General features: G+C 47.7%; 56 protein-coding genes (2 of these 56 running past the window's edge). 35 read left to right on the forward strand and 21 right to left on the reverse strand.

From position 1 onward, the window contains the following. Together K0504_RS09835 and K0504_RS09840 are read left to right on the forward strand one after the other, a co-directional pair. On the forward strand, positions 1 to 52 hold the end of the coding sequence (locus tag K0504_RS09835; RefSeq protein ID WP_220104019.1) for an ATP-dependent DNA helicase. Its footprint begins 1289 nt before the window's first position; only the last 52 of its 1341 coding nucleotides appear in the window; its start codon lies beyond the left edge, outside the window; its stop codon occupies positions 50 to 52. A gap of 67 nt (positions 53 to 119) precedes the next feature. Further along, complete coding sequence (locus K0504_RS09840) at positions 120 to 488, forward strand: hypothetical protein (protein ID WP_220104020.1); 369 nt, start codon at positions 120 to 122, stop codon at positions 486 to 488. On the opposite strand, the gene K0504_RS09845 is transcribed toward K0504_RS09840, so the two are convergent. Continuing rightward, positions 485 to 1750, reverse strand: a complete 1266-nt coding sequence (locus K0504_RS09845) for a replication initiation protein (RefSeq protein WP_220104021.1) — start codon at positions 1748 to 1750, stop codon at positions 485 to 487. The genes K0504_RS09840 and K0504_RS09845 overlap by 4 nt on opposite strands. 714 nt (positions 1751 to 2464) lie before the next feature. Between K0504_RS09845 and K0504_RS09850 the strand changes: the two genes are divergently transcribed. The 3 genes from K0504_RS09850 to K0504_RS09860 all read left to right on the forward strand — a co-directional run bounded on the left by K0504_RS09850 (position 2465) and on the right by K0504_RS09860 (position 6328). Continuing rightward, positions 2465 to 3310: an HDOD domain-containing protein gene (locus K0504_RS09850; RefSeq protein ID WP_220104022.1), complete on the forward strand. Its 846-nt coding sequence runs from the start codon at positions 2465 to 2467 to the stop codon at positions 3308 to 3310. A gap of 164 nt (positions 3311 to 3474) precedes the next feature. Further along, entirely contained in the window at positions 3475 to 5361 is a 1887-nt protein-coding gene (locus K0504_RS09855; RefSeq protein ID WP_220104023.1) for a helix-hairpin-helix domain-containing protein, read from the forward strand. A gap of 148 nt (positions 5362 to 5509) precedes the next feature. Next, on the forward strand, positions 5510 to 6328 hold the full coding sequence (locus tag K0504_RS09860; RefSeq protein ID WP_220104024.1) for a DUF6884 domain-containing protein: 819 nt from the start codon (positions 5510 to 5512) through the stop codon (positions 6326 to 6328). A 16-nt stretch (positions 6329 to 6344) separates the two neighbouring features. Here K0504_RS09860 and K0504_RS09865 read toward each other — a convergent pair whose 3' ends face one another. Beyond that, positions 6345 to 6656 (reverse strand): hypothetical protein, encoded by a 312-nt coding sequence (locus K0504_RS09865; protein WP_220104025.1) that lies wholly within the window; start codon positions 6654 to 6656, stop codon positions 6345 to 6347. Positions 6657 to 6784: 128 nt separating this feature from the next. On the opposite strand from K0504_RS09865, the gene K0504_RS09870 reads away from it, so the two are divergent. The 12 genes from K0504_RS09870 (at position 6785) to K0504_RS09925 (ending at position 19905) form a co-directional block, all read left to right on the forward strand. Beyond that, positions 6785 to 9838 carry a helicase-related protein gene (locus tag K0504_RS09870; protein WP_220104026.1) on the forward strand — a complete coding sequence of 1018 codons (3054 nt, stop codon included), beginning with the start codon at positions 6785 to 6787 and terminating at the stop codon, positions 9836 to 9838. 65 nt (positions 9839 to 9903) lie between these two features. Continuing rightward, positions 9904 to 10776 (forward strand): hypothetical protein, encoded by an 873-nt coding sequence (locus K0504_RS09875; protein WP_220104027.1) that lies wholly within the window; start codon positions 9904 to 9906, stop codon positions 10774 to 10776. Continuing rightward, on the forward strand, positions 10776 to 11582 hold the full coding sequence (locus K0504_RS09880; protein WP_220104028.1) for a hypothetical protein: 807 nt from the start codon (positions 10776 to 10778) through the stop codon (positions 11580 to 11582). The genes K0504_RS09875 and K0504_RS09880 overlap by 1 nt, the downstream gene beginning before the upstream one ends. 103 nt (positions 11583 to 11685) lie before the next feature. After that, the gene (locus tag K0504_RS09885) at positions 11686 to 12363 is read left to right on the forward strand and encodes a cold-shock protein (RefSeq protein WP_220104029.1); all 678 of its coding nucleotides are present in this window, start codon (positions 11686 to 11688) and stop codon (positions 12361 to 12363) included. 404 nt (positions 12364 to 12767) lie between these two features. Continuing rightward, a complete protein-coding gene (locus K0504_RS09890; protein ID WP_220104030.1) occupies positions 12768 to 13226 on the forward strand; it encodes a hypothetical protein in 459 nt (152 codons plus the stop codon). Positions 13227 to 13237: 11 nt separating this feature from the next. Next, positions 13238 to 13465: a hypothetical protein gene (locus K0504_RS09895; protein ID WP_220104031.1), complete on the forward strand. Its 228-nt coding sequence runs from the start codon at positions 13238 to 13240 to the stop codon at positions 13463 to 13465. Positions 13466 to 13661: 196 nt separating this feature from the next. Next, entirely contained in the window at positions 13662 to 15020 is a 1359-nt protein-coding gene (locus K0504_RS09900) for a hypothetical protein (protein ID WP_220104032.1), read from the forward strand. 47 nt (positions 15021 to 15067) lie between these two features. Beyond that, positions 15068 to 15802 carry a hypothetical protein gene (locus tag K0504_RS09905; protein WP_220104033.1) on the forward strand — a complete coding sequence of 245 codons (735 nt, stop codon included), beginning with the start codon at positions 15068 to 15070 and terminating at the stop codon, positions 15800 to 15802. Further along, a complete protein-coding gene (locus K0504_RS09910) occupies positions 15799 to 16581 on the forward strand; it encodes a PRTRC system ThiF family protein (RefSeq protein WP_220104034.1) in 783 nt (260 codons plus the stop codon). The genes K0504_RS09905 and K0504_RS09910 overlap by 4 nt, the downstream gene beginning before the upstream one ends. Positions 16582 to 16583: 2 nt before the next feature. Next, positions 16584 to 17156, forward strand: a complete 573-nt coding sequence (locus K0504_RS09915; RefSeq protein WP_220104035.1) for a hypothetical protein — start codon at positions 16584 to 16586, stop codon at positions 17154 to 17156. Between the two features lie 184 nt (positions 17157 to 17340). Continuing rightward, a complete protein-coding gene (locus K0504_RS09920; protein ID WP_220104036.1) occupies positions 17341 to 18426 on the forward strand; it encodes a hypothetical protein in 1086 nt (361 codons plus the stop codon). A 648-nt stretch (positions 18427 to 19074) separates the two neighbouring features. Further along, positions 19075 to 19905 (forward strand): hypothetical protein, encoded by an 831-nt coding sequence (locus tag K0504_RS09925; protein WP_220104037.1) that lies wholly within the window; start codon positions 19075 to 19077, stop codon positions 19903 to 19905. Positions 19906 to 19922: 17 nt separating this feature from the next. Here K0504_RS09925 and K0504_RS09930 read toward each other — a convergent pair whose 3' ends face one another. Then, positions 19923 to 20717 carry an EAL domain-containing protein gene (locus K0504_RS09930; protein WP_220104038.1) on the reverse strand — a complete coding sequence of 265 codons (795 nt, stop codon included), beginning with the start codon at positions 20715 to 20717 and terminating at the stop codon, positions 19923 to 19925. A 161-nt stretch (positions 20718 to 20878) separates the two neighbouring features. Here K0504_RS09930 and K0504_RS09935 point away from each other — a divergent pair, with 161 nt between their 5' ends. The 10 genes from K0504_RS09935 (at position 20879) to K0504_RS09980 (ending at position 30113) form a co-directional block, all read left to right on the forward strand. Then, positions 20879 to 21289 carry a hypothetical protein gene (locus K0504_RS09935; RefSeq protein WP_220104039.1) on the forward strand — a complete coding sequence of 137 codons (411 nt, stop codon included), beginning with the start codon at positions 20879 to 20881 and terminating at the stop codon, positions 21287 to 21289. 56 nt (positions 21290 to 21345) lie between these two features. Beyond that, complete coding sequence (locus K0504_RS09940; protein WP_220104040.1) at positions 21346 to 22863, forward strand: LPD1 domain-containing protein; 1518 nt, start codon at positions 21346 to 21348, stop codon at positions 22861 to 22863. Positions 22864 to 22945: 82 nt separating this feature from the next. Beyond that, entirely contained in the window at positions 22946 to 24067 is a 1122-nt protein-coding gene (locus K0504_RS09945) for a DNA sulfur modification protein DndB (RefSeq protein WP_220104041.1), read from the forward strand. Positions 24068 to 24078: 11 nt separating this feature from the next. Further along, the gene (locus K0504_RS09950; protein WP_220104042.1) at positions 24079 to 24315 is read left to right on the forward strand and encodes a sulfurtransferase TusA family protein; all 237 of its coding nucleotides are present in this window, start codon (positions 24079 to 24081) and stop codon (positions 24313 to 24315) included. Positions 24316 to 24482: 167 nt separating this feature from the next. Then, positions 24483 to 24938, forward strand: coding sequence for a hypothetical protein (locus K0504_RS09955; protein ID WP_220104043.1), 456 nt, complete (start codon positions 24483 to 24485; stop codon positions 24936 to 24938). A 19-nt stretch (positions 24939 to 24957) separates the two neighbouring features. Continuing rightward, positions 24958 to 25317, forward strand: a complete 360-nt coding sequence (locus tag K0504_RS09960) for a hypothetical protein (protein WP_220104044.1) — start codon at positions 24958 to 24960, stop codon at positions 25315 to 25317. 118 nt (positions 25318 to 25435) lie between these two features. Then, positions 25436 to 28549 (forward strand): adenine nucleotide alpha hydrolase family protein, encoded by a 3114-nt coding sequence (locus tag K0504_RS09965; RefSeq protein WP_220104045.1) that lies wholly within the window; start codon positions 25436 to 25438, stop codon positions 28547 to 28549. Positions 28550 to 28607: 58 nt separating this feature from the next. Then, a complete protein-coding gene (locus K0504_RS09970) occupies positions 28608 to 28859 on the forward strand; it encodes a hypothetical protein (RefSeq protein ID WP_220104046.1) in 252 nt (83 codons plus the stop codon). Between the two features lie 398 nt (positions 28860 to 29257). Next, complete coding sequence (locus K0504_RS09975) at positions 29258 to 29623, forward strand: hypothetical protein (RefSeq protein ID WP_220104047.1); 366 nt, start codon at positions 29258 to 29260, stop codon at positions 29621 to 29623. Between the two features lie 16 nt (positions 29624 to 29639). Next, complete coding sequence (locus tag K0504_RS09980) at positions 29640 to 30113, forward strand: hypothetical protein (protein ID WP_220104048.1); 474 nt, start codon at positions 29640 to 29642, stop codon at positions 30111 to 30113. An 88-nt stretch (positions 30114 to 30201) separates the two neighbouring features. On the opposite strand, the gene K0504_RS09985 is transcribed toward K0504_RS09980, so the two are convergent. The 4 genes from K0504_RS09985 to K0504_RS10000 are packed head-to-tail and all read right to left on the reverse strand — an operon-like array spanning position 30202 to position 34742. Then, complete coding sequence (locus K0504_RS09985; protein WP_220104049.1) at positions 30202 to 30495, reverse strand: cold-shock protein; 294 nt, start codon at positions 30493 to 30495, stop codon at positions 30202 to 30204. A gap of 10 nt (positions 30496 to 30505) precedes the next feature. Next, positions 30506 to 33052 carry a TraC family protein gene (locus K0504_RS09990; protein ID WP_220104050.1) on the reverse strand — a complete coding sequence of 849 codons (2547 nt, stop codon included), beginning with the start codon at positions 33050 to 33052 and terminating at the stop codon, positions 30506 to 30508. Between the two features lie 11 nt (positions 33053 to 33063). After that, positions 33064 to 34002 carry a TraV family lipoprotein gene (locus tag K0504_RS09995; protein WP_220104051.1) on the reverse strand — a complete coding sequence of 313 codons (939 nt, stop codon included), beginning with the start codon at positions 34000 to 34002 and terminating at the stop codon, positions 33064 to 33066. Beyond that, positions 34002 to 34742: a thioredoxin domain-containing protein gene (locus K0504_RS10000; RefSeq protein ID WP_220104052.1), complete on the reverse strand. Its 741-nt coding sequence runs from the start codon at positions 34740 to 34742 to the stop codon at positions 34002 to 34004. The genes K0504_RS09995 and K0504_RS10000 overlap by 1 nt, the downstream gene beginning before the upstream one ends. Positions 34743 to 34880: 138 nt before the next feature. On the opposite strand from K0504_RS10000, the gene K0504_RS10005 reads away from it, so the two are divergent. Both K0504_RS10005 and K0504_RS10010 read left to right on the forward strand, forming a co-directional pair. After that, the gene (locus K0504_RS10005) at positions 34881 to 35447 is read left to right on the forward strand and encodes a hypothetical protein (RefSeq protein WP_220104053.1); all 567 of its coding nucleotides are present in this window, start codon (positions 34881 to 34883) and stop codon (positions 35445 to 35447) included. Positions 35448 to 35560: 113 nt separating this feature from the next. Then, on the forward strand, positions 35561 to 36778 hold the full coding sequence (locus tag K0504_RS10010; protein ID WP_220104054.1) for a hypothetical protein: 1218 nt from the start codon (positions 35561 to 35563) through the stop codon (positions 36776 to 36778). Between the two features lie 27 nt (positions 36779 to 36805). On the opposite strand, the gene K0504_RS10015 is transcribed toward K0504_RS10010, so the two are convergent. The 12 genes from K0504_RS10015 to mobI all read right to left on the reverse strand — a co-directional run bounded on the left by K0504_RS10015 (position 36806) and on the right by mobI (position 48480). Continuing rightward, positions 36806 to 37213 carry a hypothetical protein gene (locus K0504_RS10015; RefSeq protein WP_220104055.1) on the reverse strand — a complete coding sequence of 136 codons (408 nt, stop codon included), beginning with the start codon at positions 37211 to 37213 and terminating at the stop codon, positions 36806 to 36808. Between the two features lie 11 nt (positions 37214 to 37224). Further along, positions 37225 to 38583 (reverse strand): TraB/VirB10 family protein, encoded by a 1359-nt coding sequence (locus tag K0504_RS10020; protein WP_220104056.1) that lies wholly within the window; start codon positions 38581 to 38583, stop codon positions 37225 to 37227. 11 nt (positions 38584 to 38594) lie between these two features. After that, a complete protein-coding gene (locus K0504_RS10025) occupies positions 38595 to 39737 on the reverse strand; it encodes a TraK domain-containing protein (protein ID WP_220104057.1) in 1143 nt (380 codons plus the stop codon). An 11-nt stretch (positions 39738 to 39748) separates the two neighbouring features. After that, entirely contained in the window at positions 39749 to 40495 is a 747-nt protein-coding gene (locus K0504_RS10030; RefSeq protein WP_220104058.1) for a TraE/TraK family type IV conjugative transfer system protein, read from the reverse strand. 27 nt (positions 40496 to 40522) lie between these two features. Then, entirely contained in the window at positions 40523 to 40822 is a 300-nt protein-coding gene (traL, locus tag K0504_RS10035; RefSeq protein ID WP_220104059.1) for a type IV conjugative transfer system protein TraL, read from the reverse strand. A gap of 73 nt (positions 40823 to 40895) precedes the next feature. After that, positions 40896 to 41225, reverse strand: coding sequence for a hypothetical protein (locus tag K0504_RS10040; RefSeq protein WP_220104060.1), 330 nt, complete (start codon positions 41223 to 41225; stop codon positions 40896 to 40898). Between the two features lie 207 nt (positions 41226 to 41432). Continuing rightward, positions 41433 to 42128: a DUF4400 domain-containing protein gene (locus K0504_RS10045; protein ID WP_220104061.1), complete on the reverse strand. Its 696-nt coding sequence runs from the start codon at positions 42126 to 42128 to the stop codon at positions 41433 to 41435. Then, a complete protein-coding gene (locus K0504_RS10050; RefSeq protein ID WP_220104062.1) occupies positions 42128 to 42730 on the reverse strand; it encodes a hypothetical protein in 603 nt (200 codons plus the stop codon). Before K0504_RS10050 ends, K0504_RS10045 begins: the two co-directional genes overlap by 1 nt. Before the next feature lie 2 nt (positions 42731 to 42732). After that, a complete protein-coding gene (gene traD, locus K0504_RS10055; RefSeq protein ID WP_220104063.1) occupies positions 42733 to 44667 on the reverse strand; it encodes a conjugative transfer system coupling protein TraD in 1935 nt (644 codons plus the stop codon). Continuing rightward, entirely contained in the window at positions 44660 to 47284 is a 2625-nt protein-coding gene (gene mobH, locus K0504_RS10060) for a MobH family relaxase (RefSeq protein ID WP_220104064.1), read from the reverse strand. The genes traD and mobH overlap by 8 nt, the downstream gene beginning before the upstream one ends. A gap of 3 nt (positions 47285 to 47287) precedes the next feature. Next, positions 47288 to 47980, reverse strand: coding sequence for a hypothetical protein (locus tag K0504_RS10065; protein ID WP_220104065.1), 693 nt, complete (start codon positions 47978 to 47980; stop codon positions 47288 to 47290). A gap of 5 nt (positions 47981 to 47985) precedes the next feature. Next, a complete protein-coding gene (mobI, locus tag K0504_RS10070) occupies positions 47986 to 48480 on the reverse strand; it encodes a conjugative transfer protein MobI(A/C) (RefSeq protein WP_220104066.1) in 495 nt (164 codons plus the stop codon). A gap of 535 nt (positions 48481 to 49015) precedes the next feature. Between mobI and K0504_RS10075 the strand changes: the two genes are divergently transcribed. Next, entirely contained in the window at positions 49016 to 50107 is a 1092-nt protein-coding gene (locus K0504_RS10075; protein WP_220104067.1) for a ParM/StbA family protein, read from the forward strand. A 13-nt stretch (positions 50108 to 50120) separates the two neighbouring features. Next, the gene (locus K0504_RS10080) at positions 50121 to 50399 is read left to right on the forward strand and encodes a hypothetical protein (RefSeq protein ID WP_220104068.1); all 279 of its coding nucleotides are present in this window, start codon (positions 50121 to 50123) and stop codon (positions 50397 to 50399) included. A gap of 497 nt (positions 50400 to 50896) precedes the next feature. Here the strand turns inward: K0504_RS10080 and K0504_RS10085 are convergent, their stop codons facing one another. Beyond that, on the reverse strand, positions 50897 to 51646 hold the full coding sequence (locus K0504_RS10085; RefSeq protein WP_220104069.1) for a hypothetical protein: 750 nt from the start codon (positions 51644 to 51646) through the stop codon (positions 50897 to 50899). A 576-nt stretch (positions 51647 to 52222) separates the two neighbouring features. After that, entirely contained in the window at positions 52223 to 53755 is a 1533-nt protein-coding gene (locus K0504_RS10090) for a hypothetical protein (RefSeq protein WP_220104070.1), read from the reverse strand. A 469-nt stretch (positions 53756 to 54224) separates the two neighbouring features. Between K0504_RS10090 and K0504_RS10095 the strand changes: the two genes are divergently transcribed. The 4 genes from K0504_RS10095 to K0504_RS10110 all read left to right on the forward strand — a co-directional run. Next, positions 54225 to 55142 (forward strand): ParA family protein, encoded by a 918-nt coding sequence (locus K0504_RS10095; protein WP_220104071.1) that lies wholly within the window; start codon positions 54225 to 54227, stop codon positions 55140 to 55142. After that, positions 55142 to 56368 carry a ParB N-terminal domain-containing protein gene (locus tag K0504_RS10100; RefSeq protein WP_220104072.1) on the forward strand — a complete coding sequence of 409 codons (1227 nt, stop codon included), beginning with the start codon at positions 55142 to 55144 and terminating at the stop codon, positions 56366 to 56368. The genes K0504_RS10095 and K0504_RS10100 overlap by 1 nt, the downstream gene beginning before the upstream one ends. A 454-nt stretch (positions 56369 to 56822) precedes the next feature. Beyond that, positions 56823 to 57158 carry a hypothetical protein gene (locus K0504_RS10105; protein ID WP_220104073.1) on the forward strand — a complete coding sequence of 112 codons (336 nt, stop codon included), beginning with the start codon at positions 56823 to 56825 and terminating at the stop codon, positions 57156 to 57158. Between the two features lie 22 nt (positions 57159 to 57180). Further along, positions 57181 to 57671 carry the 5' portion of a FlhC family transcriptional regulator gene (locus tag K0504_RS10110; protein WP_220104074.1) on the forward strand. It continues 37 nt past the right edge of the window, so the window shows 491 of its 528 coding nt (coding positions 1–491); it begins with the start codon at positions 57181 to 57183; its stop codon lies beyond the right edge, outside the window.

Genomic DNA, 57671 nt, shown 5'->3' on the forward strand with positions numbered 1-57671 from the left:
ACGAATCCTTGCGTTTTATCGTCAGTTTGAAGTGGCTCAGTTAGTCAATTAAGTGGTAGTTGCGCGTTTTAGCATTGCTGAGATGATGCTTGCATCGCTCAACAACGGGAGGCGAGCAAATGTCACTATCACCTATAATCCGGCGCATATCTCGCCTTCGAGGTTGGCTTCATCATTCTTCTGGCGCGGTCAGTGTAGCAGGCCGTGCAGCTGATTTTCTGGGCTACTCTGCCGCCGTTCATGCACTCGACTTACTACTGTTGGTGCTACTGGCAATGCTGGTCGTGCTCGACGCCCTGCTCCGAACTTTGCTACGTGCAACTCGCACCCTTCGGAGCGTATCAAAGCGACGACTGGTTGAACTAGCAGAGGCGATGGCTAAAGTTCTGGTTTTAGCGACTCTGACTACATCTTGTTACGTCACAGAGGCGACCATGATCAGTTCGCATAACCAGTTCTGGAAGCCAATTAAGCTAACCGTCAGTTAACTTGACACCTCTTTCTTGAGTTTGCGAACGCGTTCTAATCGAGCGCGTTCCTCCTCTGTCGTTTGATCGACGATCAAATCATCCCCATTGCGACGTTCACGCTTATCCATTTCACGTTTAACCGCATACGCCTTATCGCCCTCTTTGATGGCTAAATAAAACTTGTTCACGGTGAGCAATTCATTACGGTCTAACCGTTCTAACTTTTTAAGGTGAGCGTCTATTGGCTGCTGCTCTACTTTGGCGTCGTCAAACTGCCCCAATTCACGATAAGCCAAACTTAATTGTATTTGTTCCACAACACTAAGTTTGGTGTTTTGAAAGCGCTTGGCTTCAAGTCGTTCGACAAACTCAATGGCATTACCGCGATTCACTTCAATAATTGCTTGGATCTCTTTTAGGGCTTGGCCATCCCACGAGTACAGGAACTCAATCGTATCGATACGCTTGCCTCGCCTTGTGACCCGATAGCCAACCTCACCCGATTTATCGTCGATATGAAATGACAGGCCAGCCATGCTGACGCCCGACGCTTTGATTTCTTCAATCTCAGCTATCGATTTCTTAATGACCCGTTCAACGAACATCGACGGGCGCACCAATGAGCTTTTCAGTGGCTTGCCGGCATTATCAACCACCCCGTACAACTTTTGTAACTCATCGATTTTGTGAGCGCCCAGGTTGTCTTCGCTACGTTTAAATCGAGATAACAGTGCATACGTTCGCTTACCATATTCGCTCGGAATCTTACGAAATGCGGCATGATCGATAAGAGCAAAGCCTCTTGATTCATCAACAAGATCTCGCCACGAAACAGGTGCCGGAACGAAGGTTAAGCGGCCGCGATGATAAACGATTCGTTGAAAGATCTGCTTGTAATCGAACGACTCGACCCCGCCTTTTTTAGCCATATCGCGAAAGGCCATCTTCCGAAACATTAGCTTTTCGGCAACTTCATTCAGTCGCGTAGCCAGCTGATCAGGTGCAATATCAAACCATTCACAAAGGACGTTTTGATCAAACGTAAAAGTCGGCACTTCTAAGTTCGCGTCACGCTTCTCATATGGCACGCTCATATCAACGGGCGGCAATTCGACCATATCCTTTTTTATGCGTGTCAGAAATAACGCAAGCGCGTTATGCTCCATGGGAGTGAGCGATTGAAAGGCCATCAACAACCCGTGACTCTTTTTAAAATTCGCAGAGAGACGCTGAATGTCACGAACGACTACTTCCCCACTTCCTGACAATGAATCGACCACTTAAAGTACCTCTACAACCACAACAAATATAACTAACTGACATCACACTAAATGATGTACGCCGAACGCAATGGCGTACTGCACATTTTTCTAGGTTTTTAGAGTCACAACAAGCCCCTAAAATGTGCTTTAAGCCCAGGTTTTCAACAATGTGACTGTATCTGGTTGTTTTTAATGAAATAAAAAAACACTAAAAAATGCCATTGGCACACCGAGCCATGTAAATGTGTCGATTTCAGTCTTAAATGATCTAAAACCAGTACTTAAAGTTACCAACAAGCTACCAGTGGCAATAGATCTCTTAACAGTGCCAATAGATCGCCAAACCCTCCAAAATGATCGTTTTTCAGTGTTGCTAGATCGTTAAACAGTGTAAAAGATCCAGTTACCTAGTTTATCCATTTGTTTTATATGAATAAAATTCTCCCTATATCTTTATATTGTTTGAGAGAAAGAAAGAGATTGATAGCGCTTGTGGATAAGTGGATAAGTGGATCACTAGATAAGTGAGCAGTATACTCTCGCGCCTTATGTGAACGTTTACATACAGGGTGAAATATGATTAAAAACGAATGTACGCCTGATTATCTACCAACTTCACAACTTCGTTTTATACTCAAACTCTGTGGTTCGTTCATATTGCGTTAAGGTTTGATGGCTATATACTGTCCGCAAATCTTTTTTGTCGACCTATCAATAAGTTAAGGTTTCGTTGTGTCAAGTAATACGCAGGTTAAAATGTTGCTGTACGCTGTTTCTAATGAGCGACGACCTCACGTTCCTTCGCCGCCTAAAGTTCTATTGCAACTTCAGCGGGTTGCACGAGATGAATTCGCTGGCTTTGGCGATGTTGTTGATGTTGTTTCTAGTGATCCGGGGCTAGCTGCTCAGTTTGTTCATGCTGCAAACAACATGCAGCGACAGCGGCGCGTAGTATCGATTCGTGACGCAGTCAGCTTGATCGGCTTGACTGGGACGGAGGCGCTGATCATTCAGATTTGCATGGACAATTTCTTTGTCAGCAATCAGCAGCAGGTTCAAACCATATTGCATCGAGAGTGGCGTAGAAGCAGAGCTGTCAGCCAATTAGCTCGATACCTAACCGTGAAATTTATCGACAACGCTGATGACGAGTTAGCCTCAAGAGCCCAGCTAGCTAGCTTATTGCATAATATCGGCGCCCTTCCTGTTTTATCTAAAGCCTCTCAAATCTTTGAGTCATCAGAGCTGCTTCCAGGAGTGTTAGATCAAGCAATCGATGAGTTGGGCTACACCTCAGCTGTGCAGTTCATTGATAAATGGCGGCTCGGCACAGAGGTAAAGCAAACGGTTGATTACTGGCATCACAACAAGCCACTAGAAACAATCGAGAGTGATTTACAGTGTGTTATTGCTCTAGCATGTGCGTACTATGACCGCACAGCACGCCAATCCGATTATCTAAAACTCGAATCCCGCCTTACTGCCAGCGGCATTTTGCCCTATGCAGGATACCTTGATTCAACTGAGTCCCCAGCATCAAAGCTGATGCCCTCCAACAAGATTGTACGCTCCGCATAAAATGTTGTGGCTTTGAGCTTCAGCGTTAGCTATCGAAAAACCGAGTCTAAGAAAGGATTCTTCGGTTTTTTGTCGCGTATTATCCACCTTCCAATATGCGCCAGTGGCGCGATTTTAAGAGCGGGATACGTTGTAAGCACTCAAGGCTAATCACGAGAACACAGATGCAAAATTTACTAAATCAACCTGTCGAAGCACTGAATGACGCGCAACTTATTCAGTTACTCGCATTTCTTAATACTCAATACCGAAGCGGCTCCCCACAGGTCAGTGATAGTGCTTTCGACAGCATTTACATCAATGAATTAACCCGGCGAGATCCCAATCATCCGTTCTTGAAATCCGTTCAACCCGCACCATTGACTACATCCAAAGGGCGCATTGCGCACCCTGCTGGCCAAGAGATGCTCTCAACATTAAAAGCCTATACCGCTGATGAGATTAGCGCCTACGTTGATCGATGCGCCAAAGCGGCCTCTCAGCTCGGTATATGCCAAAGCCAATTACGTTTTCGTATAACTCCGAAACTTGATGGTATTGCGGTTCGGTTGAACGCCGCGAAGGCTCAGTATGTTACCCGTGGTGATGGGAGTTTTGGCTCGGACATTTCCTGCTTGATCCAACAAGGTGTTGTAACACAAGGCTCCCGCCACGCGGACGCTTGCGGCGAGCTGGTCATGGCTAAAGACTACTTTGAGCATTCAGGGCTTTCAAAAGTCTTTGAACACCCACGAAACTTCATCGCTGGCATGGCCACCGCGGATACGCTGACGGATTACCACCGCCAAGCTCTAGCTGACGGCGGCGTCCATCTTGTGATTTATCGCGATATGGATGCAGTTGAGGTCAATGCTCAAACGCTGATGACCGATCTCAATAATTTAGAGCAGCAAGTTCTTACTAGCACGAATTTTCCAGTCGATGGCGTCGTCATCGAAGTGACAGAGCAATTTTCTGACGTTAAACAGTTGTTGGGCAAGTCTTCTCATCACCACCATTGGCAAGTTGCTAAAAAGCAACTTTCAGAAACCGCTGACGTTGAAGTTTTAGGTGTCGATTATCAGGTTGGCCGGAGCGGTCGCCTAACCCCTGTTGTGCGGGTTTCTGACACAAAATTGTCGGGCGCTACGATTAAAAATGTCACAGCACACCACGCTGGATACGTGCGGGATAACGGTATCGGCGAAGGCGCAATTATTACGATCACGCGCAGCGGTCTTGTCATTCCTAAAATTGTTTCAATTGTCTCTCGTGCCGAACCTGAGCTAATTGACTGCTGCCCTGAGTGTCATGCGCCGGTGATGTGGAATGCTGATTTGCTGTATTGCACCGGCTCATCATGTTCCGCTCAAGCTGCTTCTCGAATTATTCATTTTTCCAAGATTGTTCAAATGGACTTGATCGGCCCGAAATCCGCACAACGGCTTGTTGATGCAGGTGTATCGAGCATTCCTGAGTTTCTCAGCCTGTCGTCAGCAGCGCTTATTGACGCTGGGTTTGGTGCAGGGCAGGCCAAAAACATTTTAGCTGAAATAGAGCGCGTCCGAGTTGAGCCGTTGCGGGATAACTTGTTACTGGCTTCGGTTGGCATCTCAAGTCTGGGTCGAGGGTCAGCGAAGAAGCTGCTGATGCAACATCGTATCTCTGACATTTTGACGGTTGATGCAGCTGATATCGAGATGATTGACGGCTTTGGTATATCAACAGCGGCCAGCATAGCCGTGGCACTGCAAGATAACAGAGAGGTGATCGAGTTCCTGCTTGCCTTTGGTTTTAATGTTGTGCATACGCAAGACTCACAGCCGGTTACTGGCGGAGCGTTGGCTGGTAAGTCTGTGGTATTCACAGGCACCATGAGTTCTGGCTCTCGCGGAGACATGAAACAACAAGCATTAGCTCTTGGCGCAAAAGCCGTGCAGAGCAGCGTGTCATCAAAAACGGATTTGCTCATCATTGGCGCAAACGTCGGTCAAGTGAAGCTCCAAAAAGCCTCAGACTTAGGCGTTGAGATCATCACTGAAGAATCCTATCTTCAGCGGTTCGCAAGCTAAGCATTCTACTCAGAAGGTCGCCTTTATGGGCGGCCTAGTGCTCCCTTCCTCATTTTGAAGAACACCATAAAAGCTTACGACGGTGCAAGTTGCGCGTCTTCAAATCTGCGAGATAGTCACTGCACTTGATTGTTAAATACGGGCTTGTATGACTAGCAATAGCGCAGCGCCAGATGTTCTCTACCAGAAAGCGACGTTAATCCTTCCCTGTTCGGATAAAAAAGCTGCGGAGCGACATCTCGCTTACTATCTGTATCAAGGAAAAGGATATCTACAGCTCGTTAAACAGTGGCCGATCACTCAAATAGAAGGTGCGTTTAACCTATTGTTTCTCAGTGCTGAGCACGGGCTAATTCGTCACAACCAACTCCTTGAGCCATACGACCAGAAAATGACAGCTGCACAACAAGATAAGTTACTGTGCTGCCCTAGCCTCCAAAACAAAGCCAAGCGCATACTGCGTGAATGCGAACCAGCCTCTCCTCTCTATATTGCGCTGCCGAAACTCTACCAAAAAGTATTTCAATTACTTGCAGGCAAAACGTTTGAGCGATTTGATAGCGTTGTCTGTGTCAGTGGAGGGATTGGCTCTCAACGAGGTCAGTTGTCAACCTGGCTGCGACAGGAGGTGTCGAGGCACACAGATTGGTGTCTCCGCGAAGAAGCGGAGCTAATCACCCATCTCAAGGGGTGTCGTCCCGTTCTGATCTGCATCCGTATAGGGGATAGTTTCAGACCGTGGCTATCAGGGTGTGGGAGCGATGCTAAGTATGGTGCGCCTGTTACTATTAAAGCTATCTTTTCTGAACGTGGGCTCATAGAGATAGTCGATTCGGCGGGGGGACGCTGGGGATCATTCAGCCTTACTAACGGCCTACCTTCCGGTATTAAGCAGTCTATGGAAATCGAATTAAATGGCCGCGCGCAAAGCGACCGCTGGGAGCGATTTGAATTACGTGATTTGTAGGGATGACACTACAGCGTTAGTTGAGCGCCTCATTAAATAGTCCCGACTGATAATCTCGTGTCAGCTCAATCACTGATATGAACTGATAATCAGCGAGCTTCTTACACATTGAAGAAGGCACAACATCGACAGCCAACATGCACTCCTCTGAGAACCCGTCGCTGGAGCCATTTTGGCATAACAAAGTTATCCCATGATGTTCGCCAATCTTGTATTGCTCAACCACGATAGCTAAAGCTCCCGCTGGATTACCTAAGCATGCTCTGCCAAGTGTGCATACCATGCCCACAGGGTAGGCTGAATGTATTGTTTTTGGTGTGGATTTCATTTCTATTTCATATACCTATACAGATTCATGTAGTTACTATCTCACAGCGCCCGTATCGAGCAACCCGCCTTAGTAGCGCGTTTATCACCTTGAATTAATCTAAGTTCAACTTTCTAGGGGTGATTTATATGAGTTGGTTGAACCGAGCAACATCGATAATCAGTAAAGGTCTGCGTACATCTAAGGCTAAATCGCTAGCGGATCTAGCCGCACGGCGAGCTCTTACGCAAAGTCAGTTTTTTACGCCCGAGTGGGTTGCTTCAGGGATGTGGTCTATCGCTGAACCAGCCATGAGTGCGAGCCGAGGTATGGTTGCCATCATGGACAACTCCATAGGCTCTGGTCGCCTTGTTGCAAACGCAGAGCCCGGCAAGCACATCGTTTATGGATGCGATACTGATGAGCGCTCAATTGCGGCGTTGAGTCAAGACGCTAAGGATGCTGGCCTTGCTCATGAATTTGCGATTAGTGGCATGGAGGACGTGGAGGCCTGCGGGTTTGGGTTAGGGCTAATCAACCCGCCATTTAGCTTAACGCTTTCTAGCCCTAACATGATGCCGCTCAACGCTGCTCACTATGGCGAATTTGGCCCGATGACTAACGCCTTAAGTCATGAGTACAGCTTGGATCATGCGCTATCGTCCTGCGACGTTGTTGTCGCTTTATTGCCTCGTTCAATGAAGTCAATTTGTTACGCTTCAGACCGTTTAGCTGCGGAGATTCTCCTTCCTGGCGCTACTTTTCTTGTCGAGGGCGCTAACGTTCAAACTGCTGTGTATGTATTTGCTGCAAAAAAACGCACTGAGCAAGTATTGCAATATGAGCTGACACAAGGGCAACCTTGGCCAGTCATCACAGGCCTTTCTATGCGAACGTTTGGCCAGCGCCGGCCGACCTGGAAAGTCGGCGGAGTTGACGAGTTAACACCCACCATTACATTGCCAGTCACCGGTGACAATACGGTTGAACTACACCACCATAACCGGCAACTCATCGTTAAATATCGCTGCGGTTTAACACAAGCAAAAGTTGCGAATGCGCTGATGCAGGCCCCCGTAGAAAATGGCTCTAGGCACCGCTACCCCACAAATTTTCGATATGTGGGCTCGGGTCGACTGCTCCTTGATGTTTATTTACAGCAAGATGATCCTGAAGAAGCGTTGCAAGCAACCGTATCAATCATTCAAAAGGCTGGCGGCTCTCCGTTGATCTCTCCGACATTGAGCGGCTATTTTAAAAAGCTGATCAAACGCCACAAACGAAATGTTCAGCCCTTCCGAAAAACGGTTAAGCGATCCTCCACCCCTGCAACCATGGTCACAGCCAAGCGTGGCATGCTGTTGCAGCAAGGTAACATTAAGAGCCCAGCTATTCGCAAAGGTGAAACGCTTCAAGCGGAAGTGCTTGGGGGCGTCTATCTGATAAAAAAAGATGGCTTTATAGCTGAGTACCGTCGCGACGAAATGCAAAAGCTATTCAATATTTGCAGTGACGACCGAAGCGAGACACATTGGCAAGTTGTCTTTGAAGGTAAAAACAGAGCGTTCCCAGAACTTGCTCAGCATAACCGAGCAACAATTATTCAAAGCGGCGTGGATTTCCTATGGCCTCCGCAAATGGATAGCTTATCTGAACTAATGATGACTGATGGCGCTGTTGCTGGCTGGCAGCAGGGTACCGGGAAAGCAAGACTAGCGGTCGCCCTGTGCCTAACATCATCATCCGAGCATAATCTCATTGCTGTAGAATCAGGATTGATTGCAGAGATGCTCAAAGAGTTTTCAAAAATAGGGTTGCAACCAGCGTTGTATAACGTCATCCGTGATGTTGAGGACATTAAACACCTCAAGAAAATTAATCTAATTAGCTACAACCGGCTAAAGGCTCGTTACGGTACAACCAAACAAACCATTGCACATAAACTACGACGCCGATTTGGCGTGGTCGCAGCGGATGAGGGCGGAATATTAGCCAACCCGACCAGCCAACAATCGCGCGCGCTGACCCGCCTTTCACCGCGAAAGCTATTTTTGCTCGATGGCACCCCTATTGGCAGCTACCCGCGGGACTTATTAAGTTTGTGCACTGCAGCAAGCGGCAGCTCTCGCGCCCACCAACCATATTCGCTCCGTAACCAACCCTATATCTCGAACAACTTATTGCAAAGTGCCAGTTATGCGCCACGAGGAGTGGCCCAATTTAAAGATGATTTTGTCGTGCTCGATTGGGCAAGTCATGAGTTCGCCGACAATTTACGGGAAGGTGCGAAGCGAGAAATTCCAGCTATTAATGATGTCTCCCTGTTTAGGCGATGGGCTGGTTTGCATGTGCAGCGTCGCCTGCGCAATGAGCCAGAGATGGAGCCCTACTCTGGTTGCGCTGATCCAGAACGAGAGGTGCAACAAATAAAATTTGATAAGCCGCATTTTAAACATTATCTAAAAACGGCTGTTGAGTTTAGTGAATGGTACATGCAGCACAAGCTTGACCGAGCAACTGAAGGCAAGGGGTCTAATCTGGTAGCCGTGTTAGCTAAGATTCAGGCGGTTGTGAGCGCCACCAACTCGCCTCATGTGTCGTCATCAGGGGTAGCGGGCTTATATTCTCCCTTAACGGCTAAGCAGCGGTACTTCATTGGTGAGATTGAACGAATCAAAACCACCGGCGACAAAGCTATTTTGTACGCGTACTCGCCCGACGTGTTAACTCGTTTTAAGTGCGAACTTGATAAGCGCGGCATTAAGTCAGTGTTATTTACTGGCAAACAAGACATCAACAAGCGGAATGAAGCGCTAGATCGTGAATTCAGAGATGGCGAAGCGACGGTTCTGCTGTCTTCGTGGGTCGGTCAACGTGGATTAAATCTACCCCAAGCCAATTATGTGCTGCTGTATAACCGCGCGTGGACCGGCGATGTCGAAGAACAAGCAATCGCTCGCGTCACTCGGCCAGAGCAAACGAAGTCAGTGCATGTCACCTACGGCCATTTAGTTGGAAGCATTGATGAGTATATGGGGCAAGTGGTTGACTGGAAAATAAAAGCCGCAGATGCAGGGTTGGATTTTGGCGATGACTGTAATGCAACAGAGGAGTTTCGTCATATGGATGCTGTGCTTGAGGAGTTTTGTCGAAAGACGTTGAGCATGAGCGCCCATGAAGCTCACCGCAAGATGGCGGCATAAGTGTCAGTAGCGCGTTCTGTTCTTTGTTTTAAGTTAACTTCATCAACCCGAATGGAGTTAACTCGATGGCCATAATCAAATCAGCAACCACTTACCGCCTTCAGCTTGACGGCTTACTAAAAAGCATGCTTCAGGCGTGGGTGGATTATCAGAAGGCTTATTCCACGTTGGTTGGTGGATACGGGGTCTATGACTCCAATCGCTCGATATCTGCACTCGATACTATTGAATGCGCGCTTTCAAAGTGGCTTACCACTATTTGTAAAGAGTTAAGCGAAGCGTATCAAGGTGGCACAAGTAAAGTCATTGAGCTTTCAGATTTGCCTAGCACCCTTCGAGAGTTTCCTGGTTCGTTGCGCCGAGGGATGGTAGAGAGTTATCGTAATCCCGATTTAGCCCTTTGGACGACGTTAGCCGATCAACTATTAGAGCAATACAACTTCGACCTGCTTAAGGAAAAGCTCACGGTACTAGCCGAGGGGTTGGAACAAGCCGGCCTGCAAGAGTTGGCAGATCGACTCGTGAGTAATTTCTGGCTGCGTAACCACGGCCGAGAAAACCCCATCAAGCGGACCAAGCGCCATATTGTAATAGAATCAACACTATATTCTGACTCTATCTTTGGTGGTTATAGCTACGACACTATGCAAAAACTTAGTCTTATGCTCGCGGCAATTCGCATGGCAGCAAAGGAGAGCGGTGAACACCGTTTAGTGCCGCCGTTTGAGGAATTGCTTCAAGCTGTGGAATCCGCCCCAAATCGAGAAACAATTAAGTCTGGAACAGCTTTTGGAAACAAGAGCACGATCGAAATTAAAATCTATCACGGCAAATTTAAGTGTTTCTTTAATCCAGAGGTTCTCGACTCGCTGCTGTCATTTGTCGTCATTAACCGAACACCTAATGGCGAGCTGTATAGCCTTCCGGAGGCAGCTTAATGATTATCGACAATCTTAGTGCCGCAAGCCTACGCGATTCGCTGTCGTACTTGTTGATGAAAACAGGTGAAGACTATTTACAATACTGCAAGCTTGCCAAAGAGTTAAAATCTAGCGGGGTGCGGGTCCACCAGCACAATTATGACTTTCAGTTGAGTCGTGTATTGGTTGATGTTGAGCAACATTGGCTAACCCAGTTGCTGGCCTCGCTAAGTAAAAAATACGGACATGGTTCGCGCGCAGTGCTCGCATTGGATGACTTGCCGACTGGGCTAAATAGAGCGTTCCCTTGGGGTAAGTGCGCCCCTGAGGACTTGAGAGCAGGTATTCGTTATTGGTTGGAGTTGTATAACTTCGATGGTCTTATCGATTACTTAAGGAGTGCGACCTCTCAGCTTGACCAGCAAGGCAAGGAGTTGTCCGCTCGCGACTTAGCTATGCTACTCAACCTAAGTGAAGCTCGGCAAACCTCCCGCCATTTAATTGCCAAGCAATGGCTGATGTTGAGTGGTGAGGGCTACTATCACGAACGAGCAACAAGCGACTTAAGGAACTTGTCTTGCGCACTGAATGTTGCAGCCGAAGAAATGGGTGTACCGACATTATGTGTGGCGATAACCAAGCACAGTGAGCAAGTTCAATCGATGGTAAAGCATGAATTAGGGTTGAAGACCGGTAGTGCAGGCTCGGTGATGATCACCAACCGTAAGACTTTTATAGAGTTCAAATTTGCACAAAGCCAAGCCGATGCCCTTTTAGCATTTGTGAAGCTTTACGCGCCTGATTTAGCGCAGCAGGCAGCTTAGTTAACTAACTCTAATTGCGCGAATCCTGTTCTTTGGCAAACTACTAATTAATGACTTAGGGGATACTCCCGCTTTAATTTGCAGTGAAGAACACGGTGATGTTATGAAAGGTAAAATGGTTTCATTTGTAGAGAGCAAGAACTTTGGTTTTGCTACAGGCGATGATGGCGAATCTTATTTTGTTCATGGCAGCGCTCTTTGCGATAAAACACAACGGAGCAAGCTAGGCAAAGGGGCAATCATCTCGTTTGAACCTCACCCAACACCTAAAGGTTTACGGGCGAACAATGTCCAGATTAACACTGAGTTAACCGGCCAGAAATTGGTTGAGTTTTTCACCACAAAATCAAGTGAGCCCAAACATGGCAAGGTACTGAGCCGTGAGAACTTCTCCACCAGCTTTTTTAAAGATCCCAATGTAGGCCGAAAGCGCATTATTGATTTGGCACAGAAAGCCGGAGCAAATGCCATTCTGAACTTAAATTTTGAAAAGCACACATTTAGCGAAGGAAACTACCGCTATACCATGCACGCTTTTTCTGGTCAGTTTGCAGTTGTATCGGAAACGGTACCGTTCACCAATGAATCCGACAAAATTCAGCACCAAGCCGTCATTGATAATGTTCGCAATGCGTTAAGCGGTGAAACCGCAAAACTCCAAGCGCCTGAACGTTTCGCCCGAGAAGAACAGCTAAAATCGGGGCCGGGCGGAGGTGAAGTAATGGCCGTTATTCTCGCTTTGGCGGTTGTGGGTTCGATTCTGGTAGCAATACTTAGCTAGGGGCATAACATGCACACGGTCACGATTACAGTCCACCTTAATGAAGATCAAACGCAAGCAACAATCCACAACTCAGGCCGAACTAACCCTATCGTTTGCCGCTGCCTCGGTGTAGAACGCGACGATTCCGGCATCAAAACTATCTATTTGGATTCACTTATTCATCGGTCGGCTTCTAGTATTTCATATAACAAATGGCAACCGGAGGGAGCTATAAGCACGATCTTGCGCCGCATTAATAGTTAGACCTATTTCCTCATGGCTAACTATGCCCCCAGCCATTAAGTCTCAGTGATGACGCCCTACAACAATTTCTAACTTCGTAAAGCTTCGTGTGGCCAGTTGCCCGTTCTAAGGCGCGGGGTAGATTGGTGATGTGACCAATCAATACACCGAGGCAGACAATGATCGAACAACTATCGTCAATCGTTACGGACGCTGGAGCTAGCGCCATTCACCTATCCATCCGACCAGATGGACAAGGCGGCGTTCAAGTAACTTTAAACACAGAAGGCTGTCCGTTAGCTAATACCGACGAGCAGAAGAAACAGCCGAAAGCCTTTGCGTTACGCCAAGCATTAGCTCAACCGCTAATTGTGTGTGGGCCTGTGGGCGAAATGGACGTATTTATGATTGAGGAGCTTACGAAATACGCAGATACCATCGTGCCAGCCCAACAAGCGTTCAACACGTTATCCAGCAACGGCGCAAAAGCATCAGCATCAACCAAACAGGCCGTTGAAAAATCAGGCGTAGAGCCACAAACATCACCCTCAAATGCAAATCCAGAGAGCGCCGATGTGCCCCTAGAGAGCACAGAAGCACCCTCTGACGAGCGTGAACACGATCCTGATAGTTTGTAAGGGGAATTTTGATGTCTATCGTTATCCACCAAGCCAACGAACTCGAAGTTAAATTTAAGCTCGGATCAGCTTTGCTGGCCGATCCTGCTCCGATGGCAGATTTAGCTCGCAAGGTTGAAATGCTTGCTCGCTCTTTTCCACAAGTGCGTTTTACCAACGTGTTCGAGGCAGATGCCGTTATTGAAAATGGCGTAAAAATCTACAACATCATCCTGCCGCCACCGAAGGTGAATGGCTAATACGCAGTTGCAAACGGGGCCGGTTGCGCCCCTCAACACTTGTTGTTTAATACAACTAACCAATCAAGGAGTGCCGCCAGATGCTAGATACCGTGACTCACTGGTTGAAAGATGCTCAGAGTTTTTCCGAGCAATGCGCAGCGGAAGATCAAGAACAAGCCCGTCATAATGAGCGAGCTAATCAGGAAACAACATTATGCAGCCGAACACAGACATGCCTCTCGAAGCTAGCCAAATTGTACGACCCACTCGCCCACTCTTGTTTGGAGGCCGACCAAATCCCACCTATGTAGCTGAGTTATCGAAGCCGTGGCATCGCCGCATGGAAGGTATGGAGCTTCCTGTGCCAACCCCTGATTTAGCAAAGGAGTTGAAGCTCGAAGGGTATGCTGATTTGTCCGTGCCTACCGTGGCGTTTAGCTATGAAAACAACGCTGTTATTTCCTCGTTTAGCTATTGGGAAAAATTGCTGCCGTGGGCAACTAAACATAGCTTTTTAGACGAGGCACTACTCGAAGCCTTTGTAGCTGCACCGATGGGCACCGATGATCAAGTGGAGTGCGCCCAACTGCTTTGTAATGGAATTATTGCAAACATTGGCACAAGTATTAGTGAACATAAAAGTGCTCTTTGGCAGAGCGCTCAAGTGGGACAGCTTCCGCAAAACCAGCATTTCAACGAATGGTATGAGTCCAATTTCATTCCAACTCTTTCGCTTTCCCAAGAGGGCCATTACGGTTGTCACAATGGCCAGTTAATGCTGCGTGTTGAAGGAGAGTCGTTTGTTAACGCGGCGCACCTCGAAATAAGCCAACTGCCACTACCACTGGCCAAGCTTATTTGGAAATTTGCTAAAACATTAACCTACGCCAATCGCTCAAGTTTGCTAGCAGAAGGGGCGCAAGCGTATGCTGAGTGCTGGGAGCTAACTGAATTTTTAGACTCGTTATCGCATGATGACAAGCTGTTGGCATTGACATTCGATGAAGAAGAATTAACCGATTTTTTACGCAAAAAGTACCCGACGGCTCTGTCGGAAATCCAAGAGGTACGGGGGGATGATTGGTTTCATGAGGCTTATGAAATCTTAGAGATCTTCGCCATGTCTGAGCAGTCGTTCATAACGCCCGATCATGAATTCACTGTAACTTTTGCTACCGTCAAGGCGAGTGTTGAGGCGTTGCGTGGCGAATTGGTTGGCTGGGGTCAGGCCAGCAACCCACTTGCTGGTCATTTGGTATCAATGGAAGTAGAAAAAATTATGTCGTTCTTTTTGGCGCATTACGTCGAAATTGACAGTAACGAATACTTTTCAGGTGAAGCAGCTGACCGATGGATTGGTGATAATCGTTATATTTGCTTCGGCGCTGATGGTGAGGATCGAGCGCTGGAATGGTTAGGTGCTGGCGCAATGGAGGTCTGTGAGTCTGCTGCCGACCAAGTCACTTTGAATGATGAAGAACCACTTTTAGCGTTGATGAACTGGCAGGTAGCCGATGTAGCTATGCAAGCCCTCACGTCTTCCACCTCCAACTTCTCCAATTGCGCAAATTAGGCGTCATGATCTAATAGCTCCATCAAAGAGATTTTTGGAGTTATTGAATGCACTTTTCTTCTGACAGCCGCTTTGGCACTAATGCTCCTCGTCAAGCAGCTAAGGCCCCTAAACATCCAGTACCTCTTTGGGCAATGGTATTCTACGGAACTTCTTCTGTAACCGCTGTTACCCGTCATTCCATTGAAGATGGTCGGTTGGGCATGGGTGAGTTGCTAACGCCAGATAGTGTCGTTGAAACAATCAGCTCTAGCTTTAATCGCCGCAAAGCTGCCTCCCCTGCATTGCTTCCAGAGAAAGTCCTGCATCAGTCTGACTCTCAGATTACGTGGTACACCAAGCGCCAACGTCGCAGCATGTGGTTTCGTGCCGGTAAAGGCGTAGAGAACCTTCTAGTGGAATGGCCAGCGCTAATCTGGTCTGCATCGCGCAACGGAGCGTGCTGCAAAATCATGGCGCTACCCAACAACTCTCGACCAAACGCTAACACCAAGCTCTATGTGCCGCCGTTGATGAATTTGTCGTCAAATGGCTTGTTATGTCAAGGCTCTGCTCGACTCCCAAAGCAAGTTGACATTGATACGTTAACCGAAGCAGAAAACTGTTTATTTGATAGCCAGTTCACCCATGTAAATTGCGCCGAAACTATCCGAGGTATTGGTAGCAGCAACGCCAAGCACATTAAATTTTGGCGTCACTTATCCCGCAATGGAGGTCGTGTCTATGTGCGCGATTTAACCTTCCGCTGCCGCCTCAATGAATGGATAGGAGAGCGTCTGTGAACAGTAACCATTTTATCACTCCACACAGCATGCTGACTGACACAGTAGACATTACGCTAATTGGCGCTGGCGGCACCGGAGGTGAACTATTACAACAGCTCTGGAAGATGCACCATGCACTAACTAAGTTGGGTCACGACGGTTTTAACGTAACGGTTTACGATGGCGATATTGTGACCGAAAGCAATGTTGGTCGACAGCCATTTTGGCCATGTGATTTGGCTCTCAACAAAGCTGAGGTATTGGTCAAGCGCTTTAACGCATGGGGTGGTACTGACTGGAAATTCCGGCCAGAGTACGCTGATGCTAATGCCATTGTTGGCGGCTTACGATATAAGCCCTATGAACTTCTCATTACTTGCGTTGACAAAGCATCATTTCGCGCCGAGCTGGGCGTTGCTGCGAATCAGTTCCGTGGTGATAACCTTTGGATTGACGCAGGAAATGGCGCATCTAACGGTCAGGTTATTTTAGGGCACATAGGTAGCAAAGCGGGAGTTGACCTTCGCCTCCCAAATGTCTTCGATCTATTTCCATCCCTCGCCAACATCGAAGATAACGATGAAGATAGCTGCTCGCATGAAGAAGCCTTTGCCAAGCAGGATTTTGGTATCAATGTCGATATGGCATCTGCGATAAGGGGCCTAATTTGGCAAATGCTGCGCTATGGACGACTCGAACATCACGGCGTATTTGTCGATATGCAGACTGCCGACACAACGCCCCTGAAAATCGACCCGCTAGTCTGGTCAACATTCGGTTATGGAGTGGCTTCATAACAATGGTTGGCGCAGTAAATGCCTATGCGGGGATAGGAGCGAGGGCAACGCCAGCGCCAATTCTCAATATAATGACGGAGCTTGGTCGACTGCTCGCTTATAAAGGCGTCGTTCTTCGTTCAGGAGCGGCTAATGGTGCGGATTCCGCATTTGAGAGCGGGTGTGATCAATACTGCCAGAGCGCGAATGTTGCGCCCGATCAGCAAAAACAAATCTTCTTGCCGTGGAACAACTTTAACAACCGCAATACTACAGAGTCAGGCGTGCTCCACCACGACCTAAAAACCGCTCAATTTCTGGCGCGGCGCTACCACAAGAGTTGGCGACATCTAAATGCACAAAGCCGATTGCTCATGGCTCGCAACAGTCTTCAAATTCTAGGTTGTGATTTACGCCAATACGCACGCTTTGTCATTTGCTGGACGCCGGATGGCAGTTTGACTGGCCGCGATCGGAAAAGCGGAGGAACGGGTCAAGCGTTGCGGATCGCTTACGCTTACAACATCCCAGTCTACAATCTTTACCGTGACGACCATCTTCAATTAGCTCATAACTGGCTCAAAACAACCGATTAAATGTTAATCAATTGTTGGTGTTTTGGGTAACAAATCCACAGTTACTTCACGTTTTTGATACCGTTACCGCCTCATTTAATCGTATTTGCTGTGTATACTCGTATGCTGACATTGAGCAGTAGCAGTGATCGCGGTTATGTCAGCCGCCTTCGTTCTAGCGCTACATTTAGTAACGAGGACATGTGTGAATTCCGAAGTAGCTTTTCCTTATTTTGACGTGAGCCATCTCAAGCAGACGCAAGAGCGATACATCTTGCAGAGCTACATTGATGCACTAGAGCTTAAATCAAAATGTAGTAGGCCCTCAGTAGATGTAGATTTTGGTGAGGAGATTGATGCTATTGAGAGGATGTTAGAGTGTGACGATGAAGCGCTGGGCGCAATGTATGAGTCTTACCGCAATAGCGTCCGGGGCACTGAGTTCGAGCCGATCCTTGCCGCTGCAATTGACCTGGGCTCTATTGCCCAACAACGTCTCTCCTCATTTCTGGAGCAATTCAACTCATTGCAGGTTGAAATATCACCGTTTCAAGCCGAAGACAGCCTGACCTGTGCCGCCAAACATGATGCTTCAGAGTTAATGTATGCTCGAAGTTTGGCTGCCCGAATGCTTCGTAAATGTATCAACCTAACAATCTCAGAGCGAAACCTTAAACATCGGGCTGCATTGATTATTGCAGAATTGCTCTCAGCAACACCTTCCACAATGAGCGCAGCACTGGGCTACCTTCGCTTTTCGCACGAAATTGTAGCCAACTTGCTCTCTCAAATTGCCGAGCACCTGTGCGTTACAGAACGGGTGGCGTTCTTTTCTGAAGCGTTATCAACAGGCGTAGGTCTAGCGATTGGTGAGCGTATTTACCAGCAGTTAAAGTTCCGAACGCACGCTTTACAAAATCAGCGTTCCGAAAATGACAATTTGCAGCTCATTAAAGTGCTTCACCAACATCGAGCGCAGTTGATCGACACATTAGATGAGGAAAAAGTGGCTTCGTTAATGTCGGTGAGCGAGCAAGTACTCCCCCCAGTTACGGGATGGTCAAGTGACGCATTAGTTAGTAGCCCTGCAGCGGCCGAAGTCCTTCACTTAGTCGATTTTGTGATCCCTTCAATTGGCGGTTACCAACTACTGCCCGTGGATTGGGATGATGTTTATGCTTATACAGAGGCTAGTCACTGTGAAGCGCTGATGAATCAATCGATCATCATTGCGCTACTGCGCAAATTGCAGCGGCAATTCCCTTCAGTATTTCCAATTAACACACCTTAAGCGCTGATTTTCGCCCTGTAACAATCATTGGCAGGGCGTTCAATCAACTATTATGACGCTGTCACTTCAGCAACACCGTTACCAGTGACGTTTTAATAAGATTACTACTCACCTCTTGTGTGCAGAGGGATCGCCAACCCTCTGCACCACAACCTTCTAGCAGTTGCGCAATCAATTATCCTTGATAGCTTTAACTGTGTTGGACAGCTACTCCCTATGTTCAACGTCGGTAGTTTCAATACGTTCGTTTGAGCGACATTCTTACTGAGAATGTCGCTCTTTTTTTGCTAGCAGATTAATGAAGGTAAACAGCGCTCAAACGCCGCGAGGCTAGAAGTATGTGTAACTGGCTGAGTTAGTTTGTGATCCGTTCCCAAAGTTCTCCGAGCCGACACCTAAAAGCCCAAAATAATTGAAAATACTACCAACACAAGTTCTTATGGTTTGATGGAACCATCGCCACTTGTGTTCGATTTCGCGCTGAACGCCTTCAATCCCTAGCGCGTTTTCAGGCGCCCTTTACAGGCATTATCAAACGAATAAAGATTTACATCACCAAACTACAACCTATATCGACCGCACCTCTTGTCCCTGACACAAAAAGTGGGGTACAACGCCTATAATCGACAATGCGCAGTACGAAAACTAATGACCGATCAAAGCACGTCACTCCACCAAGACAACGACCCGTTTGACCAGCAGAACTACACCAGCACAATCACCGTCGAAGGCCTTCCTTATCCAATCGAACCGATGGAACTGTTAGGCTTTCAAAGCCCTATGTCAGACAACGTACTACAAGTCCTCACTGAGCGTCTTGGAGCAAATTTAAACCGCTTAGAGCGCAGTTTATTCGACCAAATCATTGCTGAAGCACGGCGCGCGCGGGCAGGAGAAGTTCAATCCAGAAGTCGGGCGCTCTTTATGCATATGCAGCAGCAAAAAATGCAGCAAGCCAAACCGGCAGAGGAAGCGTTGAATGCAAACTCTCGGCTAACAGCCCCCCAGCGCGAGCTGGTAAAAAAATCGGCGCTATGGATCAGAACAATGACCATCGCTGAGGTAAAAGAGGTTGGAATCGACAATGTTTATCTGCGCGACCCAGTGATCAGCGATGCCGACATCGATAAATCCTCGCTTTTTGCTCGCATTAGACAAGGCCTTAAGCCATTACCGAATAAGCCACCAACCGCATTTGGCCAGCCATGGTATGACGTGATCGAGAACGACGGTGAGTTCTTAGTCAAGGTGGACATTCCTTCAAGCCTTTGTGCGTGTGGCCCTGGCCATGCCTCCGGGCAAACCATCACGATTAATCAGTGCAGTTGGCCAGTCATAGAAGTCGTTGCGGTCAGGCGAGAGTATGTCGTGAGTTGGAGTGGTACAAATCGGAGCTTCAAGCTATTTAAGTCAGATGAGATCTTACGAAACCAAGGTGGAACAGAGACAGGCTGGATTCTAAAAGCCATTTCCCCGTAAGCTGTGCCGAACGCGCTTCAGGCTATCTTCGACTGTATATTTAGGGGCGCAGGCTGACCAATGAAATAGCCTTGCAGCAAGTCAATATCGAGCAGAATCGCCATGTCTTTATCACTCTGACTCTCAATATGCTCTGCAACAGTCAAACTACCGTTTTGTCTTGCAATGCGCCCTATTGCCGCCACATAGGTCTGCCGACACTGACAATCAGCTACGCCATTCACCAAGGCGCCATCGAGCTTGATGTAGTCAAACTTGAAATTGAGCAGCGTTCCGAATGATGAATAGCCCGCTCCAAAATCATCTAGCGCAATTGCACAGCCCGTCGACTTAAGTAGGCGCATCAAATTGTGTGTTTGTGGTGAGTCGCTTAGTTGGCACGTCTCGGTGATCTCGATGATCAACTGACTTCCTACGCCGCTCTTTCGAATTACGTCAAGTACATAAGCCATTGACTCGGCATGCTCTATCGTTTGCGCGCTCATGTTACAAGCAATGCGTAATTCTGGCTCGCTACGCAGATGCTCGATAACGTGATCAAACACCCACATATCCAACAAGTGACAGTCTCCCGTTCGCTCAAGATTGCGAACCAACGAGTACCCACTCTTAAGGCCGTCTAATTCCACGACTCTAACCAAAGCTTCATAGTGAGACAGAGCGCCCGTAGCAAATTGCACGGGCTGATAAACGATATCTAACTCTTTGCCCTGGAGCACATAAGCCAACTTGGCCGAGCAAACCCACCCCTTCTCCCTAAACACTTGAGAGCCAGAAGCATCATTCATAACCGGTTGTATCGCTGTAGCCATTAAATACGCGCTCAACTTTTAACTAATATGTGCAAATATTATCCGGCGCCAGCGCTATGGGTTTTGTCGTTAAGGGCCTAAAACGCTCCCCTTTGGAGGGCACACCTTAGTTTTCTTCCTTCACTATGAGCATGACCCATAAAATAGAAGGATGTAATTCAATGACACGACGAATGATGATAGCTCTGGTGATGATCACCTTTGGAGCTATTCTATTAGTGGAAGCAATGGCGGGGATTGTGGCCGATGGTAGTACGCGCAACTTCGGCAACGTCATACTGCTTTCTCTGGGCTTCTTTGGCTTGGTGGCAGGCGTGCGAATATCTCGGGAAACGGGCTTGTTGAAGTCATTAAAAGAAGACGATAGCAAAAATGGTATCTCTCCACTACAGGCTGCGTCATTGGCAATCTGTACGTCCGTTTTTGGTTGCGTTCAGGTAGCCTACGGGTTAATCGCAGTCGGCCAGTCGGGACTTACCCCAATTGCTACAACAAAGCTCGCCATTGGCGGTATCGCAATCTTGTATGCTGTTAGAAAAATGCGACAGTCCGGCATTATCGAAAAAGATTAAGATCCAAAGAACACGAAAGCTGGCCCTTATGGGCCACTTTTTTTCAGAGACATATCATGCTTCATGATGTCGGTGAACACCTCCCCCTTGCCAAGAAATTCCTGAATAAGTCTGAGGCTCACGCCTCCGATGATAGCGCCACAGAAGACTCCAAAATAACGTTAAGCGCCCTGTGGCCAGAGCCGAAATGGCAGAGCATGCACTATGAGGGCTATGACACTGATGTCATTGTAAAGCTATATTGCATCTACCATGGACTCAACAAAAAGCCTCACTCGGCCAGCGGAATCCGATGGGCAGGAGAATCGATCACGGTCAACATGTGGCAAGACGCCTATGCTGATGCAGTACGATGGATTCGAGCTGCTTGTGAAAACACTTATGATCTGCACACGCTAAAACACTCGAAAGCAGCCTTTGACGAAGCATTCCAAGACGCTTCTAAACAAAACACCTATCGCACATATGCCGCAGGTAAGAAGACTCGCAAGAGCTTCTATCACCCGTTTCATCCACAAGGCCCAATTGCCCAACTAGAGAAACTACTGCCGCACTTGGACTTTCCGCTTAGCATCAACCCTAAGCGAATCAAGCTGTTTCCAATCAAGGTGCGCTATAAAAACCCTGAGCGAGCGGTCTATAAGCTGTGCAAAGTGAATCAAAAAAGCGTCTCATGGACAGAGGGCGATGACCAAAGCGACTATATCAATGAATTTGAAACATACGATGCAGCCGTAGAAGCGTTACTGGCACATCACGGTGAGGAATTTGCCGTCAATGTCGTAGATGAGCGCCAAGCGGTAGTTAACCCAAAAAAGTCGCTAGATGGAATTCAGGGGGTTGTCGACGATTATGAAGATGTCGAGCCGACTCGCTTGATGTCTGATTATGGCTTTCGAGGGGTTCAGTTTGGCAACTACTTATCACAGCATGAGCGCCAATCTTTCGTAAACAACTGCTTTGACTCACTACGCATACTGTCAGATCTCCTGAACATACCTAACCATTGGATAGGCGGTCGTAAATTAGGGTTAGCGTTTGGTGCGCGTGGCCATGGCGGAGCATCCGCACATTACGAACTCGATCTTCATATCATTAATCTAACTCGATTCAATGGCGCAGGGTGCATTGCGCATGAGTTGTTTCATTCCTTTGATGCCCGCATGTGCCAGCAATGGACTGGGCATGATGGGCTGTTATCAGCGTTGATCTGCAAAGGTGTAACACTCAATGTTGCACCACAACACCAAGAACGTTATCAGGCGTTTGAGCAGCTTGTTCGCGCATGCACCGACACGAGATCAGACTATGTGAAAAATGCACAGAGCCTATCCGGCCAGAAACATGGAAAAAGTTATTGGTCCGCTCCAGAAGAACTTTGTGCCAGAGCATTTGAAGCTTACGTGCAAGATAACTTGCTGCTTTTTGGAGAGCGTCAGCAGTGGTTAGCCTACCGAGCGCTGGAACAAGACTATCCCACCAATGGGAAACACCCATACCCCATTGGAATAGAACGAAAGAAGCTTAATCAATTACTTGATGAGAGCTTATCAACCATCTTTCATCAGTGCTGATATCGACATCGAGGCGCCTAAGTGGCGCGATTAAGAACCCGGCTTAGCATGAACTTAAATCAACACAAATAGTGTAAGCGCCATGCCAGTACAACTCATTGTAACCGCAGCAAAAGAAGCCAACCGCACCACTTATAGTGGCAAATTAAGTTATGCAGACCTTGTCTCAACGTTTGAACAGCTGCCCTCAGATGGCGTACCTTCAGAACTCAAACAACAGCGTGATTTAACGCCAGCCAGAGCGAATGCTATTAGCAAATACCTTTCGGAACATGACGATTATTCATTCCCTGGCGTTGTTGCCATTATTCAAGGTTTTGACTTTGAGCCCTGCAGCTTGCTGATGGCAGGCACAGAAACACAACAGTCTGGTGTAACTGTGGGCATACTGACGATACCAGACGACCAAGCCAAGTTTCTCGCTGATGGCCAAGGCCGGCTTGGCGGAATAAGTAAAGCAATCGTCCATAAATCATCGCTCGCCAATAGCTTCATTGACGTCAAAATTATTGAGTGGAGCACCATTCAAGACCACCAGCGAATATTCGTCGACTATAACCGCAACGGTAAAAAGACATCTGAAGCAATCAATCTGACTCTCGATACGCGGGAAGTAAAATCGTTATTCACTAAAGCTGTGTTGAAGTCATTTCCTGATTCACTTCGATCTCGTTTTGATATGGAAAAGACCGGTGTTAGCGGCGGTAGCAATTATCTTTGGACGATTAACCAACTGGCAGCATTTCTGGTCAATTACACCGGATTAACCCCAAAACAAATGGAGTCAACACTTGCCGACGAGGATGCTATGGCCGTTTACATCGAGCACGTAGGCCATTTCATGGAAAAAGTTCTGTTGAATCCACAAATCCAATCTGCGATTAGCGGCTCTGTTTCTGCCCAGAATGTTCGTGAGCATTATGTGTTTGGAACAGCGGTCATGCTTGAAGCCTTAGGCATGGTCGGTCATGCAGTGTCATCATATTTTATGATCAGCGGCGAGGAGCAGTGGGAACGGCTTAATGGGTTGGCAACAGTAGACTTTAAACGCGACGCCAAACACTGGCGAGGCCGCTGTGTTGGTACCGAAGGCGAAATGATTAAGAACAAGCGAGCAAAGTGCATGTCCGCGGTCCATATCATCACGTCTCTCGGCCTTCCTCTTACACAAGAGCTGGCTGACACGCTCTCGTCGGCGGCATAGTGGTGGCTCGTATGAATCCTATCGTATTTGATGCGATGCATTTGGTTTGCCCTGAGTTTCAAATTCAAATGCGTCGGCACCTGAGCAAGCAGCCGGCTGGTCAACTCGTGCACATCATAACCTCAGCGCCCAATGCCGTTCGCGACGTCAGGTTGTACGCAGCTCATTCTGGTCATCAAGTCGTTGCTATCGAGCAAACGGAAGCGCGCACTGACTTGATGTTATTGATCGGCAAATCTACCGGATAGCCGACATTCGGCCTTGAGCAAGGCGCTCGACTCTAACGAGTAGTCAATTATGTGATGTAGCCCTAAAAAAACGAGCTAAATAAAAATAATTTACGGTTTTTAGATTTTTTGACGGTGTTTTTCGGGGGGTATAGTTTGATTCTACATTTTCAATTCGAGAGAAATTTATGCCACACATCGCCCCTCCATTAGCCGGTAACCAGTATGCAGCTATTTGTCGATGCCTACTGAGTTTTGCTCAGCACCATGGTATGGCGCAGCGCCACTTTGACTTACTTAATGCAAGCAATGGCCCTGATGGTGATCGCGCAATTTACAACGCAATGATGCTCCGCGAAAACGCATTGTGTGAGGATCGCTGGGAGTTGTTGTCGAGTTCTGAAATCAACGTTCCACCACTTGATGACCTAACCCTTGCTAACTCAATCTACTCGCGTGTTGCGCATGATTTAATGTCGAGCGCCCTCCTTAACAATCAAATGAGCAGGCACGCCACGCTCTTAAGTTTGTCCGGAACGAACGCCGGCCAAAAGTTAATTTTTGAAACGCTTATCTATCGCGAAACATTCAGCATTGGCGACCAGTGGGTACCTGTTGAGTTTGAAGAAGTTTCTCTGTCTTAACCCTTGTGGAGATATATTCATGTTCGGTTTTATTAAGAAGAAAAAGTCCAATCGTCAGTCCGTTAATAAGCTATCAGAGAAAGACCGGATAGCGCTTGAAGCTGGCGAACTAATTCATGGTATCGGCAATCTAGTTTGCGATGGCAATCTGCAAGCCCCCTGGCTTGATTTAGAGTCCGGCAGTGCGCTGAGAGATATAGGACATGCCCTGAGACGCAAGCCCAGCTACTCCACTCAGCCTATGTATGTTGTAGCTGGACACAACATTTCGACGCTTGAGCACGAAGCTCTTGTTGATATTGCCTCCAGATTCATGGGCAATGCTGGCATGGTACCTATTGAAGACCTTATTGCTTACCACATCGATAAATCTGCCTAGTACTATTAAAAATATCGCCCCACCAGCACCTCTTTACTTGCCTCGCTGTCGCATTGCGCGATAGCCGAGGCGCGTTACCGTAAATCTACGACAACGTTCTAAAAATAAAGAGAGCCGCATGCCATCATTTGCCCCTGCATCATTTGCTAAGTTCTACACACAAGAGCCAGTAAACGTGATTGATGGTGACAGCGAAAAAGTAGCGGAAGATGAACGCCTCCACCGCCTGTTCCGGGTGATGGTCGATGAAATCAAAACCCTTAAGCAGAGAGGGTTCCAGTCAGTAATAGCGTGGAGTAAGGGTAAAGATTCTACGACCGTGTTGCTCGCAGAGTTACAGGCACACAGCGAGTGGTTGGCCGAAAACCCCGAAATTGCCCCATGCGATGCGCCAGTTGTCGTAACCTCTATCGACACAGGGGTTGAGAACGTATTCGTTCAAATCCATGCCCTTTACGAAGACGCTCGCCTACAACGGTATTGCAAGGATAAAGGGATAACGTTAGAGCTGCTTACAACACGCCCGCCACTGGCCGAGCGCTGGGCATCGCTATTCCTAACAGCTCACAAGCTCCCATCCGTAGGCCGCTTAAATAACGATTGTTCTGTCATCCTAAAAATTAATCAAAGCGCTCGGTTGCTCAAATCAATTAACGAGCGATTTGGCGCTGACAAGGTCGTCACCATTGTTGGTTCGCGCCACGAGGAGAGCGTGTCGAGATCCCACAGTATTCGCCGGAACAATAATGACGTCGACATTGAAGAAGTGATGGCCAATGGTAAGCCTGCAAAAGTTTTCATGCCGATTCGAGATTGGAGCTATGAAGACGTCATGGGCCTACTCAGTCGAGCTGGCACCAATCCAATGACCCGCCCTGAAGCCAGCTTTTCAATCCCAGCATATGCGGAAAACTTCCGAATCCTTCGCATTATTTACGGCGATGCAGACTCGGGTAGTTGCCCTGTGTCAGCCCATAAAATACAAGGCGCGAACAAGCAGGCAGGTTGCGGCGGCAGTCGATTTGGATGCGGTCTTTGTCTCAAAGTTCAGAAAGATAAGTCTGCCGAAAACCAGAATAAAAAGGCGCGTTACAAGCACCTTCAGCACAACCTAAAACGGGTTCGAGATTTCATTTACTTTGTCTCGCAAGACCTTCGCCATCGTACTTATCATTCTAGAGCGGTTGATTACGACACTGGTCATGTTGTCCTACAGCCTAACGTACTAAAAGCGTCAACCATCGAAAGAATCGCCCTCTACTTAATGCAGTTGACCGACGATGATAAAAAGCGCGCAGCAGAATTTAGAAAGTTAGCCGCTCAAGGCCACCAATCGCTGATGTTGGACGCCGGCTACGCAGATATCATGAGCGACCCCGAGCTTTCCATAGAAGACCGAGAAGAATTCAGATCGGTCTACGTTCAGGGGGCCCAGCGTCAACTCATCAATATTATCGGAGAAGAAGAAGCGCTTTACTTGGACGCAATGCATTCTCGCGATGGCGTCCGATTACCACCCTATCGGATGTTTGCCCTGTTTTGTCAGGTGCGGGACGGATTTCGTTTACCTTACCCGTCGGTCAATGTGGACCGAGCTCGCGTCGATGAGATCCCTGATGCTCGCATGATGCCAATTCAAGATTTGCCGCTATCTCCTCGATTTCGTCAAAGCGAATTCCTGGAGCAAGATGCGCGCACCGGCTGCTTGTCATCTCTCCAAGATTCAAGCGAAACTTATACGTTAAAGCTGCGCAGGGACGACAAGGGTACGCGCTGGTCACTCACTCACCAAGGTAGAGCGGTACCACTTCATCCTCTTATTGATGCCGATTTGGCGTCTGACAAAGCGCAAATGCTTCACGACCTTGATAACACAGGCGAAACAGAGGTTCGTCGCAACATCGCGTTACGCCACCGTAGAATCTATTCCCTACCCGCTCAAGTTAATCTCAAGGGTATCGATGCTGAGCCATACCGGCACTTCACACGCCGAAAAGCCATTCTAAAGAAAGGACAACTGACCAAAGGCCGAGCCTCTGTGAAATTTTACGGGTTTCGAGAGGAGAGTCGATTATCTCGCGCCCACCTACAGCGCCGACCATTCTGGCTACCAGATTGGTCCTCAACGGAAGCCCGCATCTTTAACGAGATAGATAATTCACGTAACGACAGCGAGCCATCATCCAGCGTGGGATACCGAATCGATCCATCAAGCCTTAGTGACTGGCTGCAATTTATGGCCCATGACGCCATCGCCATGCACGATGAATACATCGCGGCGTATCGCTCAAAGAAAGAAACCCGATTCCAATATCAAGGCGTGGATGTGTTTGAATCACTGCTCAGAACGGGGCTATTGGCCATATCTAAAGGCACCGAAGCGAGCAGCCGTCGGATTTCTGATCGCACGAGCATGTTTAATCAAATGGGCCTGTTTTTACTCAAGGATAACCACAGTATCACCAGTGCCGGCATTAGCATGGCTCAATACCGCCACATCAAAGCCGTCCAACTTCAACAGTTGCGAGCCAAAAGAAGTGCATCGCGGGCGATAGCTGTAGACCACATCAAGCAAGCGAGCACCGCGCCGAGCTTCTACGCGCAAAGCGCCCTCATGCAAGCTGTGAACGTTATCGTCAGCCACTACGGCACGATTCATCATGATTGGCTTGGCTATCAAGCCGGATTGGAAATGAAGCTGTCTGGCTTTGATGACGTGAACTTCTCAGCACGTTCCAAGGTTGCTCGCGTGTGGCTGGATAAAGTCGATGGCATGCTTGGTGATTTCGATGCCCTCGTTGGTCAGTTGTTAACAGAGCACCACCGCAAAGCACTTCAGGACGATTGGACAATCAAGCTTGAAACCTTGAACTTCATAAAACAAGTGGAGCAACAATTAGCGATAACACGGCGTAGCAACGCAGTAGCGACAAAGAAACAACTTTTTACTTGCTCAGCCCAGGTGCCCTATTACCTTGCCTTATCTCAATGGATATTAACGCAACCGGAGGAGGCGGATGAAATCGCAGGCTGGAACATGACTAAAGCCACTGACGCTATTCGTCGGGTCAGCGCTTTTCTGCAAGCTCAAACGCAGCCTGCATCATCTAAAGTTGACCAGAAAACTTCTCATGTCATGCCTCGTGCATTGGTAGGCGGCAATAACAAAGCAGCTATGGCCGCCGCATTAATCCGCAGGAGGCAGATGCGCGATTCAAAGCTTCGGGCATGATTGCTCTATCGGTTATCACGCTCACGTAGCAATGACGTTCAGTAGAGGCAAGATCAACATGCAAAACTCAACCACACAACATCATATCAACCAGTCCCAGCTGGAATTGGTTCGGGGTTTCTACGCGCATTGTTACGCTGCCTTTCATGATAACTGCCGTGCTGATTTTCAAGCATGGGCTGAACAACTCGACTCGGCTCAAATCCCATGGCCATTGCAAAATAGCATTGCCAACATCGCGCAAGACAGACGCTCCGCGGATATTTATTTGCGCACTCACCTGAAGCAACTTGATGTAATTGTCCACTGAAACAAGTCAGCCCATAGTTATCGATCGTTGGAGCAGTCCCCATGAATCACCTTCAAGTACAATTCCCTAAAACAGACTCAGTGCAAGCGGGGCACCTTGCTCTAATTGCAGGCTATTTAGCGCGATGTAGCTGCCCTAAAGCCATCTATACGCTGGACGTTGCTAATGACGTCTTGGTGATATCCCCTGCGTGTCGGACGCAGCAAGCGTTTGACCGCATGCATTGCGCCATTCGTGACATTTTGTCGATTCAATGCGAGGAGCTAGATAGCCGAGGAAGAACCTGCAGCAAGCACTATAACTGTTGCGATTGTGGCGGTGTTAATTGCGGTTGTAATGGGTGCTTTTCTTGCCAGAGCTGTCCCGATTGCAATGGAAATGATAGGGAGGAATAAACCATGTTCACTACAAAACCTTACATCGCGCCAACGAGTGTCAGTACAGAACTTGAGTTGTCTTCGCTTTCTTATGATGAGCTTGATGCTCGACTGGAATGGATCTGTTCGGCTATCAATGAGAGAGAGCGCCAGTACATTCGAGCAGCAGGTCCAATTAATGCCAACTCTACTATTGCTGGCCTAGCAAACGGTTCACTATCTGTAACAACCGAAATTGAGCGAAAAGAGACTCATGCAATACAACAACAACTAATGTCTCGCACAGGCGAGCGGATTGCAGAAGCAAGGGCTAGAAATCTTGCCCGAGTAGCTGCTCGCAATGCCAGAATCAAGCAGCGAAAACTGAATGCCGCGAAAGCGGCTTAACGGACGGAAACTAACTATGACATTTCAAACGTTTCAACCTGACCAAATCGCTTTGGTTTCAGCAATAGTTCAAGAGTTGAGCCGCCAGCAACCAGATCTGCCGGCAGAGGCTGCTCTCATGAATAAGGTGATTGAAGCTGCAAATATGATTTGCGATGAGTGTGCCAGAGAGCGGATTTACGCTAATAAGGCAATGACTCCTGCGGAGTGGTTGGCATCAGATGATGTGGGCGAGAGTTCACGTTACATGCTCGCGTGTCTCGCCAATATAGGTTGTCCACCAGATAACGGCCCCCGCCCTCTTGCTGCGAGCGATTTGGGTCGCTGCATCCGAATGCTTCGAGCTTGTGATTTGGAGAACAAAATTGAACTTATGCGTGATCGAGGTAAGCGATGGAGTGAGTTAGTTGAACACTGGAAACCGCTAGTTCGAGCATATGACGAAGAAGATTATGAGAAGGTTTCTGAACTGCTAAATCCATCAAACTAAAACCAACTATCCGGCAATTACGATGAATGCTCTCTCGGCAGGCAAGTCGAGAGAGCATTCATGACCCAACGAGCCTAAGCCCGCATATTTAATAATAAGTGTTGTCCGGTTGAGTTACTTGTGGCGATTGGCCAGACAGGTTATTCCTGACCGGCAAAACATCAACCGCCTTGTGTCCTTTGTCAGTAGGCTCCCGGATGTAACTCACCAATTCACCTTCCGCCAGCTTCACAAACTGGCTATCAGAGCATGTCACTTCCGAGTGATGCACAAAGTCTTCGTCTTCGGACGGGACAAGCTGAGCCCCCTTTAGCTCCTTAATAAAGCCAAATCCCCGTGCGTTATCGAACCATTTTACGATCCCATGCGTTCGGTTAGTCATTGCTCTACTCCTACGCGACTTTCTGGCCAGCATGGCGATCATTGTGAACCGCATCGATAGCCTCCCCCATCGACAAGCCTTGTTTACGGTATGCAGCGATGGCTTCTTTATCATCAGGATCCGTCGAGAACACCAACTGAGATCGCTTATCAACAAACAGCCTCACGATTTCCCTAGCGCTACCCAATCGGACAAACAGCTCGGAGTATTCATGCTTTTTGGTTTTCACTGACTTTAACAAGTCAAAATCAAGCGGTGAGCCATCGAAAGCCTTTTCATCTTTGAGCTTCTCGATGGTTTCCGGCTCTTGTCGCAACATGATCTTCCATGCCGAGTTGTTGACAATGGCGACGCCCGCAGCAGACTGATATGCATCAAGCATTGATTGCGTAATACAAATACCCGCAGCCCGCGTTTTCCGGAAACGACGCCAGCCCGTCTCAAGGAATTTGGCAAAAAAGTTAGATTGTCCATCACCATCACCGAGGTATTCCCAAGCTTCGTCCAAAATAAAGATTTTCTTTCTCGAAGTGCCCGACAGATACATCGCATGCTGAGCATTGTTAATGATGGCCATCAACACACACTGTTGAACGTGTGGAATAGCTTTAAGCTCCTCCAGCTCACAAACAATCAAGCGGCCGTTGAATTCAACTGGTGGCAAGTTGTCACCAAAGAAGTTCTGATAAACACCACCATCACAGAACGGTTTGAGCTGTGCCGCAATCCGCTTCATTTCTTCATGTGGGTGCGTTCGACACATATCAGCAAACATCGTGATCGTGGCGTCGTTCTTTTTGTTTTCCCAAAGCTCGGTCAACAAGTTGAGCATTTCTGAGGATTGAAAGTCATTGATGGTGCCCGACTCGGAGGCCATGGATTTGACAAGGTTGAGCACCATGTTGGCCTGCCCTTCTTTGCCGTACCAGTCGTGAATAGCTGGGAATGGGTTTAGGCTGTAGCTCATGCCTGCGCCAAACTCCAAAAATTGCGAACCCTCATACTGAGAGCAAAGACCTTCATACGAGCGACCAACATCCACAATAAAGACTTGCGCACCATCATCAATTGGTTGATTGCCGGGTGCCGATGTACCGCCTGTCTTAATGCCAGAGCCCAGATATGAAGCCACCAATTTGTTGACTAAGAATGACTTACCTGAGCCCGAGGCAGCCGAAATCACCGCATTGAAATTGCCATCGGTCTTAAACAGATCAAGCCCGAATAACTGCCCGTCACGGCCAATCAGCTCAATTACCGGCGTTGGGGTGTTGCCTTTCCATGACGCCATATGGGGCGTTAAGAAAACTAGCGAGTTGGTGGTAAAGGTGTCATAACGTTCAAAGTGCATGGATGCACTCTTGTCGATGCCAAACGGTAGTGACGACAGAAACAGTGGCGCTGAAAAGTTTCTGTCTTCTACAATATTAAACTTCTTCTTCGCGTAGTGCGCCTTCATCGTCGCTACGTTCTTTTCCGCATCCTTTCGGGTACGGGAGAACAGGGTGAACTGCAAGTATGCCCTGACCAGCTTTGCGCCTTCTTCTTCAAGCTCATGGTTAATCGCATCATAATCTTGCTTTTGGAAGCGGAGTGAGTCGACCCACTTGATCAGTGGACCATGGCTTTGGTGTGTCAGCCAATTTCGTCCTTTTTGGAATCGCTTCTTAGCTTTGATTTGGTCGGGAAACTCAATATTCAATGTGATCATGAAATTGTCGTAGATGCCGTTTTCACCTTCGCGCCAATCGCCAACCAAATCGAGCATCTGACCATACATGATATAGTCTGGGTACCGCTTCAGACTTAGCATGGTCGCCACCGCATCCGGCTCGGACTTGCCTTCTGAATAGAATTCGATGCCATCAGGCGTTTGCTTCACCATACTGCCTGGCTCCAGCAATTGCGCCCGCAACGAACGGCCGTGATTTCGCTTCACCGGCTCTGAGCGCCACGAAGCATCTTCGCTGTGATTAATGAGTATATTCATGCGATGGAGCCACATCTCATCGGTCATGCGAGCTGGAACTAGGGACACGGAGCTAAGCGCATTTTCTACTTCGTCTCTGATTTTTAACGCGATTTCCACTTCTTTGTCAGTGGGCAACTGTTTCTTAATTGGTATTTTGACGCTTACCCAGCACTCAAAGTTACGGATTTTCAGGCCGCTGCGATGAATTGGATTGCGGGTACCTTCACGCAAATATTCGATGACCGATTGCGACATCGTATCGGAGAGAGAGCCATCTTCGCCGGACATGCGCCCGCCGCGAATAGTGTCGTACCCACGAATAAATGTGTTTACATCCGGCAAAGACACAAGCGAAAACTGCATGAGAGTGTCTTTGGGCATATCGTGGTTGTATAAATTCGTTAGCGTGTTTCTAATATCTTCATTGCAGCCGGGAGTTGGTTGGCAAACAAAACTAAATCCAATGTAAGGGCCTTCGGTTACGAATATTTCCTCATGGTGAGAGTAGTCCAGCACCGGTACACATTCAGACCACTTATCATGCTTGAACAGCTGCGCCATACGTTGTTGAAAACTAGCAATCATGATATCCGTCCTTATTGGCCAGCTGTTGGCTTCGGCTCAAATTGTTTTTGGTGATGTGGTATTTGCCCAACACCTAAACCGCTCACGCCTTGCTCCCGATATTCACGGTCACGCATTTCTTGTTGTGTTTCCGTGCGGATTTCGAGAGGTACGATTCGGCTTGGGGCTGTGTTGGCAGCTTCCCCTACAATCCACGTTCGCGGTGCTAGGTCGACATAGACATAGCCCGGCATATGTAAATCGTTAGTTTCATCATGGTAGGCAGCGACCAAAATTCGCATTACTTCAGCTTCTTTTAAAACGGCTAAAGGCTCAGGGGCGATGTCATGCGGAGGCTCAGCAAAGCTAGAAAGTTGCTGGTGCTCGCTAACGGGGGCGTTTTGTCCGCCACCGTAACCAATCGCCTGCACCTTGTCATACGATGCGGGATGTTGCCGATCGGTAGAGCGCGGCACGAACCGCGTGCCTTCAGTGCTAGGTGGGGCCGAATCCGCTTTTGCCCGTTGCAGAGCAACACTGACAGCGCGTTGATAGATCGCAATATTTTCAGGAGTTGGTTCATTTAGAGCTTGCTCACTTAACGCATCAATATTGGCCTCAAGCCAATCTGGATCGTGCGTAGGGTCGTAAGTTGGTCCGCCCCGCTCAATCTTGCGCCCTTTACCTCGTGGGCCTTTCGAGCTTGAGCTTATCTCTGTCGGTGCAGAAGCTGAGTTAGTGGACTCTGCACCTGACTCCTTTCCCGCTTTAGCTTCTTCTGCAGTAAGCATCATGTCGTGAAGGTTTTCACGGTCGTTGGTCAGCTCATAGACTTCGCGAGGGCCTTTACAAAGAACGCCGCGCTCCATTCCTGGACAACCGAATTCTTCTTCGCCCATGGGGGTAATAGAGCAACCGGAAAGAGCTACTGTGGATGCTAGTGCAGCAAACACCAATGTATGTTTAATCATTATTTCTGATCCTTTTTGCGAAAGTCTTTAACTAACCACTGGTCGAAGTTTGTGGGTACGCCGAGCGCCATCAGCCCGTCTTCACGAACAATGTGTGGCACTGTTTTAATGTTCAGCATGTTGAGTGCAATAGAGCTTTTGATGAGTGCTTGAATGTTGCAGGACGATTCATCTTTTGAGGCTGGGGCATTCTTGGTGTTGTTGAGCAAGTCTGATAGTGCTGCCCCCTTATCTGGGCTACACCATAGTCGTTGGGCTTCCTCTAAGCTTCCCGGGCGCTGGGTAGGAACTAACACCACGTCGAATCGGTACTTATTCGGGGTTGCGCTCATTCGTTTGAGGAATTCCCGGCTAGATACTGATAACGGATCAATAAAGACTACGCCTAAGCGCGACTTGCTGTGATTACCAAGTTTAAGGTGTGCCATTTGCTCCACATGAATACCAATCTGGGCCAGTGGCACATGGAGCGAGTCGAGCAAATCATCAAGCGTGTTGATATAACGTTTTGTCCACGAATCCCACACCTTGCCTTGAATCGCAAAGCGCGCGTTATTCGATGTCACAAATTGAACTTCACCATCCTCGGTTTCGACTAATGCCAAACCGTTGGTCGTTGGAAAAGGCTGAAAGGTCAGTTTCGGTTGCGCATCAGCGCTTTCTTTGGGCGCCTCATCTGCATACGTCACCGGACACATCAAAAAGCTAGCTAGTAGCGCAACACCGGCAAATCTGCGCATATCTCACTCCTATTAGTTGGGTGAGACTATGGTATGGCTAGCGCTAGACACACAATGGCCTGTTATAGTGGCGTTTTGGTTCCGTTACGGGCCGTCTGCTACGCCAAGTAATTGAGCACTACCAAGGACGATCGTTCAATGCGTAAAATAAAGCAAAACCATACCGCTACTGTTTTCTTGACGCATAGCGAATATGAGCAACTGAAAAAGGCCGTACCGCCGAGCAATGCAGGTTCGGCGATCACTCTGCAACAACATGCGCGGGACCGCGCCCATCTCTCTTGCTCTGGCCAGCGAATCACCATCAAAGTTGTGCAACACTCACAAAAGCCGCTACGCAACATTGCTCATCGAGTAATTGTTAAGCAAGGGTTCGCTCCGGCTTCCGGGCAAATTCGGGAACGGCCAAGTATTGGTGACCGCCTAGCCCCCAACAGTTTGCCCCCTGCTGCTTTCGCCATACTAGAAGGTGTGCTTGCTGGGTTCATTGTTATTGCCATTCAAAAAGCTGGGGCGCATGTGTTTGGTCGGTCTAAAAAAAGAAGTGGAGGCCTAACGTGCAAGTTCAAGTCGCCGCTTACTAAAAGTGAATGTAAGAAAAAAATAATTCATAAGTTCGAGACAATGATTGATGGCCGCCCTCATCTACGAATGATTTGTCAATCTGGCCATTACAAGGACTTGCCTCTGATTGGCACCAAATAAACATCACCTCGCCTTATGCTTATCCCCTCACTTGCTCGATTATAAAATTGCGGTATAACGACTGTAACCTTATGTAATAAATTCGTTTTCTAGTTGATTGAGGATGTAGTTTGATGCGCAAAATCGTAGTTAAATTTGGTGGTATTGTTTTGTGGTCTTCAGTGGTGTCTGTGCTCAGCTTTTACGCCCTGTATGCCTGTTATGCGGGCTGGCTCTACTACACACATGACGCCAATATTCATTGGGAAACAACCCCGTACAGCAAAGACTCACAAACCATTGACAAACTGCCGGATGGCCTAGCCAAGTCAATCATCGAATTAGAGATGGCACACAACCTTCATACTGAACAAGAGGGCGCAGCCATACACGTACTTTCCTCTTGGTTTGAAGAAGTTCAGGCGATTAAACCAGCTTCACAAGATAGAGCAGGCATGCTGGCCTACATGAAACAGGTTCACCACGCCCTTAATTCTCGATTCAATTACACGGCTAGCACCGATTTGATTGATGGGCTTGCCACTCAGACCCTAGACTGTGATTTGCGAACGATTCTCGTAATTGATGCAGCGGCAGAGCAAGGCATCTCCTTACGTTACGTGCCTTCGCCTAGACACGCCTTTGCAGCGTGGTCAAACAATGATGGCATGGATATCTACTGGGAAACGACATCCAGCAGCTTCGCCCAAGTGTCAGCTCGCCATTTTGACGATATTCCAGATGCCACCTCTGACTATTACCTCAAACCTCTAAGCGACAATCGCATTTTGTCGTACTTTGAGGGGCTAATTTATCGACAAAGAGCCAGTAGTGACGAATTGACTGAGGCTGAGAAAGCACAAGCACAACAGGCACTCTATGCTCTAGCTGATACCCACGCAGACGATCCTTACCTGCAAATATGGGCTCTTAAACTGAAAATAGAGGAGGAAAAGAAGAAGGAGAAGGATGCTTCTGGTGAGGCGCTACTAACATGGTACCAAGCAATATTTGATTTCTGGCCTTCAAACACCGAGGCAATTTTCGTCTTAGCAACGAACACTGATGATGAGGCGCAAAAGAAGGTGTATTTGGAGCACCTCGATACAAAATATATGGATCCGGACAACGCAGGCTTTTTTGCTGAGCTTTCTCCTCATATATCATTCGCTCACGCCGTTGGTTACTCCCTTTCCTACTACGGATGGAACCGCGCCAACCCAACAAAGTCCGGCGACTTTTATGAGCAATACCGTTTTCTGACGGCTGCGTCATTCCTTATAGGATTAGCGTGTCTGGCATTCCTCCTTGTCCGCACGTATTTACCCCCAAAAAAAAAGCCACTGGAGTAGTGGCTTCTTAACATGCTGATGATTTAGCTATTCTGGCGCAGGCAATTGCGCCAATACTTTCTCCAGATCTTCTATCGGCGGCGCTTTGAAGTATGCACCTTCAGGCGCCGCAACCACCGACTTCTTATCGATAATGATGTAGCCATTTGATGTCAGAATTCGTGCAGCCATCTCTACATACGACCCCATTTGCTCAGGCCCGTATCCGCGCTGAGCCAACTCCTCTGATAGCGCGAATAAATCAACGATTTTAACCTTGATGGGCGCCTCGATAGCCTGCGCTTCGATTCGTGTGTCGACGTAATCCAACAACACAACCATGACAACCGCCAACACCACAACGAGTTGGACAAGTGAACCAAGTAATTTATTCAGCCAGCCACTAGCCATATGGGCCAATGGTTTTGTCTCGGTATTATTAGCAGAATCCGACATATTCACTCACCCTATGATTTAATTTTGAATGACATGCCCTTTTGGACAATAAAGTCGACTTGTGTGCCCGGTGACAACTCAATCACTGGATACATGTTTTCCGCCATACTCGTGTAATAGTCAGCCAATCGTTCCATTGCGCTAGACGCTCCATTAAATGCACCACTAGCAAAGATGTCGCCATAATCTGCTGACTGGAACAGCGTTGAGCTGCCCGGACTTTCATCAATCGCCTGAATAGAACTAGGCGCTGATGCATCAGCGATGCCGCTAACAAAGCCAGCCATCATTGCTCGTGCAATCGCTGAGCCATTGCGCGAAACCAAGCGACCCCGAATCCCAACCTTGCCGTCATAACTGGAAACAGCATACGCGGTTAGGTTCTTTTCAATTGCTCGGCCGTCATTCAATACACAGCTAATCGCCTCTGCTCGCATTTCGACACGCTCCGAGCTCAACTTGCCCGCGGCTCCCGCCAAGAGGTGGCATTCGCGCACATCCATAGTGAACTGATTTGGCAGCAAGGCTTCTTTTTTAATGCGCAGCAAAATCGGCATTGGATCAGAGCGAGATGCATTATTTGTCGGTGCATCAACACCATTCAGCAAGGTGCCACTCATGATTGAACCTGCCGGCAAAAAGAATTCCATCGCCTTGGTCGATTCTTGTTTCTCGCTACGACCAGAACTTGAATTACTTTCGCTAGGCTGGCGCTGACTTAAGGTCCGAACGCCTTCCACATCTTCAACGGTAACGCCGCCTTCTCGTGTCACTTCGCGCACCCGACGCTGTGTTACGGTGCGAATAGCTCGGCCTTCTATCGGTTGGTTTCGCGTTAAAATAGTCGTCTGATCTTTCACGAAAGTCTGAGGCGCAGCCTGCTGCATTTGTTGAGCTACAACCTCTGTTTGTGGGGGAGCTTTTTCATTGCGCTCAGAAGTACGTGGCGATTGATTAGTGGCACGCTGGCGATTCGCCACCTTTTGCATACGCTTCATTTCACCTAATTCACTTTGAAGCTTGGCTACCATCTGCCCTAGCTCATCGATTTCTTGTCGACTTTGCTCACGCTCTTGTTTGACAGATTGCATTTGATATTTGGCTTCATCTTCAAGCTGCATTTTCATCGCTTCAAGTTGCATCTCATCGAGCTGAGTGACCGACGACGTCTCAAAGATTTCAACCGATTCGGGCTGATTATCTCGACGTTCTTGGCGTTTATCGGCGCGCTCACCACGCTCTTTGACCGCTGAGATCATCAGGTACAACACAGGAACAAAGATGATGGCCATCGTTAGTTTGCGAACATTGGGTTTTTCCCATTGCTCTTTGATTTTGGCTTGGATGCTGCCTAAGGTACCGCTGTCCATTGTTATTCTCCTTAATCAATCAAGCGAGGGCGGCGTTTCACACGGGCCTTGCGTTGCTCATAGAGTTTGTCGCGCAGAATATAGACTTCGGTACGTTCACCTGGCATCAGTAATGAACGGTCTAGTACGGCGGCAGCTATCGTATCTTTCATCAAACAGTGTTGTTCTCGGACGTAGTAGGCTTGTGATGATGTGTTTTCGACTAACACCACGTCTACCACTTCACGAGCCCCAATCAGACGCTGCTTTGCTTCTTGATAAATGGTGATGGAGCATGGCTCTCGATAATGAGTAGGGATTTCATCGGTAAAACTGAACCCGCGGGGTACTTCTCCGCGTGCAACCGGAGCGAGGATTTCTTTGATGCGTCGAACATGCTCGCTGGTTTTGGTCTGCATATCTTGCATTCGGTCTGCTTGAGCTAATTTCTCATCAATTTCGAGCTGGCGACGGAAAGCCTCTCCTTTGGCAATCATTGCTGGTGAGATGTCCATGTCGACATCAATCATTACTGGTGGTGCCTCAATTGGTTGGAGCATGATTGAAAACATGGTTTCAGGCACACCCTCCTCATAAACCATTAAGGACATAGGCTCATAACTATTGATGGTCACAAACACCATGCCGCCATCGAGATCGACAATGACATCCTCTGCACCAGAGTCCTTGACGGCAACCATTTTAAATGGCGTCTCAATGCGGTTCATTAAACCCTGAGCAACCGGCACAAGCTTTGATTCTCCCGGAGCGATCGTTAAACGCTGAACTGAACGATAGGTGTCCTTAATCTTGCTCATCATCTGCGAATCCATCGCTCGCGGCTGACCTGTCAAGCGAGAAACCTCGGCGTTAGGTTGTTTACCTTTCTTTTGAGATTCCACCAGCGTCATTAGGGCTTCTGCCGGGTCCACGCCTCCAGATTCTTGCTGTGGCACCTCAATAACATAGCCACCCTGAACTCGGTTAGAGCCGACGCCTTGGCTAGCGAGTAACTCCTCTCTGCTTCTTGGGGCCGGCGGTTGACCCATTGTGTCTGGAGAGGTCATGACAACAGGTAGTTTAAATTCTGGCTGCTGCGGCTCATTTGCCAGCGTAGCAGTCGATAGTGTGGAGATTACACCGGCACAAAGCGCTTGCCATACGATGCGATTCATTACGTCCTCGCTTACTTCTGTGGTTGTTCTGCATCAGCAGATTTGTCAGGGGCTACATCAGGTTTATGTTCGGGCAAATTTTGCTCGTTCTGTTGGATGTAGCGCTCGGCATTAGTGTCCATGGCATCTTGAATTGGTGCGCTCAAGTAGTCAGGTGTATTCTTAGTTGCATGGCCACGCAACTCAGAGCCCGACGGCGTGCCAGCGTACTGTTTAAAATAGGAAATTCGAGGTTGACCTTGTCGCGATTGGATTTGTATTTCGTAGGTCCACTTGGTCACAATAGGATCTTGACGAACAGCCTTCGTCACTTTATTTCCCCACACATAAACAATGTCATTTCTTGGATCATGGTGAGCATCATCCATCACAAAGTTTTGAGTGATTTTTCGGGTCTTCATTAGCTCGACCGTTCGCTCAACTTGGTCGCCAAGTGAATCTTGTAGATTTGGCGACAACATGCCGATGAGCAAATCGCGCTTAAAATTGATATTGCGTGGATTGATGTTCCCCACAGTCTCACCCACGAAAACGGCCCAGCCGACCTTGTAAGATGGGCTGGCTTGATCACCAACCATGGTTAATTCCTGAGTGAACTTCGGTGGTGTCACAACTGTATGCGGGTCTTTTAGCCATAGCGAAAACGCTAAGAACAGCACTGCTGCACCCAACGTGACGTTCACTACCTGTGCCATGTTCCGACTTGCTACCGCGGCACTCCATGACCTTTCTACTTGTAAATTTTTGAATATGTTCATTCGAAAATGGCCTTAAGATTCTCAGTGTTACTGGTGAAATTCACGCTTCATCGGATCAGGAACAGACGGACTGTTTTCAATTGGAAACATCCCCATCCACCACAGCTTGTGCTTAACAAAACCGCGCGCATACCGCTCCTCAAAATGTCCAACCACGAGGAAATACACCACAGCAAAAACAATCGCGAACGACATCATTTTGAATACGGCGCCAATACCAATGGCTGCAATTACAGGGACGATTTGGCTAGCATTCCAAAAGATGACTGATATCGGCGCGTTAACTCGATGTGGAATACGGTATAGGTTCGGGTCGTTTTGCTTCATTGTGACCACTCAGTTTTGACTAAAGATGAAAGGGCTTGGGGGTTTAATAAAAACCCCGCAAGCAGAGCCTTTATTACATTGGAAAACCTGCAGAGAAGAAGCTTGAGATAATGCCGCCTGCATACGCCATGAAGACACAGCAGAAGAAGAAACCCATCGCAAGCACGTAGTTCTGTTTCATGATGCCGGTATACAACGACATCAACAGGGTCAACGCAGCAATGATCATTGCCGGCTCACCATCTAGCCAGGTACTAATTTCGTTATCCCAAATATCTTGGAATGCCGTACCTGAGCCAGCTGTTGCATCTACTGCGATTAGCGTGAAGATCCCCGCAAACGATGCAACCTTTAGAGCCCGCTTGGCTCGAATGCTTTTCAGCATGGAAAGTAATTTTTTCATTACGCCTTTTCCTTTCAATACAAAGTTCAGTTAGTTGGCTCGATTATTCTCAATCACCACAACTTAGGGGGATGGCTTGTAAGGTCGGCGTTTTAGTTACCTAACAATTTTGGTCAGCGATTTAACGCCACAAAGGAGATAGGAAGGGCTGTATAAAAATGGCCAGCAACAAGGCTGACCATATTGGATGTAGTGGAGCAACAGTCGTTATAGTCGCTTCTGGTATGTACTCAGCATTCTGTTTGCGATGAGCGCCATAATAAAAAGCAATATCGGCGGGTAGTAAACGGCATACGTCCCTAAGAATCCGGGGACCAAGAAGAACGCAAGGAGAATTAACATCGAAACCCCAAGCATTTTTAGCCACAAGTGAAAGCGTCTAACGGTAATCCCCCCAAAGCTGTGCGCCTTGATTCGCCATTTGTTATATCCATCATAGGCAGCGGCCAACACTAACGGCGAGCAAACCATCACCCACAAGCCAAATGAACTCACACGAAACGCACCTTGGTACATAATGAGCTTCACGTTATTGGTCATTCGCAACCCTAACTCTCGCAAATGCGTTTTAAGCTTCAACATCTTAACCGCAACGCCATGCTCAGATTTTGGTACAAACGCGCGATCCAAAAAGTCTACAACGCCCCACTCGTAGGCCATTATGGTGTACCACTGTGCAGCTCGCCCAGTGACTTCATGCCAGTCAGACTCATGCATAATACTCCTGGCTTGCACAACTTCGTTCGTGACCAGCGATTCATACCGCTCAGTTGTAATCCCCACCATTAAGTACACAAGACTAAAGAAGCTCAGCATCGCAATGAAGACGCCTTTCGCCGTCTGTTGTGCAGGGCTTAAGTCTGGTGCTGATGACTGATTGCTATCAGTGTTGCTGTCCGTCATTAAGTATCACCTTCTAAAATTGCGGCTCGGTGCTGCTCTTTGCTATAGGGTTGTGACATTCCCGCATGCGGCACGCCAACAAAACTCAAGTCGCTACGTTCAAAAACATGATTTGCTAACATCATTCCAAAGCGCGGTCGATTCTGTTCAAACCAAGATTCATCAACCGTCAGTTCTTGGATAATGGGTGCTCGCACTCGTTGCTCTTTAGCCCATAATGCAAACCCCGTTTTCACGCAGTCCCAGTAAACGGCGAAACGTGGGCGCTGACCTCGGATAATCCCACGGTCTTTTTTGCTCGCCACTTGATAGCGCATCACATCTGGCAGTTGAACAATGATTGCATCAACAAAGGCTGTGTATCGCTTTTGAAGCGTACCCTCGGTGCCCTCAAAGCACTCAAGCGCCGCCATGACAATTTGTGTCACCAATAACTGCTCTGTTGTTTTGCTTGGCAAAGCCACACCAACATAGGCAATCAAGCTGTTAGTTACTCGCTCAATAGCGCTAAATTGTCCGTAGGCGAGCTGCAAGCGCTCCCATTCAGAAGTGTTGAGCAACTTTGAGGGGCATAAAACAGCCATGTATTTAGTCTCCTGCACGGTTACTCCTTAATTACGGGGATCCGTCCTTTCACTTTTCGTCCGTCAGCAAGCCGAGCAATGAACTGGAGCTTTGGCAGGTCAGTCAGTAATTGCTCAGGAAAGCTGTCATCTTTCATGCGATTCAGACGCTCAGAATAACCACCCGCGAACTCCCCCAACCCAGCGGTTGTGTTGGTGTTCTCTGACATGGATATTTGTGTATTTAGTACTGACGTTCGTCCAAAGTTCCGACAAACATATTCTTGTGTTCGCTGGTCGTTAACACGCATTGAAATGAAGTTGTTGCACAACCCCAAGAATCGCTCGGCGCTTGCTGGATCGGTTTTGGCTTCTAAGTCCGGTATCGTCTGCGTAGCTAGGAAGCACTGCATCGCTGCCGCTCGACCTTGCGCTAACAAGTTAAGTAGGGCGTCATTACCAGCAACAGCAGCATGCACCTCATCGACGAATATCGATACCCGACGGCCAGAGCCACCATAGTTGTAGCGCTCACCCGCTGCCGCTGCGATGTCGGACAAAATCAATTTGGCTAAATGCCCTGCAGTCTTTGAATCGCTTAAGCTATCAAGCGCTAGATACAAGACCCCTCCACCTTCAATGATCTGTTTTGTGTCGATTATCGGCCGCTTGTCCGCGCCCGTTAAATCGTCAACTGGTGAAATCAATTCATCCAGTGGTTTGGCATTCAAGATAGAGAATAGCGGGAGCAGGCCTACGACCATTTTCTGATAGTGCGCAGCATCATGCGTGATAAGTGAAATGACTTTGTCGACCACTCCTTCTTTATGCGTCTCAGCCACGACTTGTAAGTAATAATTGATATACTGTTCAAGTGTGCTTTTGCCGCGTTTCTCAAATTCTTTTTGGAGCGTGATACGCCAGTTAGGCTCTCCGAGCACTGCATCAAAATGCTTCTCTAAGCACTTTATGCACAACTCCGACTTGCCATCAGTTAAGTAACTCTGGAGCGTCGTTAATCTAGGTTGCTCACCAATAAATAGAGAACCTTCCACAGCTTTATTAATTACTTCCCATCCAAATTCTGAGAACGATGTTGGCCCATCGCCCGTTGCCTGTAACGCCGCAACCCGCGTCGTGATTTCTGTATGCCGATTGAAATTCTTTAACGGCTGCAATCGAATAGATTCACTAGGAATTGATGGATGGAAGTAGTGGAATTTGTGCGCCTCTCCCCGTGATGCCATTTCATTTTCTATTGATTCGCGCCATTCGCGATCGTTCTTGGGGTCGATGATAATTAGCGTGTGGCCAAGGTGGTACATGCTAAGTGATAACAGCTTTAACAGTGTCGTTTTGCCAGTACCAACATTACCCGCCATGAAGGTGTGACCGTACCAAGCATCCTCGCTCACCATGATACGCTTTGATTCGCCCATGCCGTGTATCCAAGGCTTACCACCAAGCCGGCGCGTTGTTTTGCGTAAGCGCTTCTCCCATGGCCGCATAATTAACGGTAGTTTTACCTCGCCATAATCGCTCGATAAATCGATGACCTGATGGGCTCGGTTCGCATGCTCAGGCCCCCACTCGAATCCTTCGCATAAATACGTTTCCCGATCATCTGGAGAGTGCTTAACAACTCTACCTGCTGCATCAACCTCCCCGTCTTGAAGAATATTTACTTCTACTTGGTTCAGCTTACGAAGCTTTTCAGCGGGCATGAAATCAATCTTATTAGTGAACAGCCTCAACTGGCGCCGCAATAATGGGTACGCTTGTCTGTAGCGAACGCCCGCCATCGCAGTACATATTGATGCTGACAACAACTGCATAGAAAACTGTCCAGCTTGCGCCATACCAACGGACGCCAGCGTTGCGGCACTCGCAGCGGCCCACCCATAGAGCGCGTTAACCTCGTAGATAGGACGAAACAAATTTTCCTGAAACGTCGGGTCTTTGCGCAGTTTATTCATTGTTATCCTCGGATTTCATTGGCAGAACAGTCCAAAAAACGGGCTTACTTTCGATTTCACAACGCTCCGTTCGGAGCATAAGTTCTTGTGTAATCTTTCTCGCCTCACTCAGCGTGAATCCACACTTCGTTAAGTGGCGCCAAAGTGTTCGCTCATCGACAGCAACCCCATCACTAACCAAAATCGCCTTGTTCTTACTGATTAGCTCCTGATGTACTGACATTAGGTGCTGCAAAAAAAGTTCAGCCCGACTTGATATCTCGCTTTCACGTTTCGTTGTGCTGATTGCTCCGCGCTGAGATTCGGTTGCTGTATTTACTGATGGTTTTGTATTGGCTGCCTTCTTAGCTTCGCCTTTTTGGTGTTGGTCTATGGCGTTGTTAACCTTCTTTTTCGGACTACTTACAGCTCGAGTACTTCCGCTATCTAATAACTTAAGGCCTGCAGCAAGCGTCAGTGCTTGACTCAGTTTTGGGGATAGGGTGAGAGCAGCAACGCTTTTCGACCTTGGCAATTTGTATGTTCGTGTCAACTGTCTTGGCTTGCTTGCGTCAAACTCAATTAGCTTGTTCATCTTTAAGTCTTGAACTAACTCATTAATATCGATGTTCACCAGCTCGGATAATTTATGCGCTTCCACAATTACAACGCTTGGCTCAATCCTCATTAAGGACTCAACGTTTTCCTTAGCTATCGTCCCTTGTGTTAATTGTTCGCATAGCCCCGCTAGTGCCTCATCAATTTTCCCCGGCGAACGCACAGATTCCTTCCATGGGTACTTAGTAGACACAGGTTTTGTTCGTGACTTTATCAGCTCGTTGACAGAGTTTGCTGTTGCTTGCTTGGGCGTATTTGCAGCCGGAGAGACAGTGCCGGTGAATGTCGTGTTTGAGTGTTGTGGCTCCTCATCGCTCGGCGGTAAATCCTCATACGCGTCCAGCGGCGGGGAATCTTCTGTTGGCGGCATTGATTGTTCGCCTTCAACATTGGTTGATACTTGGTCGTGGGGGATGTCATTTGTAGTAGGCTTGGCGCTGCCATTGTTACTAGCTGGCGCGAGTGGTTCCTCGTCACCATTGTTGGGGGCGTTAATTGAATCTAACTCCTCCGCATTGAATCGCAGCACATTATTAGATTCATTCGGCATTTCTGAGTTTGATTCTGATGGTGCTTGGGTTTGCTTGGCGGCTTTGCTCGACTTTGGTTTCTTCTTGGCTCTGCTGGTTTTCTTTGGTTCGTCAGCCTGAGTTGTGAAGTCTTCTTTTGAAAATCTCGTAATCGAGCCGTCTTGTCTATACAGAATGGCGTCAAAGTCGTGGTTGATCTTCATAAGGCCTTGCTGGCTCATTGGGATTGGAGCCCCGCCATACACAAGCCCTGGCCACGCCGCTCGAATTAGATACTGCCACGCTACCTTCTTCTTGCCTTCATAAATTGCTTGAGCATCATCTTTGGTGAATTCGCCCGGAGCAAAGAGAACGTACTTTTCTTTCTTGTCGATGTTCTGCAGCACTCCCCTATCATTTAGTAGCGTGACGATAGTTTCCGGTGACTGCGGTACAGATACTTGCTGCTCGGTTAAATAGTTTACCGTGGCAGCGAACGCATCAGGCCATCTCAAATAAACATCATCTCCAATTGTCCAGATATTCGCGTTAGTGGTGTTTACCTTCCATTTTGGGTGAAGAATTTGAATACCCTTGAGAATGCGTTCATATGTTGAGGACTGGCGCTTGCCTAACTCGGTGTCCCAGATGGTCACCATATCTTGTGATGTCGACACACTGTCAGCTTGTCGCACCGCGCTCTCTAAAAAACCTCGGCTTGTTTGGTAACCAGATAGAACATTGGAAATTTCTGTGTAGAGCTCGCCCGGGCATGAGGCGATGTACTGGCGCGCGGCATCTGTGAGGACGTGCGGGAGTATGTGGGCGCCAGCTGTCTCGTGCTGCTTATGGATTCGAGAGGCAAGCCACTCAACTTTGTATCGTTTAACTCCATTTCGCTTGGCCCAGTCGACCAGAGATCCCGTTACCGGCTTCCACTCATCCCCCTTGTTAGCCGCATCAAAAACCACCATGTCGGTATACAGTTTCCCAGCATCATGCAGGAGCCCGCACAACCATGCCGCATATCGCCACCTCGGCTTTCTACGAAACTCAATGTCAGACGGAAACTGCGCAGGAAGGTAGTTGTCTTCTGCCCATCGCAACGCTTTTTCTGCCACATCTAGCGAATGCTTTAATAGGCCTCCGGGTCGATTATGGTGATGCCCTTCCGATGCAGGTAACGAGTGCGCGAACGCTGCGTAATTTGTCGCCACCTCTAAGTAGAGGGTTTCAAATGACGGAGCGTTCTTATCCGTGCTGGAATCAGGCAGTTTTGCGCTTCGCTTAATCAACTCGAGCAGTGGGCCGTGAGGTCCGAGCAACTCATTGATTGCAACGACTGGAACACCGTACTCAGCCGGCGGATAGGTAACAAGGTCGATTGCTTTGACGATATCACCGTAAATATCCACCGTGTCATGCGATGCGCTGTCGGAATTGTTGACCTTTCGAGCGCGGCCGAACACTGCGCCCGAGGCGGTCAATAGTCGAGATATTTGCGCCATCATAAGCTAGCTCGCTTTTGCAATAACTTCGCTTTCTGCTGAGTCGGGACTAATTGCCACCTCGCCTTGCTCGTCAGTAGTCTGCGCTTTAGTGGTCGGCTCCGCTTCGTCAATCGCCGCACCGCCTATGGCTCCCAACTTCAGAGCAGCAATAAACTTGGACGGGTCAAACTTCCCGCCTTCGCGCTTACCTGGCGCAGTAACAGTGAAAATTTTCATGCTTGTGCGACGGATGATTGTGATGGCTTGGCGCCGAGCGCTTTCTAAATTATCGTCATCTGCAACCCCTGCTAGCCAAAGCACTTCCACTTCGTCTAGCAAGCCATCCAGCGCTTGAATGAGTTCAATGAAACGCCAATAAATGGGGTGAGCCACTTCAATATCAATTTGATAACTATCCGGCACGGACACTGGTGGCAAATCCACGGTTAGCGATTTGGCCAGCACGTCCTTTTGAGCCTGCATTTTGACAAGCTCTTTGTTTTCTTCTTCAAACAGAGCATCTACCCACGCCGTTAACTGCTGCTGTAATGGTGGATTGTTCGCTAACATTTTGATGAGCGAACCGATTCGCTCAAACGCGCCAAGAGTGACGCTCCCCTCCTTGCGCATGAACAGGTACAACTGCTCGCTAGCTAGCTTAAGGTTTACTTGCATTACCTTGCGGCGACGAATGTTGGTGTTTTGTTGCTCGGCCATGTTGGCTACTCCTCAGTGGTGTGTTTGCGCTGAAACCGCGCAATTGCGACTCGCTGTGCATGAATCACATCGAGTAATTCTCTGATTGGTTTTAATTCGGCTTCCACGCAGGACACGCGTTCCATCTCCCACGCAGTGGCTTTTGTTGCCAATTGTTTTTCGGTATAGCCCCGCGCGGTCGGCTTAATGACATTCCCCCACCTTCTAGCTTCCCCTTTGCGACGACCGTTCGGGTACTCGACCCATTCGATGTAAAGCTTGCCGCTTTCACCTTGGTCGGTTCGTCGTCGTATGCGCGGGGCAACATTACCTAGCTCAGTTGCGTTGCTATTACCGGATTGCTTTTGAAGGTTTAAGCGCTGCTGGTTCTCGAATTTCCACCACGTAAAGTAGCTATCGATAATCATCTGCGCTTCTTCTGCTAACTCGTCTGTTTGCCGCTGGCAGAGTTCAAGCTGCTGCGTGACGGTTTCCTGAAGGAGTGGGATATCAATTGTCATAATATCTATCTGTATCTCAAACCGTGTTTCGGCATACATAGCGCTCAGTCATTTGCCGCCATATGCCAAACTATGTTTTATTGCAAAATATGTATGCCAACGAACGTTTCCCGTTTTAGCAATGGAACTAACCAACGCTGTTTTCGCATACAACTATGTATTTCAATTGCCGTTGTTGGCTCACAAATGTATGCCACCATCCCGTCGCTCAAATACTTGTATGCCAACCGGTGTTCGCGTGACCTACGCTCGTACATCATTGGCTTTTACTATGCAGGAGTTGCTAGCTCAAAGTGGCGCTCTTAAGACTGCGTTTTAGCTGCGTTACGCATGACCCTCCCCCAAAAAACCCCCATAAACTGGCCTAGACAAGTTCCACGGAACACCCTGAAGTTCCACAAGCCTTCAGTGCTCTGAACCTCCTACTTAAAGGGCAATTTTTAGAGGAATTGGCGGCAACTAGGCGTCCTAGCGGACGTCTAACGGGCACGCAGGCATTTACGATCCAAATATTGAAAATACAGGAGCATTAACCATGACTATGGGCACACCTTTAGATGCAGTTATCCGTACCGTTGATGTTGGATTCGGCACGACTACTGCTGTATGCGGTTATGACGAACATAACCAACCGATCGTTAGAACGTTTGCCTCTATTGCAAACCCTATTGAGGCAAACAAGCGAGATGTCACAGCCGGCAGCATGAGCATTACTCGCAACGTTGTTGTTAACGTAAACGGTGGCACTTACGAAGTAGGTGAAGATGTTTCTAAAACGTTCGACCCAAGAACGGCTCGGGTACTCAACAGTGGCTACATCAACAGCGATCAATACAAGGCTCTGTTTTTAGGTGCACTCGCTATGTTGGATGCACCCAATGGTGTTATTGATTTGCTCGTTGGTGGATTGCCGGTATCGAATATGCATCGGCGAGCAGAGCTTGAAGAAATGATGAAGGGCACTCACCAAGTAGGTGACCGCAAAATAGTAGTAAAAAATGCGTGGGCGGTAGCGCAACCACTTGGAGGTTTGATTCACTACGCCAACGATAATGGTCAAGACACATTTCATGCGCTGCAGTCCCAAACAGTATTGACTGTAGATCCAGGCTACTTGACCTGCGACTGGATGGTTACCAGTGGTATGGTGGCATCTGACCGCCGTTCAGGTGCGTGCGATCTTGGGATGAGTAAGATTCTTGAGTCGTGCTGTGATTATGCTGCCCCCATATTCAAGGTAGATAAAATTTATCCCGACACAATCGATGGCGCCTTCTGTTCTTCAAACAGACATTTAAAGATGAAGGGGCGTCACTATCCATTCCCTGTGTGTGAGGGTAAAGATGTGGAAGGTAACGATGTGTCGGTACGATATGACTTTCGAGATCAGATAGCTCGCGTCTGTCGTGAAGCCGCAACGATGATCACCAACGCTGTTGGGGATGGCCAAGACATTGATTTAATAATTGTGACCGGCGGTCCAGCTCAGGTCTATTTGCGAGCGCTCCAAGATGTTTTCCCCGATCATAAAATTGAAATCGTCAAAAACCATCTGTGTGCTATCGCATTAGGGATGCAAGTAGCAGGTATTAATAAGTTCAAGCACATGACAGCAAACGCGGCGTAGAGAGGTGTACCTAATGGACCCTGACAAAGAGCTGCGCATGAACTTGAAGGTCGAAAAAGCAAAATATCCCGACTTGCATGAACATCTGTCCAAATTGCCAGAGGGGGTGCGTTGCGAAGAAGTCCGGTATTTAACACGTTTAGCATTAGAAATGCGTAAGGGCGGTTTGTCCCATGCGCCGACAGCTAGTTCGGCTCAACAACAACCCTCTGCGGAAAAGACCACTAATAGCGTAAGCCCGAACGCCTCCATTCTAGATATGTCCGGATTAAACAACGACTTCTACAATTAAGTGATGACTCTACATTTGCCGCTTGACTCTGCTTGAGTCGAGTGGCTTGCTTTTTAACCTCTGATGAGCAATTCTATAGTTCGTTCTGTTGAGCATCTTTTATTAAAAAAAATGGCCGGAGCAACAGCGACGGACCTATATTTTCTTTCATTACCCCTCAAACCTTAAACCCTTAATAAGAACCCTTAAAGTAGGCCATATCTGATTGATCTGGGCGTCCTATTATTGTGGTTGACGTTATCTTAATTGACGCTTGATGAATCGCATTTGCAATATGTAGGCTCTTAAATGGCGATTAGGTAGTTCGCATTTGATCGACCATCATTTACTGGCTTGTGCCCTGCCCTATGAACGTTAGATTTATCAAAAAACTAAGCTCTTGGCCCGTTTGTAGGGGCTTTTTACGTGGCGGATTGATGGCGGCGTTGTTTTTTTGAGTGTTTTGAGGCGGTTTTCAGAAAAAAGACGGATCTGTGCTGTGTTAGAAACCGTAAAAATTAGAGTCGGTATCGCTCTGAGGGGATATCATCGATGACAGGTGGTGCAGCAGGAATGTTTTGCTCAATTTGTTGTTTTGCCGATTTCTTCATCGCATCCATTTTCTTCTGGATGATGTTCTGCATACGTGACGTTGCTTGAATGATTAGCTGCCCAGCATTGCGCGATAATTTAATGACATTTGTAGCTGCTAGGCTATTGAGAATAGCTTTGATGGTATTTACCGCAAAGCCAAATGTCCGGGCAAGCGAAGTTAGGTATCGAGCATTGATTTTGCTATTAGTGTTTTTGTAGTTCAGATTGGCCGAGGCCATTTTGTCGCGCAGGTAACACCTTATATAAAGCTTAGAGCGTTCACATTCCGCTTTTTTATTCGTCATTTTGAGCCCCTTAAGAGAGCTCATTGGAACTGCCGTAATTTGCGTTTGATTCGTTTCTTCTTTTGAAGTGCTACTGGTGAACGCGGCTTTATATGCCTCGATTATATCGTGATTTTCAGGACAGTTATTAAATTGCAGGGCATCTCGGAATGGCAGGCTACCATCCACCTTCTCCAAAAGGCCATCGTCGATGAATTTTTTGACGTACCGCTTGCTGGACGTTTTGGATACGCCAGTCATTGTCTCGATCGCTGCTGGTGAAGCATCAAATCGTTGGTTGCGGATGATGTGGAATGCAATGTGTGAAAAGACGAATGCCGCAGTACAGTTGTATTTGCGCACTATCGTGTCGCAAACAAACAGTCGCATGGTTTTAGGCTCGCTCGGCATTGGTCTGTATATCTATCCGTTGTAGTGGCAAATCGCCACAGATTTAAAGAGTCAGGTATTTGCTAATTTTTTAGTAAACTAGATTAGATCTATAGAATTGATCAAGATCTTTCATGCTATCTAAAGAAGTTGTTATAGATTCAGTCCGGTGTGTTTTGGCGCTATAGATTCAGTCCGGCACGGAAGCTATTTGCATTCGTTCCGCTGATAGATTCAGTCCGGCACGGAAGCTATTTGCATTCGTTCCGCTGATAGATTCAGTCCGGCGTAGTAGATAATGAGCTTAGTGTTTTGTTGTTGGCCTGCCTGCGACAACTTGATAGATTCAGTCCGACCTCTTATGGCCACAGGCGCTCTCTTTTTCCGCTTTTGATAACGTCAGAATAAATCTTGCGTTGCAGCTCTAGCTTCAGCACCAACCTAAGGTGCCCGTGTATCGGCAGGAGCATTTATTTGCTTACGAGTTATGTGCAGTCAATACAGCCACCGCAACTCGGTAAAACAGCAACTTAGATAAAGATTCAGTTTTGAAGTGGGATTCAGTCCGACCACTAGTTAGAAATCGAAGCTTGATTGGTCAACGTTGGATAATTTTCGAGGCTTGCTTGAACTAAAGTCGTCATCAAACCTAATACCAAGGCCTTCACCAATTTGAAGCCGTAAATGAATTAGCGTCTGATTCGTTGATTCATCATATCCTACGTTGATGATTAAACCGTGCGCCAGCGCCTTTCCGTATTCTAAGATATATTCGCGCTTACCATTTTGATTAACCCAAAGGTTGTTGTGAAGCTGAACGAGCGACTCTCGATGTTTTGCACTGTCTTTGCTCGGCGCATATGTTTCATCTCTATGCTCGATCATGAATGTGGTGAATTTGCGCTTGAATTCACTCAGCTGGCTGTTTGGCGCCACCAGCTCTCGCAATTGATTCCAGTTCAGCAGCCGGCGAACGAACTGCGCCCTACCCGACCTGATTAGATCTTTAGCCCATAGGCCAAACAAGATCTCGATTTCATTTTTGCTTTGTAGCAAATCATCCTCAATCAAAACTAACGAGGGTGTTGTACCGTGGTCAGTTACCGCACGCCAACATTGTTTTACTGTTCCGAGCGGGAACTGAATTGTGACGATGCGACGTCTGTTTCCGGAGCCATCATCATAGGAGCCTACTCGTTCGAGCCGGAATAGTTTGATGAATTCCTGTTCGACCTGGATGAAGCGTTTGTCATTGGCTGGAATGTCTTCAATGTTGAACGTGGTCGCTGATATCTTACGCAACCCCTCAATTGCTGCATTTCCGTAACCTAATGATGTTGCGTCTTCTGCTGAGGCTTTTTTTGACATAATGATAAGCTGGTGCAGTGGAATGTTATAGGTTTCCGTCGCAGGCTCTTTACCGTCGCTCAACTCAGCCTCCATATAAGCGAGCAACCACGATATTGCGCCGCTGTAATAAGCTAAATCGGGCACGGCCATCAGGCGCCCTCCTTCAGCTTCACTCACTATATTTACAACCTGCCCATCGGCAGATGTGACTGGGACATTGAATTTTGTGCTTCTATCTTTGCGGTTAGTTCGCATCGCTTTTACTAAGTAGCGAACTACAAATAGCATCCCATAGCTCTCGCGATCTTCAGAAACCTCCGTCCGCGACTCAAGTTCGGTTTGTAGAATTTTGGTTGAGTAGGCGTCTTTTGGTTCGGTCGCCATGGCCGCGATAGCTGTGGCTGCCACCTCTTTACTTGGCATTTTTAAAAGATATAGAGTGCCACGCCGATTTCGTATCGGATCAGTAGTGACGTACTGTGCCTCACACAGCCCTGCTTCTTCTAGCTTGACCAGTTGCGCGCGAATGGTTGAAGGGCTTTTTTTGATTGTTGACTTTGATAATTGGTTGATGCTTGTCAGCCTGTCTTCGTTATCAAAGCACTCCGCAGCTATTTGGCTAACCAGCTCGGTGACTTTCGCAGTCATACTGAAATTTGCACATGCGCGAATGTAGTCTCGCATTTCCAGACCACTTTCCAGCTGAACTAGTGGCGCTCGGATGTCGTACTTCTCAGCCACATCGCACATGTTTTTCATGAATACATTCACCTTATTATCTTTGTCGAATCTGTCCGCGCGCGGACAGATTCATTCAAATCGCCTACAACGCATGTACCGCAAGGGCTGCAGAGTTTTTTTAATTAAAATTTAATTCATGGCTCCATAACTCTGCTCTCGCCATCTTTGTCGAATCTGTCCGCGCGCGGACAGATTCATTCAAATCGCCTACAACGCATGTACCGCAAGGGCTGCAGAGTTTTTTTAATTAAAATTTAATTCATGGCTCCATAACTCTGCTCTCGCCATCTTTGTCGAATCTGTCCGCGCGCGGACAGATTCATTCAAATCGCCTGCAACGCATGTACCGCAAGGGCTGTAGGGTTTTTTTAATTAAAATTTAATTCGCCCGATAACCGTACAGTTTTTATAGATTCAGTCCGAGACTTAAATCTATCACTATGCCAGTATAACTGCTAATTAAAGCTAATTGAGAACAAGGTTAACCATGGCAGCTGCGCTATATAATGGTTTAAAAGTCTTGACCAGCTACCATCGTAAAGGTGGTGTCGGAAAAACATTCTTTGCTTCTACCCTTGCCTATTTGCTGGCTACTGGCGGGCCCGACAAAAAGGGCAAGAAACGCCGCGTGCTCATCTTGGACTACGATTCTCAGCAAGATACGTCTAAAGCATTTCTTGCGATGGTTAGCATTCCTGGCGAAGATGAATATATGCCTCCCGTGCACCCTGAGTTTGGCGAAATTGACGATCCAGACTGGGGAGGGACGAATACAAGCAGCGACATCCTGTTTGACAATCCGGTATACGAATACCCAACAGCGCACGACAACATCGCGATTTTGCCAAGTGAAGGTAACGTGGATCGTGTCAGCGCGCTTTCAGCTCAAGCTGATGAGCTAGAGGTAAATATATCTCGCTATATGCGCGACTGGTTTGAGAAGTCCGGCATTCATGAAGACTACGATGTTGTAATTGTAGATAACCCGCCCAGCAAAACGCCTGTATCCGCTGGGTTAATGGGGGCCGCCACTCATGTAATGATCCCAACTGAGGTCAACCGTGACGCCATTGACGGTGCAACTTTGCTGTTAGACCGCATTGATAAAATTAATGATGACCGTGACGTGCCGCTTGAAGTTGTTGGGATTTTTCCAAATATGGTCCCATCACCGAGCCGGCTCAGCGTAAAAGATAAAGTCGGGCTTCAGTGGCTATATAACCCAGATAACCGAACATCGAACTACATGGCAGATTTTTTTATTCAACGTCGTGAGTGTTATCGAGTGTTTGAACGCCCAAGTATGGATCCATCTCATTTTAGTTTTGTACATAATTTTCACGCACAAGCAGAGATGAACAAACTTTATAACCATGTAGTTGATAGCATGTGGGGCGAACAATAATGACTCATAATAAGTCTGAGCCTAATAAACCTACCAAACCACGAAAACGTCGCAATGTGGCTCGCGCTTCGAGTCAGCAGCAACTAATTAATGACCTGAAAGATCAGTCTGTGCCTATGGGGGCGAAAGCTGAAAAACTTGCCGCATCTAATAGTTTTACGTCTAAACAGGATGCTTCGCATCTAGATGAACCGTTATTTGCAGATAAATTTTCTCTTGAACACATTATCGTTCAACGTATTAGCCCACAGGAAGATAATGCACGTTTCTTACCCATCGCCACGACGCTAGGGGATGCTGATAAAATCGCCGCAGCCACCGATTGCGTTGTATGCGATAAAGGCATCCTTGAGAACCGGCTCGCCAAAGACCATCCGCGCTATGCTGAAGTCGATGCTGAAATCGCGGAAATCATATCGCTGTCACGCTCGATTAAGCGCGAAGGATTAATTCACCCGATCACCGTTTGGCGTCAAACAACGTCTAGTTACCCGATCCTCGCGGGACACCGTCGTTACTATGCGGTTTTGTTTCTCTATGGCCATTTAGTATCAATTCGCATCAAAATCTACCTTAAGAAACCGAAGCGACCTCAAGTGATCCGGTTTATGGAAAACAACTTACGGCAAGACACATCATTCTACGATACGTTGCGTAGCTATGAATTTGCTATCACTGAGTTGTCTCCGGAGCTGCCAGCAGACTTGCCCCCAATTGAGCGCTTGAAACGCGTCATGGAATTTTTGGGGGTAGGGAAGACCACCTATTATCGACTGAACAAACTTCTAAACTACAAGAGCATTCTAGAGCCGTTGCTTGCTGCCAACGTAGGTAATCAGACTGAGCTGTATAACAAAGTTATTGAGCTTGAAAAAACAGCCCCTAATGAGGTTGATGCGCAACTAACCCAATGGGTCAACGATGTTCTAAGTGGTGCGGTGGATATCTCGGTCGAGGCGCCGGAGCAAGAAACCCCAAGTAGCCGCCCTGCGCCAAAGAAAGCTAAGCGCACCTCTGGGCGCGTTCGCAAGCACTACTCGATTCCAAAACTTCCTGTCTCAAACCCTGAACCTATCAAGCAACTGGTTTCTCGCGGGTTTGCTTCGATTGACTGCGGTGTTGATTGGGACGCTCTCGATTATGGGGATGTGACCAAAGTCCAAGAGGCGCTTGAGGTTGCGATTCAGAAATTAGTGGAACAGTCTAAGGACAAGAATTCGATGTAATCGATAGGGGCAGGGCACTGAGCACAAGTTGGCAGACCTCACTCAATGCCCTGCAAAACACATGCAACCGTAGGAGGTGCAAAATGTCTACACATGAGATTGTACTGCTCGCTCGCAAAATGGCAACTCGTCAACGAGTTCACCTGCCAGCTTTGAGCATGAAGCAGTTTTCTCTGTTACTAACAGAACTAAGCAAACATCGCTGATTTGTGATGCAATCCACAACTTGATGAATAAGCGGGCACATTTGTGTACCGCTTATTTTTTGTTCTAAAACAAGCTTATAGAAGCATATTGTTAACTTTGTGTTTCCATTGTCACAAATTACACTGGACGCGATATTTAAAAATTTGTTAGATTCTCGACTTGTAAATGTACGCCGGATGTTTTGGCGTGGTTATTCAAAGGGCGTCATTGGCGAATCGACGCTTGAAGTTGAGTGAGAGTAGTACTTATGAATGGATATTCAGAGCAGTCTTCTGCTCAGAGTGACCGTATATGTGACGATCTTCGTAGAGTTCAGTTGCAATACGTTCTATTAATGCGCGAACTATGCCTGTCAAACCCCGATCTTGCCCGTATTCTCTTCAGATTAGATTCTGATGAAGTATCGCAGTTATGTGAAACCAACCATGCCCAACTGCAAGGTATGCTCGATCTGAAAACTCCTATTATGACCTTCTATGACTCAGCCCGGCCACAGCGAAAGAACGCTGGTGTGACGGTATTGCTCGAAGCGTTACAGAGTTCAAATGCTGAAGCAGCGATGCTAGCTGTCAGCAGGCCATAAAAGGGAAGGGGGAGGGATTCTAATGTTTAGCCCGAGATTTAAGCAGACATCCGATTTAATTCAGCTTGTTCATGCTGGATTGAACAAAAAATTAGTCAAGGCAATGGACCCATATTTTGACAAAAAATGTCATGGGTTAGGGGTTGAATTCCCCAAGGCCAAGAAGAAAATTCAAGCGCCATTTCTAGGGTGGTTCGCAAAAACGCACGGCATGCTGGCCGGCAACATAGCATATCGGCTATATCTACGACTCTCCCCCGCCAACGCAGGCATTACACGTTCGTTAGAACCTTCGGAATTGCTAGCGGTTAGCCGCGCTGTCGAGGTTCTCTATCCAGAACTGACGATCACTCACAACGAAACTGACGGATTAATAGAGATTAATCGAATATATGGACTGTTCGAAGCCATTAAAGATCACCGTGTAGTTAACTATACCTGCAGTCGTTGCGGTGACGCGTTTATTAAAGAGGCGTCACAGGCATCTCGCAATTGCCCATGGTGCGCGCTTAG

This window comes from Neiella holothuriorum (genome assembly GCF_019457915.1).
Lineage (GTDB): Bacteria > Pseudomonadota > Gammaproteobacteria > Enterobacterales > Neiellaceae > Neiella > Neiella holothuriorum.

What these genes read in the sequence shown, in the direction of transcription:
- K0504_RS09840 (WP_220104020.1), top strand. Translation starts at nt 120, where the DNA reads ATGTCACTATCACCTATAATCCGGCGCATATCTCGCCTTCGAGGTTGG.
- K0504_RS09855 (WP_220104023.1), top strand. Translation starts at nt 3,475, where the DNA reads ATGCAAAATTTACTAAATCAACCTGTCGAAGCACTGAATGACGCGCAA.
- K0504_RS09860 (WP_220104024.1), top strand. Translation starts at nt 5,510, where the DNA reads ATGACTAGCAATAGCGCAGCGCCAGATGTTCTCTACCAGAAAGCGACG.
- K0504_RS09865 (WP_220104025.1), bottom strand. Translation starts at nt 6,656, where the DNA reads ATGAAATCCACACCAAAAACAATACATTCAGCCTACCCTGTGGGCATG.
- K0504_RS09870 (WP_220104026.1), top strand. Translation starts at nt 6,785, where the DNA reads ATGAGTTGGTTGAACCGAGCAACATCGATAATCAGTAAAGGTCTGCGT.
- K0504_RS09875 (WP_220104027.1), top strand. Translation starts at nt 9,904, where the DNA reads ATGGCCATAATCAAATCAGCAACCACTTACCGCCTTCAGCTTGACGGC.
- K0504_RS09880 (WP_220104028.1), top strand. Translation starts at nt 10,776, where the DNA reads ATGATTATCGACAATCTTAGTGCCGCAAGCCTACGCGATTCGCTGTCG.
- K0504_RS09885 (WP_220104029.1), top strand. Translation starts at nt 11,686, where the DNA reads ATGAAAGGTAAAATGGTTTCATTTGTAGAGAGCAAGAACTTTGGTTTT.
- K0504_RS09890 (WP_220104030.1), top strand. Translation starts at nt 12,768, where the DNA reads ATGATCGAACAACTATCGTCAATCGTTACGGACGCTGGAGCTAGCGCC.
- K0504_RS09895 (WP_220104031.1), top strand. Translation starts at nt 13,238, where the DNA reads ATGTCTATCGTTATCCACCAAGCCAACGAACTCGAAGTTAAATTTAAG.
- K0504_RS09900 (WP_220104032.1), top strand. Translation starts at nt 13,662, where the DNA reads ATGCAGCCGAACACAGACATGCCTCTCGAAGCTAGCCAAATTGTACGA.
- K0504_RS09905 (WP_220104033.1), top strand. Translation starts at nt 15,068, where the DNA reads ATGCACTTTTCTTCTGACAGCCGCTTTGGCACTAATGCTCCTCGTCAA.
- K0504_RS09915 (WP_220104035.1), top strand. Translation starts at nt 16,584, where the DNA reads ATGGTTGGCGCAGTAAATGCCTATGCGGGGATAGGAGCGAGGGCAACG.
- K0504_RS09925 (WP_220104037.1), top strand. Translation starts at nt 19,075, where the DNA reads ATGACCGATCAAAGCACGTCACTCCACCAAGACAACGACCCGTTTGAC.
- K0504_RS09930 (WP_220104038.1), bottom strand. Translation starts at nt 20,717, where the DNA reads ATGGCTACAGCGATACAACCGGTTATGAATGATGCTTCTGGCTCTCAA.
- K0504_RS09935 (WP_220104039.1), top strand. Translation starts at nt 20,879, where the DNA reads ATGACACGACGAATGATGATAGCTCTGGTGATGATCACCTTTGGAGCT.
- K0504_RS09940 (WP_220104040.1), top strand. Translation starts at nt 21,346, where the DNA reads ATGCTTCATGATGTCGGTGAACACCTCCCCCTTGCCAAGAAATTCCTG.
- K0504_RS09945 (WP_220104041.1), top strand. Translation starts at nt 22,946, where the DNA reads ATGCCAGTACAACTCATTGTAACCGCAGCAAAAGAAGCCAACCGCACC.
- K0504_RS09950 (WP_220104042.1), top strand. Translation starts at nt 24,079, where the DNA reads ATGAATCCTATCGTATTTGATGCGATGCATTTGGTTTGCCCTGAGTTT.
- K0504_RS09955 (WP_220104043.1), top strand. Translation starts at nt 24,483, where the DNA reads ATGCCACACATCGCCCCTCCATTAGCCGGTAACCAGTATGCAGCTATT.
- K0504_RS09960 (WP_220104044.1), top strand. Translation starts at nt 24,958, where the DNA reads ATGTTCGGTTTTATTAAGAAGAAAAAGTCCAATCGTCAGTCCGTTAAT.
- K0504_RS09965 (WP_220104045.1), top strand. Translation starts at nt 25,436, where the DNA reads ATGCCATCATTTGCCCCTGCATCATTTGCTAAGTTCTACACACAAGAG.
- K0504_RS09970 (WP_220104046.1), top strand. Translation starts at nt 28,608, where the DNA reads ATGCAAAACTCAACCACACAACATCATATCAACCAGTCCCAGCTGGAA.
- K0504_RS09975 (WP_220104047.1), top strand. Translation starts at nt 29,258, where the DNA reads ATGTTCACTACAAAACCTTACATCGCGCCAACGAGTGTCAGTACAGAA.
- K0504_RS09980 (WP_220104048.1), top strand. Translation starts at nt 29,640, where the DNA reads ATGACATTTCAAACGTTTCAACCTGACCAAATCGCTTTGGTTTCAGCA.
- K0504_RS09985 (WP_220104049.1), bottom strand. Translation starts at nt 30,495, where the DNA reads ATGACTAACCGAACGCATGGGATCGTAAAATGGTTCGATAACGCACGG.
- K0504_RS09990 (WP_220104050.1), bottom strand. Translation starts at nt 33,052, where the DNA reads ATGATTGCTAGTTTTCAACAACGTATGGCGCAGCTGTTCAAGCATGAT.
- K0504_RS09995 (WP_220104051.1), bottom strand. Translation starts at nt 34,002, where the DNA reads ATGATTAAACATACATTGGTGTTTGCTGCACTAGCATCCACAGTAGCT.
- K0504_RS10000 (WP_220104052.1), bottom strand. Translation starts at nt 34,742, where the DNA reads ATGCGCAGATTTGCCGGTGTTGCGCTACTAGCTAGCTTTTTGATGTGT.
- K0504_RS10005 (WP_220104053.1), top strand. Translation starts at nt 34,881, where the DNA reads ATGCGTAAAATAAAGCAAAACCATACCGCTACTGTTTTCTTGACGCAT.
- K0504_RS10010 (WP_220104054.1), top strand. Translation starts at nt 35,561, where the DNA reads ATGCGCAAAATCGTAGTTAAATTTGGTGGTATTGTTTTGTGGTCTTCA.
- K0504_RS10015 (WP_220104055.1), bottom strand. Translation starts at nt 37,213, where the DNA reads ATGTCGGATTCTGCTAATAATACCGAGACAAAACCATTGGCCCATATG.
- K0504_RS10020 (WP_220104056.1), bottom strand. Translation starts at nt 38,583, where the DNA reads ATGGACAGCGGTACCTTAGGCAGCATCCAAGCCAAAATCAAAGAGCAA.
- K0504_RS10025 (WP_220104057.1), bottom strand. Translation starts at nt 39,737, where the DNA reads ATGAATCGCATCGTATGGCAAGCGCTTTGTGCCGGTGTAATCTCCACA.
- K0504_RS10030 (WP_220104058.1), bottom strand. Translation starts at nt 40,495, where the DNA reads ATGAACATATTCAAAAATTTACAAGTAGAAAGGTCATGGAGTGCCGCG.
- traL (WP_220104059.1), bottom strand. Translation starts at nt 40,822, where the DNA reads ATGAAGCAAAACGACCCGAACCTATACCGTATTCCACATCGAGTTAAC.
- K0504_RS10040 (WP_220104060.1), bottom strand. Translation starts at nt 41,225, where the DNA reads ATGAAAAAATTACTTTCCATGCTGAAAAGCATTCGAGCCAAGCGGGCT.
- K0504_RS10045 (WP_220104061.1), bottom strand. Translation starts at nt 42,128, where the DNA reads ATGACGGACAGCAACACTGATAGCAATCAGTCATCAGCACCAGACTTA.
- traD (WP_220104063.1), bottom strand. Translation starts at nt 44,667, where the DNA reads ATGAATAAACTGCGCAAAGACCCGACGTTTCAGGAAAATTTGTTTCGT.
- mobH (WP_220104064.1), bottom strand. Translation starts at nt 47,284, where the DNA reads ATGATGGCGCAAATATCTCGACTATTGACCGCCTCGGGCGCAGTGTTC.
- K0504_RS10065 (WP_220104065.1), bottom strand. Translation starts at nt 47,980, where the DNA reads ATGGCCGAGCAACAAAACACCAACATTCGTCGCCGCAAGGTAATGCAA.
- mobI (WP_220104066.1), bottom strand. Translation starts at nt 48,480, where the DNA reads ATGACAATTGATATCCCACTCCTTCAGGAAACCGTCACGCAGCAGCTT.
- K0504_RS10075 (WP_220104067.1), top strand. Translation starts at nt 49,016, where the DNA reads ATGACTATGGGCACACCTTTAGATGCAGTTATCCGTACCGTTGATGTT.
- K0504_RS10080 (WP_220104068.1), top strand. Translation starts at nt 50,121, where the DNA reads ATGGACCCTGACAAAGAGCTGCGCATGAACTTGAAGGTCGAAAAAGCA.
- K0504_RS10085 (WP_220104069.1), bottom strand. Translation starts at nt 51,646, where the DNA reads ATGCGACTGTTTGTTTGCGACACGATAGTGCGCAAATACAACTGTACT.
- K0504_RS10090 (WP_220104070.1), bottom strand. Translation starts at nt 53,755, where the DNA reads ATGAAAAACATGTGCGATGTGGCTGAGAAGTACGACATCCGAGCGCCA.
- K0504_RS10095 (WP_220104071.1), top strand. Translation starts at nt 54,225, where the DNA reads ATGGCAGCTGCGCTATATAATGGTTTAAAAGTCTTGACCAGCTACCAT.
- K0504_RS10100 (WP_220104072.1), top strand. Translation starts at nt 55,142, where the DNA reads ATGACTCATAATAAGTCTGAGCCTAATAAACCTACCAAACCACGAAAA.
- K0504_RS10105 (WP_220104073.1), top strand. Translation starts at nt 56,823, where the DNA reads ATGAATGGATATTCAGAGCAGTCTTCTGCTCAGAGTGACCGTATATGT.